General features: G+C 63.2%; 55 protein-coding genes, 1 tRNA gene and 1 pseudogene (1 of these 57 only partly in view). 32 read left to right on the top strand and 25 right to left on the bottom strand.

Annotated features, from left to right (window positions below; translation table 11 throughout):
• The 4 genes from NKH05_RS02705 to NKH05_RS02690 form a co-directional block, all read left to right on the top strand.
• Positions 1-113, top strand: the 3' end of a protein-coding gene (locus NKH05_RS02705; RefSeq protein WP_023721899.1) for an invasion associated locus B family protein. 394 nt of this gene lie to the left of the window's left edge; the window shows 113 of its 507 coding nt (coding positions 395-507); its start codon lies off the left edge, out of view; its stop codon occupies positions 111-113.
• Positions 114-378: 265 nt separating this feature from the next.
• Complete coding sequence (locus tag NKH05_RS02700) at positions 379-1,365, top strand: IS5 family transposase (RefSeq protein ID WP_353025007.1); 987 nt, start codon at positions 379-381, stop codon at positions 1,363-1,365.
• Between the two features lie 259 nt (positions 1,366-1,624).
• The gene (gene rlmN, locus NKH05_RS02695; protein ID WP_352481073.1) at positions 1,625-2,857 is read left to right on the top strand and encodes a dual-specificity RNA methyltransferase RlmN; all 1,233 of its coding nucleotides are present in this window, start codon (positions 1,625-1,627) and stop codon (positions 2,855-2,857) included.
• A complete protein-coding gene (locus tag NKH05_RS02690) occupies positions 2,854-3,333 on the top strand; it encodes a hypothetical protein (RefSeq protein ID WP_353025005.1) in 480 nt (159 codons plus the stop codon). The genes rlmN and NKH05_RS02690 overlap by 4 nt, the downstream gene beginning before the upstream one ends.
• On the opposite strand, the gene NKH05_RS02685 is transcribed toward NKH05_RS02690, so the two are convergent.
• On the bottom strand, positions 3,305-3,946 hold the full coding sequence (locus tag NKH05_RS02685; protein ID WP_023721902.1) for a LysE family translocator: 642 nt from the start codon (positions 3,944-3,946) through the stop codon (positions 3,305-3,307). The two genes, NKH05_RS02690 and NKH05_RS02685, sit on opposite strands and share 29 nt — an antisense overlap.
• 178 nt (positions 3,947-4,124) lie before the next feature.
• Between NKH05_RS02685 and NKH05_RS02680 the strand changes: the two genes are divergently transcribed.
• From NKH05_RS02680 to NKH05_RS02670, 3 genes are all read left to right on the top strand, one after another.
• Positions 4,125-5,348, top strand: coding sequence for an argininosuccinate synthase (locus NKH05_RS02680; RefSeq protein WP_352481074.1), 1,224 nt, complete (start codon positions 4,125-4,127; stop codon positions 5,346-5,348).
• A gap of 147 nt (positions 5,349-5,495) precedes the next feature.
• Positions 5,496-5,795, top strand: a complete 300-nt coding sequence (locus tag NKH05_RS02675) for a hypothetical protein (RefSeq protein WP_352481075.1) — start codon at positions 5,496-5,498, stop codon at positions 5,793-5,795.
• A 46-nt stretch (positions 5,796-5,841) separates the two neighbouring features.
• Positions 5,842-6,336 carry a hypothetical protein gene (locus NKH05_RS02670; RefSeq protein WP_352495991.1) on the top strand — a complete coding sequence of 165 codons (495 nt, stop codon included), beginning with the start codon at positions 5,842-5,844 and terminating at the stop codon, positions 6,334-6,336.
• 58 nt (positions 6,337-6,394) lie between these two features.
• On the opposite strand, the gene NKH05_RS02665 is transcribed toward NKH05_RS02670, so the two are convergent.
• A complete protein-coding gene (locus NKH05_RS02665; protein ID WP_023721906.1) occupies positions 6,395-7,195 on the bottom strand; it encodes a lytic murein transglycosylase in 801 nt (266 codons plus the stop codon).
• Positions 7,196-7,380: 185 nt separating this feature from the next.
• Here NKH05_RS02665 and NKH05_RS02660 point away from each other — a divergent pair, with 185 nt between their 5' ends.
• The 7 genes from NKH05_RS02660 to rpsP all read left to right on the top strand — a co-directional run bounded on the left by NKH05_RS02660 (position 7,381) and on the right by rpsP (position 14,308).
• Positions 7,381-8,628 carry a flavin monoamine oxidase family protein gene (locus tag NKH05_RS02660; protein ID WP_353025003.1) on the top strand — a complete coding sequence of 416 codons (1,248 nt, stop codon included), beginning with the start codon at positions 7,381-7,383 and terminating at the stop codon, positions 8,626-8,628.
• Positions 8,629-8,718: 90 nt separating this feature from the next.
• Complete coding sequence (locus tag NKH05_RS02655; RefSeq protein WP_353025001.1) at positions 8,719-9,816, top strand: zinc-binding metallopeptidase family protein; 1,098 nt, start codon at positions 8,719-8,721, stop codon at positions 9,814-9,816.
• A gap of 63 nt (positions 9,817-9,879) precedes the next feature.
• The gene (locus tag NKH05_RS02650) at positions 9,880-10,482 is read left to right on the top strand and encodes a DUF1236 domain-containing protein (protein ID WP_023721909.1); all 603 of its coding nucleotides are present in this window, start codon (positions 9,880-9,882) and stop codon (positions 10,480-10,482) included.
• Between the two features lie 147 nt (positions 10,483-10,629).
• The gene (locus NKH05_RS02645) at positions 10,630-11,598 is read left to right on the top strand and encodes a CPBP family intramembrane glutamic endopeptidase (RefSeq protein WP_023721910.1); all 969 of its coding nucleotides are present in this window, start codon (positions 10,630-10,632) and stop codon (positions 11,596-11,598) included.
• Between the two features lie 312 nt (positions 11,599-11,910).
• On the top strand, positions 11,911-13,521 hold the full coding sequence (gene ffh / locus NKH05_RS02640; protein ID WP_023721911.1) for a signal recognition particle protein: 1,611 nt from the start codon (positions 11,911-11,913) through the stop codon (positions 13,519-13,521).
• Positions 13,522-13,528: 7 nt separating this feature from the next.
• Positions 13,529-13,855, top strand: coding sequence for a chorismate mutase (locus NKH05_RS02635; RefSeq protein ID WP_023721912.1), 327 nt, complete (start codon positions 13,529-13,531; stop codon positions 13,853-13,855).
• Between the two features lie 51 nt (positions 13,856-13,906).
• Positions 13,907-14,308 carry a 30S ribosomal protein S16 gene (gene rpsP, locus NKH05_RS02630; RefSeq protein WP_023721913.1) on the top strand — a complete coding sequence of 134 codons (402 nt, stop codon included), beginning with the start codon at positions 13,907-13,909 and terminating at the stop codon, positions 14,306-14,308.
• Positions 14,309-14,401: 93 nt separating this feature from the next.
• Here the strand turns inward: rpsP and NKH05_RS02625 are convergent, their stop codons facing one another.
• Both NKH05_RS02625 and NKH05_RS02620 read right to left on the bottom strand, forming a co-directional pair.
• Positions 14,402-14,665 (bottom strand): YMGG-like glycine zipper-containing protein, encoded by a 264-nt coding sequence (locus NKH05_RS02625; RefSeq protein ID WP_023680734.1) that lies wholly within the window; start codon positions 14,663-14,665, stop codon positions 14,402-14,404.
• 192 nt (positions 14,666-14,857) lie between these two features.
• On the bottom strand, positions 14,858-15,268 hold the full coding sequence (locus NKH05_RS02620) for a DoxX family protein (RefSeq protein WP_023721914.1): 411 nt from the start codon (positions 15,266-15,268) through the stop codon (positions 14,858-14,860).
• A 259-nt stretch (positions 15,269-15,527) separates the two neighbouring features.
• Between NKH05_RS02620 and NKH05_RS02615 the strand changes: the two genes are divergently transcribed.
• Complete coding sequence (locus NKH05_RS02615; protein WP_352481080.1) at positions 15,528-15,935, top strand: ACT domain-containing protein; 408 nt, start codon at positions 15,528-15,530, stop codon at positions 15,933-15,935.
• 3 nt (positions 15,936-15,938) lie between these two features.
• Here NKH05_RS02615 and NKH05_RS02610 read toward each other — a convergent pair whose 3' ends face one another.
• From NKH05_RS02610 to NKH05_RS02600, 3 genes are all read right to left on the bottom strand, one after another.
• A complete protein-coding gene (locus NKH05_RS02610) occupies positions 15,939-16,322 on the bottom strand; it encodes a GNAT family N-acetyltransferase (RefSeq protein ID WP_352856353.1) in 384 nt (127 codons plus the stop codon).
• 159 nt (positions 16,323-16,481) lie between these two features.
• The gene (locus tag NKH05_RS02605) at positions 16,482-17,516 is read right to left on the bottom strand and encodes an aspartate-semialdehyde dehydrogenase (RefSeq protein ID WP_023721916.1); all 1,035 of its coding nucleotides are present in this window, start codon (positions 17,514-17,516) and stop codon (positions 16,482-16,484) included.
• A 103-nt stretch (positions 17,517-17,619) separates the two neighbouring features.
• Positions 17,620-17,769 carry a hypothetical protein gene (locus tag NKH05_RS02600; RefSeq protein WP_023721917.1) on the bottom strand — a complete coding sequence of 50 codons (150 nt, stop codon included), beginning with the start codon at positions 17,767-17,769 and terminating at the stop codon, positions 17,620-17,622.
• Positions 17,770-17,969: 200 nt separating this feature from the next.
• Here NKH05_RS02600 and NKH05_RS02595 point away from each other — a divergent pair, with 200 nt between their 5' ends.
• Complete coding sequence (locus tag NKH05_RS02595; RefSeq protein WP_352856351.1) at positions 17,970-19,802, top strand: DEAD/DEAH box helicase; 1,833 nt, start codon at positions 17,970-17,972, stop codon at positions 19,800-19,802.
• Between the two features lie 88 nt (positions 19,803-19,890).
• On the top strand, positions 19,891-20,604 hold the full coding sequence (locus NKH05_RS02590; protein WP_352481083.1) for a DUF805 domain-containing protein: 714 nt from the start codon (positions 19,891-19,893) through the stop codon (positions 20,602-20,604).
• A 58-nt stretch (positions 20,605-20,662) separates the two neighbouring features.
• Here the strand turns inward: NKH05_RS02590 and leuB are convergent, their stop codons facing one another.
• From leuB to leuD, 5 genes are all read right to left on the bottom strand, one after another.
• Positions 20,663-21,766, bottom strand: coding sequence for a 3-isopropylmalate dehydrogenase (gene leuB / locus NKH05_RS02585; RefSeq protein ID WP_352856349.1), 1,104 nt, complete (start codon positions 21,764-21,766; stop codon positions 20,663-20,665).
• 140 nt (positions 21,767-21,906) lie between these two features.
• Positions 21,907-22,257: a VOC family protein gene (locus tag NKH05_RS02580; RefSeq protein WP_352481122.1), complete on the bottom strand. Its 351-nt coding sequence runs from the start codon at positions 22,255-22,257 to the stop codon at positions 21,907-21,909.
• Between the two features lie 51 nt (positions 22,258-22,308).
• Positions 22,309-22,692, bottom strand: a complete 384-nt coding sequence (locus NKH05_RS02575) for a RidA family protein (RefSeq protein ID WP_352481085.1) — start codon at positions 22,690-22,692, stop codon at positions 22,309-22,311.
• A gap of 302 nt (positions 22,693-22,994) precedes the next feature.
• Positions 22,995-23,924: an Ivy family c-type lysozyme inhibitor gene (locus tag NKH05_RS02570; RefSeq protein WP_352481086.1), complete on the bottom strand. Its 930-nt coding sequence runs from the start codon at positions 23,922-23,924 to the stop codon at positions 22,995-22,997.
• Positions 23,925-23,984: 60 nt separating this feature from the next.
• A complete protein-coding gene (leuD, locus tag NKH05_RS02565; RefSeq protein WP_023721924.1) occupies positions 23,985-24,590 on the bottom strand; it encodes a 3-isopropylmalate dehydratase small subunit in 606 nt (201 codons plus the stop codon).
• Between the two features lie 166 nt (positions 24,591-24,756).
• On the opposite strand from leuD, the gene NKH05_RS02560 reads away from it, so the two are divergent.
• The gene (locus NKH05_RS02560; RefSeq protein WP_352481123.1) at positions 24,757-25,182 is read left to right on the top strand and encodes a GNAT family N-acetyltransferase; all 426 of its coding nucleotides are present in this window, start codon (positions 24,757-24,759) and stop codon (positions 25,180-25,182) included.
• Positions 25,183-25,198: 16 nt separating this feature from the next.
• On the opposite strand, the pseudogene NKH05_RS02555 reads toward NKH05_RS02560, so the two are convergent.
• The 7 genes and pseudogenes from NKH05_RS02555 to NKH05_RS02525 form a co-directional block, all read right to left on the bottom strand.
• Positions 25,199-25,364, bottom strand: a pseudogene (locus tag NKH05_RS02555) (IS630 family transposase); the annotation flags it as partial.
• A gap of 58 nt (positions 25,365-25,422) precedes the next feature.
• Positions 25,423-26,298: an MBL fold metallo-hydrolase gene (locus tag NKH05_RS02550; RefSeq protein ID WP_352481087.1), complete on the bottom strand. Its 876-nt coding sequence runs from the start codon at positions 26,296-26,298 to the stop codon at positions 25,423-25,425.
• Between the two features lie 235 nt (positions 26,299-26,533).
• Complete coding sequence (locus tag NKH05_RS02545) at positions 26,534-26,929, bottom strand: hypothetical protein (RefSeq protein ID WP_352481088.1); 396 nt, start codon at positions 26,927-26,929, stop codon at positions 26,534-26,536.
• 210 nt (positions 26,930-27,139) lie between these two features.
• A complete protein-coding gene (locus NKH05_RS02540) occupies positions 27,140-28,306 on the bottom strand; it encodes an NAD(P)/FAD-dependent oxidoreductase (RefSeq protein ID WP_023721929.1) in 1,167 nt (388 codons plus the stop codon).
• A 31-nt stretch (positions 28,307-28,337) separates the two neighbouring features.
• The gene (locus NKH05_RS02535) at positions 28,338-29,924 is read right to left on the bottom strand and encodes an ATP-binding protein (RefSeq protein ID WP_352481090.1); all 1,587 of its coding nucleotides are present in this window, start codon (positions 29,922-29,924) and stop codon (positions 28,338-28,340) included.
• A complete protein-coding gene (locus NKH05_RS02530; protein ID WP_352481091.1) occupies positions 29,912-30,604 on the bottom strand; it encodes a response regulator transcription factor in 693 nt (230 codons plus the stop codon). The genes NKH05_RS02535 and NKH05_RS02530 overlap by 13 nt, the downstream gene beginning before the upstream one ends.
• The gene (locus tag NKH05_RS02525) at positions 30,604-32,163 is read right to left on the bottom strand and encodes a DUF4153 domain-containing protein (protein ID WP_352856346.1); all 1,560 of its coding nucleotides are present in this window, start codon (positions 32,161-32,163) and stop codon (positions 30,604-30,606) included. Before NKH05_RS02525 ends, NKH05_RS02530 begins: the two co-directional genes overlap by 1 nt.
• 278 nt (positions 32,164-32,441) lie before the next feature.
• On the opposite strand from NKH05_RS02525, the gene NKH05_RS02520 reads away from it, so the two are divergent.
• Together NKH05_RS02520 and NKH05_RS02515 are read left to right on the top strand one after the other, a co-directional pair.
• On the top strand, positions 32,442-33,323 hold the full coding sequence (locus NKH05_RS02520; protein WP_352481093.1) for an HpcH/HpaI aldolase/citrate lyase family protein: 882 nt from the start codon (positions 32,442-32,444) through the stop codon (positions 33,321-33,323).
• Between the two features lie 24 nt (positions 33,324-33,347).
• Positions 33,348-33,554: a DUF1737 domain-containing protein gene (locus tag NKH05_RS02515; RefSeq protein ID WP_023721934.1), complete on the top strand. Its 207-nt coding sequence runs from the start codon at positions 33,348-33,350 to the stop codon at positions 33,552-33,554.
• Positions 33,555-33,641: 87 nt separating this feature from the next.
• Here the strand turns inward: NKH05_RS02515 and NKH05_RS02510 are convergent, their stop codons facing one another.
• On the bottom strand, positions 33,642-34,064 hold the full coding sequence (locus NKH05_RS02510; RefSeq protein ID WP_023721935.1) for a metallopeptidase family protein: 423 nt from the start codon (positions 34,062-34,064) through the stop codon (positions 33,642-33,644).
• A 183-nt stretch (positions 34,065-34,247) separates the two neighbouring features.
• Here NKH05_RS02510 and NKH05_RS02505 point away from each other — a divergent pair, with 183 nt between their 5' ends.
• Genes NKH05_RS02505 through NKH05_RS02495 form a run of 3 tightly spaced genes read left to right on the top strand, consistent with a single transcriptional unit; the run spans position 34,248 to position 40,013 of the window.
• The gene (locus NKH05_RS02505) at positions 34,248-35,303 is read left to right on the top strand and encodes an ImuA family protein (RefSeq protein WP_352481094.1); all 1,056 of its coding nucleotides are present in this window, start codon (positions 34,248-34,250) and stop codon (positions 35,301-35,303) included.
• Entirely contained in the window at positions 35,236-36,714 is a 1,479-nt protein-coding gene (locus NKH05_RS02500) for a DUF6504 family protein (RefSeq protein WP_352587983.1), read from the top strand. Before NKH05_RS02505 ends, NKH05_RS02500 begins: the two co-directional genes overlap by 68 nt.
• Positions 36,711-40,013: an error-prone DNA polymerase gene (locus tag NKH05_RS02495; protein ID WP_352496001.1), complete on the top strand. Its 3,303-nt coding sequence runs from the start codon at positions 36,711-36,713 to the stop codon at positions 40,011-40,013. Before NKH05_RS02500 ends, NKH05_RS02495 begins: the two co-directional genes overlap by 4 nt.
• Positions 40,014-40,102: 89 nt before the next feature.
• Here the strand turns inward: NKH05_RS02495 and NKH05_RS02490 are convergent, their stop codons facing one another.
• The 4 genes from NKH05_RS02490 to NKH05_RS02475 form a co-directional block, all read right to left on the bottom strand.
• The gene (locus NKH05_RS02490; RefSeq protein WP_023720580.1) at positions 40,103-40,339 is read right to left on the bottom strand and encodes a Trm112 family protein; all 237 of its coding nucleotides are present in this window, start codon (positions 40,337-40,339) and stop codon (positions 40,103-40,105) included.
• A 205-nt stretch (positions 40,340-40,544) separates the two neighbouring features.
• Positions 40,545-41,216 (bottom strand): LON peptidase substrate-binding domain-containing protein, encoded by a 672-nt coding sequence (locus tag NKH05_RS02485; protein WP_023720579.1) that lies wholly within the window; start codon positions 41,214-41,216, stop codon positions 40,545-40,547.
• 163 nt (positions 41,217-41,379) lie between these two features.
• Positions 41,380-42,372, bottom strand: coding sequence for a thioredoxin (gene trxA / locus NKH05_RS02480; protein WP_352481097.1), 993 nt, complete (start codon positions 42,370-42,372; stop codon positions 41,380-41,382).
• 86 nt (positions 42,373-42,458) lie between these two features.
• Positions 42,459-42,956 (bottom strand): prolyl-tRNA synthetase associated domain-containing protein, encoded by a 498-nt coding sequence (locus NKH05_RS02475; RefSeq protein WP_352481098.1) that lies wholly within the window; start codon positions 42,954-42,956, stop codon positions 42,459-42,461.
• Between the two features lie 231 nt (positions 42,957-43,187).
• On the opposite strand from NKH05_RS02475, the gene NKH05_RS02470 reads away from it, so the two are divergent.
• The 3 genes from NKH05_RS02470 (at position 43,188) to NKH05_RS02460 (ending at position 45,434) form a co-directional block, all read left to right on the top strand.
• A tRNA-Gly gene (locus NKH05_RS02470) sits at positions 43,188-43,262 on the top strand.
• Between the two features lie 278 nt (positions 43,263-43,540).
• Entirely contained in the window at positions 43,541-43,879 is a 339-nt protein-coding gene (locus NKH05_RS02465; RefSeq protein ID WP_023720576.1) for a hypothetical protein, read from the top strand.
• Between the two features lie 316 nt (positions 43,880-44,195).
• Positions 44,196-45,434: a M24 family metallopeptidase gene (locus NKH05_RS02460; protein WP_353024997.1), complete on the top strand. Its 1,239-nt coding sequence runs from the start codon at positions 44,196-44,198 to the stop codon at positions 45,432-45,434.
• 15 nt (positions 45,435-45,449) lie between these two features.
• Here NKH05_RS02460 and NKH05_RS02455 read toward each other — a convergent pair whose 3' ends face one another.
• Complete coding sequence (locus NKH05_RS02455; RefSeq protein ID WP_023720574.1) at positions 45,450-46,322, bottom strand: helix-turn-helix domain-containing protein; 873 nt, start codon at positions 46,320-46,322, stop codon at positions 45,450-45,452.
• Positions 46,323-46,428: 106 nt separating this feature from the next.
• Here NKH05_RS02455 and NKH05_RS02450 point away from each other — a divergent pair, with 106 nt between their 5' ends.
• The 6 genes from NKH05_RS02450 (at position 46,429) to NKH05_RS02425 (ending at position 55,083) form a co-directional block, all read left to right on the top strand.
• A complete protein-coding gene (locus NKH05_RS02450) occupies positions 46,429-47,700 on the top strand; it encodes an extracellular solute-binding protein (RefSeq protein WP_352496003.1) in 1,272 nt (423 codons plus the stop codon).
• A gap of 261 nt (positions 47,701-47,961) precedes the next feature.
• Positions 47,962-48,822: a carbohydrate ABC transporter permease gene (locus tag NKH05_RS02445; protein WP_352481102.1), complete on the top strand. Its 861-nt coding sequence runs from the start codon at positions 47,962-47,964 to the stop codon at positions 48,820-48,822.
• Entirely contained in the window at positions 48,819-49,685 is an 867-nt protein-coding gene (locus tag NKH05_RS02440; RefSeq protein WP_352587971.1) for a carbohydrate ABC transporter permease, read from the top strand. Before NKH05_RS02445 ends, NKH05_RS02440 begins: the two co-directional genes overlap by 4 nt.
• An 8-nt stretch (positions 49,686-49,693) precedes the next feature.
• The gene (locus NKH05_RS02435; RefSeq protein ID WP_023720570.1) at positions 49,694-50,791 is read left to right on the top strand and encodes an ABC transporter ATP-binding protein; all 1,098 of its coding nucleotides are present in this window, start codon (positions 49,694-49,696) and stop codon (positions 50,789-50,791) included.
• Positions 50,792-50,847: 56 nt separating this feature from the next.
• Entirely contained in the window at positions 50,848-52,881 is a 2,034-nt protein-coding gene (locus tag NKH05_RS02430) for an aldo/keto reductase (RefSeq protein WP_352856343.1), read from the top strand.
• Between the two features lie 420 nt (positions 52,882-53,301).
• Positions 53,302-55,083 carry an NAD(P)-binding domain-containing protein gene (locus tag NKH05_RS02425; RefSeq protein ID WP_352852430.1) on the top strand — a complete coding sequence of 594 codons (1,782 nt, stop codon included), beginning with the start codon at positions 53,302-53,304 and terminating at the stop codon, positions 55,081-55,083.
• The last annotated feature ends 234 nt before the right edge of the window (positions 55,084-55,317 follow it).

Genomic DNA, 55,317 nt, shown 5'->3' with positions numbered 1-55,317 from the left:
CCGGCACCGACATGAAGGTGTCAGCCAAGTCCGGCCGCGGCAATACCACCACCTACGTCTTCTCGCTGAAGGGCATCTCGGCGGCGCTGGCCTCGATCGCCAAGTGCAAGTAAAGTCCTCGTCCGGGACGTTCACCACCTAACACAGCGACGTAAAGAACCAGCGTTCGTGCGGTCTTGCCTTCTCTCCTTGTGGGAGAAGGTGGATTGGCGCGCAGCGCCAAGAGGGTTGAGGGGTGCTGGACGGAGTGCAGGGGATGCCAAGCTGGAACACCCCTCATCCGACCGAGCTTCGCTCGGCCACCTTCTCCCACAAGGAGGCCTTTGCACAGAATCGGATTGGTGATTCTGTGGCATGGTCGCTACGGGAGATTCGCGGATGGTTGATCGTGTGCTTGGTCAATTGAGCTTGGCGGACGGCCTTGCGGTGTCGGATGAGACGATCTTCGATCTTGTTGCGAAGGAGATCGACTGGGGTCCGATCGACGGGCTTTTGGGCGCACGCAGCGGAGCCGGGCCGGGCACGGCCAGCTATCCGGCGCCAGTGCTGATGCGCTGCCTTTTGTTGGGCGCATGGCATGGGCTGAGCGATCCAGCGCTTGAGGCACAGATCCGCGACCGGCTGTCGTTCCGCCGCTTTGCCGGCTTCAGCCTTTCGGACCGCACGCCCGACCATTCGACGCTGTGGCGCTTCCGCGAGGAGCTGACGCGCGAGCGGCTGATCGACAAGGTGTTCGAGGAGATCAACCGCCAGCTTGAGGACAAGGGCCTGATCGTCAAGCGCGGCACGCTGGTCGATGCCTCGTTCCTGCAAGCTCGCGGCCGCCCGCCGAAACAGCCCAAGAAGGGCCACCAGGGCCCGGTCAAGCCATCGGCGGACAAGGATGCGCGCTGGGGCAAGAAGGGCAAGAAGAGCACCTGCGGCTACAAGATGCATATCGGCGTCGACCAGGATCATACGCTGATCCGGCGCGTCGAGGTGAGCGACGCTTCGGTCACCGACACCGAGCCGGCCGACGCACTGATCAGCGGCGATGAAAGGGCGGTCTATGGCGATCAGGCTTATTATACCCACGCCAGACATGCCCGGCTGGTCGAGGCAGGCATCAAGGACCGCCTGATGCGGCGGCCCAACAAACATCATCCCGAGTTGCCGCCGCGCCAGAAGCGGCGCAACCAGCTGATCGCCAAGGTGCGGGCGGCGGTTGAGCGACCCTTCGCCGTGTTCAAGGAGAGCTATGCCATGCGGCGCCTGCGCTTCTTCAACCTCGCCGCCAACCGAACGCAGTGCATGCTGGCGGCCTGCGCCTACAACCTGCGCCGCATGGTCAGCACCCTCCATCCGCCTGGCGAGAAGCCGGCATAAGCAGGAGTCCGTCCGTAATCGGGCGGATGAGCCGATTATCCTGAAAAATGCCGCGCTGAACGGCCAAGCAGCGCTCTCCGACGCTCAAAAAAGCATATATGCCTCAAATCGCATATCTATGCGCCTTCTCTGCAAAGGCCTCACAAGGGGAGAAGGAAGAACCCCCTGCATGACTCCGCCATCAACCTGTGCTATGCGCCGCGCTTCATTTCGGGCACGATGCTGTAATCGGCCGCAAATCGCTTATATTGGCGCAACAATGACCCTTTCATTCGATCTTACCGCCGAAGGCGCGCGTGACGCGTTGCGCACCCGCACGACGCCTGAAAAGCCGTCGCTGATCGGCTTGACGCGCGCCGAACTCGGGGCCGCCCTCGTCGCCGCCGGCATCGTGCCGGAGCGCCAGGCGAAGATGCGCGCCCAGCAGCTCTGGCACTGGATCTATGTGCGCGGCGTTTCCGATTTTGCCGGCATGTTCAACATCTCCAAGGATTTGCGCGCCGCACTGGACAGGCATTTCACCGTTGCCAGGCCCGAGATCGTCGAGGAGCAGATTTCCTCCGACGGCACGCGCAAATGGCTGTTCCGCTTTCCGCCGCGCGGCGCCGGCCGGCCGGTCGAGATCGAGACCGTCTACATTCCCGAAGAAGGCCGCGGCACGCTCTGCATCTCCTCGCAGGTCGGCTGCACCCTGACCTGCTCCTTCTGCCACACCGGCACGCAAAAGCTGGTGCGCAACCTGACGGCGGAAGAAATCCTCGCCCAGCTTTTGACAGCTCGCGACCGGCTCGGCGATTTCCCCGACCGCGACACGCCCGACGGCGCCATCGTGCCGGCCGAGGGCCGGAAAGTGTCCAACGTCGTCATGATGGGCATGGGTGAGCCGCTCTACAATTTCGAGGCGGTGAAGAAGGCGCTGCTGATTGCATCCGACGGCGACGGGCTTTCCCTGTCGAAGAGGCGCATCACGCTGTCGACCTCGGGCGTCGTGCCCGAAATCTTCCGCACCGGCGAAGAGATCGGCGTCATGCTGGCAATCTCGCTGCACGCTACCAATGACGATCTGCGTGACCTTTTGGTACCGATCAACAAGAAGTATCCGCTCAACGAGCTGATCGCTGCCTGCCGTGCCTATCCCGGCCTGTCCAACGCCAAGCGCATCACCTTCGAATATGTGATGCTAAAGGACGTCAATGATTCCATCGAGGACGCCAAGGCGCTGATCAAGCTGCTCAAGGGCATCCCGGCCAAGATCAATCTGATCCCGTTCAATCCGTGGCCGGGCACCAACTACCAGTGCTCGGACTGGGAGACGATCGAGAAATTCGCCGACTACATCAACAATGCCGGCTATGCCTCGCCGATCCGCACGCCGCGCGGCCGCGACATCCTCGCCGCCTGCGGCCAGCTCAAATCGGACTCCGAGCGCATGCGCAAAGTCGACCGGCTGGCGCTGGAAGCGATGATGATCGCAGGGCACGGCGAGGCGTGAATCGCGTCGTCGCCTATCTGATCCGCTTCGCCGTCATCCTGATCGGTTATGGCGTCGCCTCGCTGGCGGCCAGCGCATTTCTCAATATCATGTTTCTGGCGTCCCTGGGCTACACGCCGGAGGAGGCACCGCCGGCGGCGACGGCTTCCCTCTATTTTTCCGTCCCCTTCGTCGCGCTGTTCGTCGCCTATTTCGCTTTCATGCCGGCGGCGATCGCCATCCTGGTTTCCGAAATCCTCGGCCGGCGCGACTGGCTGTTCTATGCACTGGCGGGCGCGGCGGTGGCGGCGGTCTTCCTCGGCTTCGTCCACCAGACGAACGACGCCAATTTCGAGGTTACCAACACAAGCGTCATGCTGGCGGTGATCGGCTGCGGCATGGTCGGCGGTATTTTCTACTGGCTGAGCGCCGGCCGCTCGGCTGGGAGCTGGCGTCAAATCGGACGCCCTATTTCGCCTGGGCCGTCAGGATCTTGAGCGCGAAGGCCGAAAAAACTCCGGCAAACAGATAGTCGACGACGCGCGTCACGCGCGGGCTGGCTTTCATCGCCGCCGAGAATTTTTCCGCCGCCAGCACCATCGGCGCTGTCACCGGGACCGACAGCACGACGAACATCGCGCCGAGGAAGAACAGCTTTCCCGGCGCATTGGGATCATGCGCGGAGACGAATTGCGGCAGGAAGGTCATGAAGAACAGGATGATCTTCGGATTGAGCAGATTGACGCCGAGCCCCGCCGCCCAGCTGCGAACCAGCGATATCTGCGGCCCGCTCTTCTTCTCCGGTGAAAACGCCGACCCTTTTGTGATCGCCTGCCAGGCCAGGAAGACCAGATAGCCGGCGCCGAAAATCTTCAGCACGAAGAACGCCATCGGCGAGGCGACGATCAGCGCCGAGACGCCGACCACCACCAACGTGGTGTGGATCAGCGTGCCGCACAGCGCGCCGGCCATCGAGGCGAAGCCGGTGGCGCGGCCCTGGCTCAGCGTGCGCGACACGAACAGCGTCATGTCCGGCCCAGGCGTAATCGCCAGGATCACCGTCGCGATGGCGAATTGGATAAGCGTAGCGTTGTCGGGAATGAAGGACATTGGCGGCCTCGGACAAGAAGGCGCAGCCTATAGCGCAGGCGCCTCGCCGACGCCAGCATCTCGCCGCCACGGCGTCTGGTCCAGCGCTTGCGGCTCCCAGGCGCCTGTTCCTCCCTTGCGCAGCCCCGAAACGCCGTGATACCTCGCCCGCAAGAATCCTGTCGCGGAACCGCCCACCATGTCGAAAGCAAAAGCCGTCAAGAAAGTCGTGCTCGCCTATTCTGGCGGCCTTGACACCTCGATCATCCTGAAATGGCTGCAGACCGAGCTCGGCGCCGAGGTCGTGACCTTCACCGCCGATCTAGGCCAGGGTGGCGAACTGGAGCCGGCTAGGCGCAAGGCCGAGATGATGGGCATCAAGGATATTCGCATCGTCGATGTCCGCGAGGAGTTCGTATCCGATTTCGTCTTTCCGATGTTCCGCGCCAACGCTGTCTATGAAGGCACCTATCTGCTCGGCACCTCGATCGCCCGGCCACTGATCTCGAAACATCTTGTCGAGATCGCCAGGGAGACCGGCGCCGATGCGATCGCCCATGGCGCCACCGGCAAGGGCAACGATCAGGTGCGTTTCGAACTCTCGGCCTATGCGCTCAACCCCGACATCAAGGTCATCGCGCCCTGGCGCGACTGGTCGTTCAAGTCGCGCACCGATCTGATCAATTTCGCCGAGCAGCACCAGATTCCGGTGCCGAAGGACAAGAAGGGCGATGCGCCGTTCTCGGTCGACGCCAACCTGCTGCATTCCTCCTCCGAGGGCAAGGTGCTGGAAGACCCGTGGAGCGAGCCGCCGGAATTCGTCCACCAGCGCACCATCTCGCCGATGGATGCGCCGGATGAGGTCACAGAGATCGAAATCGAATTCCTCAAGGGCGATCCCGTCGCGCTCAACGGCAAGAAACTGTCGCCGGCAACGATGCTGGCGGCGCTGAACGATCTCGGCCGCGACAATGGCATCGGCCGGCTCGATCTGGTCGAGAACCGTTTCGTCGGCATGAAATCGCGCGGCGTCTACGAGACCCCCGGCGGCACCATCCTGATATCGGCCCACCGGGCGATCGAATCGATCACGCTGGACCGCGGTGCCGCCCATCTCAAGGACGAGTTCATGCCGCGTTATGCCGAGCTGATCTATAACGGCTTCTGGTTCGCGCCCGAGCGGCTGATGCTGCAGGCGATGATCGACAACAGCCAGGAAGACGTCGAAGGCATCGTGCGGCTGAAGCTCTACAAGGGCAACGTCATTGTCACCGGCCGCAAGTCGAGGAAGACGCTCTATTCCGACGCGCTGGTCACCTTCGAGGACGACCGCGGCGCCTACGACCAGAAAGATGCCGAAGGTTTCATCCGCCTCAATGCGCTGAGGCTGCGCACGCTGGCGGCGCGTGGTCGTAAAGGCTAAGTATATATTCATGAAAATCCTGCTTAGCCTGGATCCATACTCTTAGTGAGCTAATGTAGTTGTTTCTAATGACAGCTGCAGAGCTTTTCTTGATTGACCTCATGGCCGGATTGTCCAATTGTTTTTTTGGGCAATGGGGCTGTAATAATGCGACTTGGTCTTTTGATTTTGACGGCGATGATCGGCATTCTGGCGGGCTGCCAGACCGGACAGGACATCACGAAGAAGGATCCCCAGGCGGGATGCATCGCCGCTGTCGCTACATGGACCATTACGTTCAAACATGAGATCGCAGCCTTCATGGGCGTTTCTCAGGAACGCATGCCGAGCCTCTTCTGCCGGCGCTTGGGCGATGCGGTGCGCAGCGGCCGAATTGGCTTCTCCGACATAAACAGCCTTCAGCTCGACCAATCCACCGACATCTGGAAGGTCATCAAAGGCAAGTGACAGGTCGGCGATGGTTAGTTTGCGACGCGCCACGCGACTTCCGCTGATGTTGCTGGCGGGCCTGGCAGCAGCCGGAGCGGAGGAATTCGATCCCACCTCGCTCGACCTCGCCGCGCTGATTGAATGCAGGGCCGACGTGCCGGCCTATAACGGATTCGCCTTGTGGCTGAGCGGTGAGCCCGGCGCGGCGGAAAAACTTGGCTGGAAGGAAGTCACCGCCGGCAATCCTTTCCTCAGGCAATACGAGCTGCCGGCCACGGTCGGCGTCTTCGGGCGCGAAACGGCGGCCGTCGTCCTTACCGCGACCGGGCCGATGGCGGTGTTTGACGATGTTTCCGCGCCCGATCTCGCTCGAGCGCTCGGCGTCACAGCGCAAATCTCGACACCGGACAAATTCCTTGGCGAGAAGGTGCTCGTCGAAAGCAGCGAGGAAGCCGACGGCATGACATTTTCCACGCACATTGCGCTCAATGTCTCAACCGTTAATTCACATCCCGGCAAGGTTCTCGCCGGCTGCTCCTACGCGCTCGACGTGAAATAGAAAGCCCGGCGCATGGCCGGGCTTTCTGTCGAATCATTCTATCGAATAGAGATTTCTGTCAGTCGGCATCGATGGCTGTGGCCATGCGGGCGATGGCCTGTTGATAGACGCTAGCGGAATTCCAGCCAGCGATTGCGCCCATATTCGCCTGCGCGCTCGCTCCGGCCCGCCAACCATGGCCCTTGAGGAAGTTGGCCGTGGAAGCCAACGCAGTGCTCTTGTCGCGCAGATTTTTGTTGCCGACGCCATACGTCAAAACATTTCCGGGCAGGAACTGCGTGTGGCCGATCTCGCCATGTGCGGCACCGACCGACGAGGCGCTCAACGCTCCGCGATCGACCAGCTTCAGGGCTGCAATGGCATGGGGATAGAAGAACTCCGGACGGCGGCAATCATAGGCGAGCGTTAAAATGGCAGAGACCGTATTCTGGTTGCCCATGGCGGAACCGAAGCCCGTCTCCATACCCCAGATGGCGATCAACACACCCGGCGACACGCCGTAATTCCGTTCGATCTTGTCGAACAGCGCCGCATTGGCCTTCTTCAGCGCACGGCCCCTGGCAATGATCGCGGACGCGCCACGGCGCTTCATGAAAGCTTCGACCGAGCCGCTGAAAGCCTTATGGATGGCGCGGTCGACGGAGATCGTCTTTGTCGCGTAGGTTGCGCGAGCCAGAGCGGCCAGACCCTTCGAGCCGACACCGTCGGCCTTGGCCTCCGCGGCAAACTCCGGTTTCCACGCCTCGAAGCCGGCGCCGTTTTTGCCACAACTGGCCGCCGCCTGCGCGCCCGTCGCCAGCGCAAGCACCGCCACCACCGTGGCCACTACAAACATCTTCCCCTTGGCAAGAAATGCCATGCTGCTCTCCTGGTTGCCTGAATCACGTTCCCAATTGCGAATTTGCCAGCGAAACACCTGCTTGTCACTGTCCCGGCGCTGCGCCGATGCACTCAATACAGCAGGAACTTCAAATCCACCACACTGGCGGATGCCCGGGAATTTGCCTACGATCAAGTAATTATTGTGGCGGGGACAGAATAAGCATGAAAGACGTTGATGTCGTGATCGTCGGCGCCGGTTCGGCCGGACTTTCGGCTGCCAAGACCCTGCGCGCCGCCGGTTTTTCCTTCAAATTGTTAGAAGCGATGAACCGCGTCGGCGGCCGCGCCTGGACCAGCGACCAGCATTTCGGCGTGCCGTTCGACATCGGCTGCGCCTGGCTGCATGCGGCAGACCGCAATCCCTACTTTCCCGAGGCGAAAGCCGCCGCCTGGACGCTTCATCACCACGACATGAATGTCGATCATCTCTACTACCGCGAGCGAAAGGCAAGCGAAGCCGAAGAGGCCGCGATGAAGGTGGCCGACGCAAGACTGCTCGAACTGGTGGCGGCACGTCAGGTGAGGGAAGGCGACGATGACCGCCTTTCGGCATTGCTCGCCAAAGGCCACGCGCCGCGCGCCGCCGCAACCTTCGCGGGGCCGATGGATTTCGGCGCCGACGAGGACGAGATATCGATCCGCGACTTTCAGGCCGCCGCCGATCTCGATCCGAACTATTTCACCAGGGAAGGCTTCGGCACGCTGGTTGCGCGCTTCGGCGCCGACGTGCCGGTGGAGCTGTCGACGCCGGTGCGCAAGATCCTCTGGGATGGGCCGGGCGTAGCCTGCGTCACGGATCGCGGTACCATCCGCGCCAAGGCTGTCATCGTCACCGCCTCGCCGGCAGTGCTCGCCTTCGAGGAGATTGCGTTCTCGCCCGCACTCCCCGATGGGCATTTCGCTGCCTTCTTCGATCTGCCGATGGGCATGCTGACCAAGCTGCCGGTCGAAATATCCGGCACGAGGCTTGGCTTGGAGCCGTTCGACGATTTGCTGATCGAGCGGCTGGCCCGGCACGACATCTACTTCCTCTGCTTTCCCTTCGACTTCGATTTGATGGTCGGTTTCGTCGGCGGCGATTTCGCTTGGGAGATGTCGGCGGCGGGCGAGGCGGCCGGCATCGACTTCGTCGTCGACCGGCTCTGCGGCATCTTTGGCGGCGACGTACGAAAGCATGCCGGACGCGCAATGATGACCAATTGGGGCGCTGAGCGGTTTGTGCGCGGCGCCTATGCGGCGGCGCGGCCCGGCCGCTCGCAAGCGCGCGCCACGCTGATGCAGCCGGTGGCGGAAAAGATCTTCTTCGCCGGCGAGCATTTGGCCGGTCCGCTGATGCAGACCTGCGGCGGCGCCAGATTGTCGGGCGAGGCAGTGGCCAGGGAGGTCGTGGCCCAGCTTGCGGCAAAATAGCATCGGCCGGCAGGAACGTGGGCCGGTGACAGGCGTTTGGCCTTGTCCTGTTCGCCTCGTCCTCCGCATTTCGAATGATTTGAGACGCCAATGAAGCTTTTCGACTGCCCGCATTGCGGCCACCGTCTCTATTTCGAGAACGCGCAATGCCTGAACTGCGCCAGCCTCGTGCTCTATGATCCCGAGCATGCGCGTTTTGTGCTGTCCGGCATCGACGACATCTTCCAATGCACCAACGCCGACGAATGCGCCTGCAACTGGATGGCGGAGCCTGGCCACGCCTTCTGCCGCGCCTGCACGCTGAACCAGCTGATCCCGGATCTGTCGGTCGACGGCAATCGCCGCCGCTGGATCCGTGTCGAGGCGGCAAAGAAGCGTGCCGTCTATTCGCTGCTCGCCTTCGGCCTGCCGGTCGCATCCAAGCAGAATCCCGGCGACGAGATCGGCCTCGCTTTCGATTTTCTTGCCGATCCTATCGGTGGCGGTCCCGGTGGCGAGCGTATCCTGACCGGCCATGACAACGGCCTGATCACGCTCAACGTCGCCGAGGCGGACTCGGCTGAGCGCGAGCGGCGGCGCGTCGAGATGGGCGAGAACTACCGCACGCTGCTCGGCCATTTCCGCCATGAGCTCGGCCATTACTATTGGGACCGCCTGATCCGTGACGATCCGCAAAAGCTTGCCGGTTTTCGCGCTTTGTTCGGCGACGAACGCGCCGGCTACGAACAAGCGCTGAAGACCTATTACGCCGATGGCGCGCCGCCCAACTGGCAGCAGCGCCATATCTCGGCCTATGCGACGTCGCACCCGTGGGAGGACTGGGCCGAGACATGGGCGCATCACATGCACATCACCGACACGCTGGAGATGGTGCATGCGCTGAATTTCCCGCTCGGCCGGCTGGAGACCGTCGAAGCCAACGAGCTGCCGCGCGCCGATACCGGCGGCGAGCTGCAGCCGGCACCATCGGAACCCGCCACCAGGCCGGAGCCTTTCGAAAAGATCCTCGACCGCTGGCTGGTGCTGTCGGAAGCTTCCAACTCGATCAACCGCTGCATGGGCCTGCCCGATCTGTATCCCTTCGTAATCTCCGACGTGGCGGCGCAAAAGCTTGCTTTTGTTCACGAGCTTTTGACTGACCTGCCGAAAACTATTGGAACAAATCGTGAGCCGGCGGAGGCTTTTTAGCCGGAACGCATGCCGCTTTGCTTCGTTTTCGGTCCCGAGGGACTGTGAAACGGAGAGAAAACCATGAAACGCATATTGTTTCCGGCGGTGGCCGGAGCGCTCATAGCGATGTCGGGCTCTGCTTTGGCCGAAACCGCCGTCTCGGCCATCACCGATCTCAATGTACGCGCCGGCCCCGGCCCGCAATATCCGGTCATCGGGGTACTCGCGGCCGGCCAGTCGGCGACGCTCGACGGCTGCATCGCCAACAGCAAATGGTGCACCATCGCCGAGGCCAACGGCCAGGGCTGGGTCTATTCCGACTATGTGACGGCCGATTTCGGCGGCAGCCGTGTGGTCCTGACACAGCGTCCGGCCGGCGCCGACATTGCCGTCGTGACACCGCCTGCCGATAGCGCCGAATATTCCGACAGCTATACCGGAGCGATCGTTGCCGGCGAGGCGATCGAGCCCATCCGGCGGCCGCCGGCGGAAATCCGCACCTATGTCGAAACGAACCGGCTCGATCCGGTCTATCTCGAAGGCGAGGTGGTTACCGGCGCGATGTTGCCCGACACCGTCGAGCTGCGCGAGATACCCGATTATGATTATCGCTACGTCTATGTGAACGGCCAGCCGGCGCTGGTCGATCCGAGCAGCCGGCGTATCGTGTACGTCGTGCGCTGACGCGCAAAACAGGGCGGTCGCCCTGTAATGGCGGCCGCTCACACCCCGACATTGCCACAAGCCGGCATTGCCGCTGCAATACCGGTTTCCACTTTTGCGTCCGATGCTCTAGATCATGCGAGCCGAAGCACCAGCCAGCGAGCCCGCGTGACGATCGACCCGACCGCCTTCCAACAGTACCGGCACACCGCCAACGAGAAGACCACTTTGCCGCGCCTTCTGCTTGGAACGGTCGTCGTCATCCTGTTCTGGCTCGGAATCACTGCCGCCGTGCTGTTCGGCGGCACCTATGCCTTTGCCGTTTGGCAGGCGTCGTCTGGCACCGCCCCGCCAGGTGGAGGAGCGGTGCAGGATTTCATGGCCTCTCCAGCGGGCATCCTCGCGGCGCTGGCTTCGTTTGCCGGAATCTGGCTCGGCCTTTGGGCTGCCATGCGCTGGATCCATCGCGAGAAGCTGACGGCCCTGATCGGCGTCAGCCGGCGCATTTCATGGTCGGGGTTCCTGAAAGGGCTGGCCGCCGTGCTGATCACCTCGCTGCTTTCCGAGATCCTGCTTTACGGCCTGCAGCCCGATATTGCGCGCGGTACGATCGGCCTGTCCTCGTGGCTTTTGTTCCTGATCCCGATCGCTGCGCTGACCTTTCTGCAGACCTCGTCGGAGGAGATGCTGTTTCGCGGTTATCTGCTCAGGGGCCTGGCGAGCCGGTTCCAGAACCCTTTCATCTGGGCGCTGCTGCCGGGATTGCTGTTCACCTCGCTACATTGGAGCCCAGGCTCGAGCGCCGCGATCAATGCCTGCGTGCTGGCCTCGATCGCCGCCTTTGCGCTGCTGCTGACGCTTCTGGTCTATGCAACCGGCAATCTCGGTGCCGGCTTCGGCGCCCATCTCGGCAACAATCTGACCGGCTTCCTGCTGATTTCGCACCAGCAAAGCTATAATTCCTTCGCCCTGTTCAACGCCAAGCCGCTCGAAGCCGCCGGCTGGACGACTTCAGACGCCGTCCTCATCGCCGCGATCGGCATCGTCAGCAGCCTGTTGACCGTTCTGCTGCTTTTGCATCCGCGCTCCCCGCTGAAGGTCGAGCCGGATATGGCGCGCGCCAGCAGCGTGCGCTGATGCGCCTTGCCTGGTGGTCCTGAGCATATTTGGCGCAAAGCCTGACCAAAGCTTGACTCCGCGGCCGATTTCCTGTCTACACGCCGCGAAATTCCGCGACGAGTATTCCTCCGAGCAAACCGACCGGGACGCCGAAACCTCTTTGAGGTGAAGTGCTGTAAATCGATCCCGGAGGCCAACACCCGGCAGCGCTGTGCGCCCCCGGGTGCTTTTTGGCTTTGGGCTTTTGCCCGGACCGGCTTTTGCTTGGACAGCTGGCGCGAACGCATTACCTCTCGGGCATCATCCGGGTGCCAGGGAAAAGGAAAAAGAATGTTTGAATCGCTACAGGAACGTCTTGGTTCGATCCTGAACGGCCTCACCGGCCGCGGCGCCTTGTCGGAGGCGGATGTCTCGGCGGCGCTGCGCGAGGTGCGCCGCGCGCTGCTCGAGGCCGACGTGGCGCTGGAAGTGGTGCGTTCCTTCACCGACAAGGTGCGCGAGAAGGCCGTCGGCGCCGCCGTGGTCAAGTCGATCAAGCCCGGCCAGATGGTCGTCAAGATCGTCCATGACGAGCTGGTCGAGATGCTCGGCGCCGAGGGCGTCGCCATCGACCTCAATGCGCCGGCTCCGGTCGTCATCATGATGGTCGGCCTGCAAGGTTCCGGCAAGACGACGACCTCGGCCAAGATCGCCAAGCGGTTGGCCGAGCGCCAGAACAAGAAGGTCTTGATGGCCTCGCTCGACACGCGGCGTCCCGCCGCGCAAGAGCAGCTCCGTCAGCTCGGCGAGCAGGTCAAGGTCGCGACGCTGCCGATCGTCGCCGGCCAGACGCCAGTCGACATCGCCCGCCGCGCCGTGCAGGCGGCAAAGCTCGGCGGCCACGACATCGTCATCCTCGACACCGCCGGCCGTACGCACATCGACGAGCCGTTGATGGTCGAGATGGCCGACATCAAGAAGGTGTCGTCGCCGCACGAGATCCTGCTGGTTGCCGATTCGCTGACCGGCCAGGACGCCGTCAATCTGGCGAAAAGCTTCGATGAGCGTGTTGGCATCACCGGCCTCGTGCTGACCCGCATGGACGGCGACGGTCGCGGTGGCGCAGCACTCTCGATGCGCGCCGTCACCGGCAAGCCGATCAAGCTGATCGGCATCGGCGAAAAAATGGACGCGCTGGAGGAATTCCACCCCAAGCGCATCGCCGACCGCATCCTCGGCATGGGCGACATCGTCAGCCTCGTCGAAAAGGCAGCCGAGAACATCGACGCCGAGCAGGCGGCGGCGATGGCCAAGAAGATGCAGTCGGGCAAGTTCGACCTGAACGACCTCGCCGGCCAGCTTCAGCAAATGTCGAAAATGGGTGGCATGGGCGGCATCATGGGCATGATGCCGGGCATGGGCAAGATGAAGGACCAGATGGCCGCCGCCGGTCTCGACGACAAGATGTTCGGCCGCCAGCTCGCCATCATCTCGTCGATGACCAAGGCCGAGCGCGCCAATCCCGATATTCTGAAGCACTCGCGCAAGAAGCGCATCGCCGCCGGCTCGGGCACCGACGCGGCCGAAATCAACAAGCTGTTGAAGATGCATCGCGGCATGGCCGACATGATGAAGGCGATGGGCGGCAAGGGCAAAGGTGGCGGCCTGATGCGCGGCATGATGGGCGGCCTCGCTTCCAAGATGGGGCTCGGCGGCATGATGCCCGGCATGGGCGGCCAAGGCGGCATGATGGGCGGCGGCATGCCCGATCTGTCCAAGATGGACCCCAAGCAGCTCGAGGCCTTGCAGAAGCAGGCACAGGCGGCCGGGCTCGGCGGCATGAAGGGCCTGCCCGGCGGCTTTCCCGCTGGCGGTGGCCTGCCTGGCTTGCCCGGCGGCATGAAGCTCCCTGGTTTGCCGGGATCCGGCGGCGGGCTGCCTGGCCTCGGCAAGAAGAAATGAGGGCGCCATGAACGAAGAAAAGGACATGGCTGACGCGCGCGCGGCGCTGGTCAATTATCGCGCCTCGATCGACAACATCGACGCGGCGCTGATCCACATGCTGGCCGAGCGCTTCCGCTGCACCAAGGCGGTCGGCGTGCTGAAGGCGGAGCATGGCCTGCCGCCTGCCGATCCGGCACGCGAGCAGCAGCAGATCGCCCGTCTTCGCCAACTGGCGAAGGACGCCCATCTCGACCCGGATTTCGCGGAAAAATTCCTGAACTTCGTCGTCCGCGAAGTGATCCGCCATCACGAGCAGATCGCCGCATCCAACGGCATAACGAAAACCGGCTGAGGACCAGCCACCAACCGATCAACCAAATCAGAGCTTTTTAGGAGAAAAGAAATGCCACTGAAAATCCGACTGGCCCGTGCGGGCTCGAAGAAGCGTCCCTATTACCACGTCGTCGTCGCCGATGCCCGTTCGCCGCGCGACGGCCGTTTCATCGAGTCGCTTGGCTCGTGGAACCCGCTGCTGCCCAAGGACGGCGAACGCGTCAAGGTTGACGCCGAGCGCGTCAAGCATTGGCTGTCGCACGGCGCCCAGCCGACCGACCGCGTGCTGCGCTTCCTCGACGAGGCCGGCCTCGCCAAGCGCGAAGCCCGCGCCAACCCGAAGAAGGCCGAGCCCGGCAAGAAGGCGCAAGAGCGCGCAGCCCTGCTGAAGAAGGCGCAGGAGGAAGCTGCAGCCGCTGTTGCCGCCGCTTCCGCCGCGCCGGCCGAGGCGGAAGCCGCCAGCGCCGAATAAGTCATCGATTGCCCTTCACAAAACGGCTGACCAGTCACAAAACGGCGGGCCTTTGCCCGCCGTTTTGCTGTCCATCCGTATGATGCGGCCCGATCAATAGCCTTCCGGGCAACTCGCAACGTAGACACGGCCATTGCGATCGCGATAACGGCACTGGCCGCTTTCGCTGGCACGGCCGATCAGCGCACCGGCCAAGGCGCCGGCCGCACCGCCGATCACCGCGCCCTTGGTCGGGTTGCCGGCCACTGCGGCGCCGACCGCCGCACCGCCCAGGCCACCAACGGCCGCGCCTTGCTCAGTACGGGAGCAGGCACCGAGCGGCACCAGCAGGGCCATCAAGATCATCACCTTTTTCATTGTCGTTCCTCTCCAACAGGGTGCCGTCCTCGCCGCTGCGCCCCCTAACTCGCAACCAGCCAATTTGATCCAAAGAAGAAGATCGGCAGCAGACCGGGCGGCGCTCGATTTGATCCAAAGAGAAGAAAGGCGGCGGCAGACAGCGCCCTCTCTGGCGGCGTGGCCGCCATCGAACGGCTTTGGAAGTCGCTGCTATTGGCTGAACGGGATCAGCGCGCGCACCCTTGGATCGCGCAGATACAGGCCGCCCCAGAGGATGGCGCCGAGGTAGACGCCGAACAGCATATGCGAGAACAAAGGGCTGCCGATACGCACATGCGTGGCGATGGCGCCGCCGAGATAGGCGGTGAGCAGGATGGCGCCGAGCACCGAGGTGCGCGGCAGTACATAAAGTGCTGTCGAGACCAATCCAATGATGCCGAGCATGCGCGAGACATTGGCATCGGCTGGCCAGCCGAGCTGCACCATGGTCTGGGTGACGATTTCGAGCGGCGGTAGCTTGATGACGCCGTCGAAGATCATGAACAGCACGATGACGGCGCTGAGCACGCGACCGGCCCAGAGGGCGCGCGGTGAGACGGATGCTGCCTGAGACTTGGTCATTGATGTTCCCTCCGGTCGTTGCGAGCACTGGCTTTTCTGCCAGCTCGAACCAAGGACGCGTCCCATGACGGCCATCCGACATGCCTCCAGTGCTTTTTCACTCCGGGGACGGCGACCTTGGATGTGCAAGTTCAGCCAGCAACCAACCTGGCCAAGTCCACCTTGCGAGGTGAGGTGGAGGGCGTTATTGGAAATCCGTAAGGGTATCTCCCGAGCGCTCGACGGCAGCAGCCGCCTAATCGCACAACGAAAGTAAGCGATGGCCGGAGAGACCGACCTGAAAAAGTTGCTGGCGGCAATGACGCCGGAGTTGCTTGCCGGCGTTCATGTCTTCACCACGTTGCCACCTGATGCGGCCGTTCCCGACCAGCTCGATCCGGTAATGCTGTTTCGCGAGCACGAGGGCATGACGCTGATCGTGCTTGAAGACCAGGCCAAGACCGCTGGCCTGAAAACCGTGTTCCGCTGCCGGATGCTGACGCTGAACGTCCATTCGTCGCTGGAAGCGGTCGGCTTCCTCGCCGCCATCACCGCGCGGCTGGCCACCGCCGGCATCGGCGTCAATCCGGTCTCGGCCTTCTACCACGATCACCTGTTCGTGCCCGCCGACCGGGCGGAGGAGGCGCTGGATGTTTTGCAGAAACTCGCTGCGGACGCCGCACGATAAGGATCAATGCCTTCGGACGTACAAAATGTCGGGCAATCGCTCTTCATTGTTCGTGCCGTTGCCCAAAGCTTCCGCGCGAAAACCATGGCGCTCGTAGAAGCGCCGAGCGCCTGAGTTCGACTGAAAGCAATGCAATTTCACAACCGGCAAATTCGCGGTTGCTTGTGTCAGCAGCCGGGCGCCGATGCCTTGGCCAGTCCAGGCAGGATCCAGATAGAGCTGCTCGACCCATTCTCCTGCAACGGCGACAAAGCCAACAATGGCCGCGTCGATTTCGGCGACCGTCACGTGCTGCTGCGCCAGCACGGTGCCGCTGATGAAGGCCATCTCCTCATCCGGTGTATGCAGGACCGGCATCCAGTCGATCGACGAAAGCGCTGCGCGCATGATCCTGGCAATTGCGCCTGCGTCCGACCCGTTAGCCGGACGCAGCGCGATTTTAGTCGCAATGCTCATCTCACAAGCCTGCGACCGCGGGCCGCCGGCCGTCCGGCGCCCCCGCGGAGGGCCAGCCGCGAAGCGGCGATGCGGCCCGTGAGCGAGAAGTTATGCCGCCTTCTTCTTTGGCTGGATCAGCCCGCGCTCGACCAGCAGCTCCGCGATCTGAACCGCGTTGAGTGCCGCGCCTTTGCGCAGATTGTCGGAGACGATCCACATCGACAGGCCGTTGTCGATGGTCGAATCCTCGCGGATGCGCGAGATGAAGGTGGCGTCCTCGCCAGCCGATTCCAGCGGCGTGATGTAGCCGCCGTCCTCGCGCTTGTCGATGACCTGGCAGCCCGGCGCCTCGCGCAGGATCTCGCGCGCCTCATCGGCGGTGATCGGCTTCTCGAACTCAATGTTGACCGCTTCCGAATGGCCGATGAACACCGGCACCCGCACGCAGGTCGCCGTCAGCTTGATCTTGGGATCGAGCATCTTCTTGGTCTCGGCCACCATCTTCCATTCTTCCTTGGTGAAGCCGTCGTCGAGGAAGACGTCGATATGCGGGATGACGTTGAAGGCGATGCGCTTGGTGAACTTCTTGACGTCGACGGAATCGGCGACGAACACCGCCCGCGTCTGCGTGAACAGTTCGTCCATGCCTTCCTTACCGGCGCCGGAGACCGACTGGTAGGTGGCGACGACGACGCGCTTTATGGTGGCGAAGTCATGCAGCGGCTTCAGCGCCACGACCAGCTGCGCCGTCGAGCAGTTCGGGTTGGCAATGATGTTCTTGCGTGTGAACAGCGAAATCGCATCCGGGTTCACTTCGGGAACGATCAGCGGCACGTCCTGGTCGTAGCGGAAGGCCGATGAATTATCGATGACGACGCAGCCCTGCTTGCCGATCTTCGGCGACCATTCCTTGGAGACGTTGCCGCCGGCCGACATGATGCAGATGTCGGTGTCGGAAAAATCATATTGGTCGAGCGTCCGGACCTTCAGCGTGCGGTCGCCGAACGACACTTCCGTGCCCTGGCTGCGCCGCGAGGCCAGCGCCACCACCTCGCTCACCGGAAAGCCGCGCTCTTCCAGTATGTTGAGCATTTCCCGGCCCACATTGCCCGTGGCGCCGACGATCGCAACCTTGAAACTCATCGAAATCTCCTGTCCCTCTCCGCTCGGTTTCTGGAGAAACCCGCCGGCCAATGCGGGTTTCACCCCGGGCCGGACCCGGGAGAGGGTGGTTAGGCCAAGGGAATCAGACCGTTTTGGTGGTCGTTTTACCGGTTTTTTTGACCAAGAACGTGGTTTTGCTGGAACGGAAAGGCGCACCGAGACGTCCGGCCCAATGGTTCGCATTGGGGCCGGGGATGTCGAAGGCAAGAAGCGCCATCAAAAGGCCGCGCATCGAAAACTATCCCGTTCGGTGCCGGCTTTTACGCGGTTTGCGTAAGGAGTCAATCGCAACCAGGCGGATCGCCCGCCCTGTACAACGAGGGCGGCACGAAGTACGAACGGGCATCGTTTGGCTCGTGGCGCCCGTCGTGGCGCTTGCCGACATCAGACCCGTCGCCGGGCATTTAAGAATCCGAATTTCGAAAGAAGCATATGTCCAACTTCGAAGCTATTGTCCCCGTGCTGGCAAAGGCGCTGGAAAAACGCGGCTATGTCGAGCTGACACCGGTGCAGAAAGCGGTTCTTGAGCTCGGTCAGGCCGATGCGCTGGTTTCAGCCCAGACCGGCTCCGGCAAGACCGTCGCTTTCGGACTGGCCTTGGCGCCGACGCTGCTCGACGGCGCGGAGCGCTTTTCCCACGCGGCGGCACCCCTGGCGCTGGCCGTGGCGCCGACGCGGGAGCTGGCCCTGCAGGTGACGCGCGAGCTGGAATGGCTCTACGAGCTGACAGGCGCCACGGTGTCGTCCTGCGTCGGCGGCATGGACATGCGCACCGAGCGACGCGCGCTGGAGCGTGGCGCCCATATCGTCGTCGGCACGCCCGGCCGCCTGCGCGACCACATCACCCGCAATTCTCTCGACATGTCGGCGCTCAAGGCAGTCGTGCTCGACGAGGCCGACGAGATGCTCGATCTCGGCTTTCGCGAGGACCTGGAATTCATCCTCGACGCCGCCCCTGCCGAGCGCCGCACGTTGATGTTTTCCGCGACCGTGCCGCGCTCCATCGCCACGCTGGCCAAGGGCTACCAGCGCGATGCCGTGCGCATCTCGGCCTCCGGCGAGGAGAAGCAGCATCTCGACATCGAATACCGGGCGCTGGGCGTCGCGCAGGCCGACCGCGAAAACGCCATCATCAACGTGCTGCGGTACTATGAGGCGAAGAACGCGCTGGTGTTCTGCAACACGCGTGCCGCCGTCAATCACCTGACAGCACGCTTCAACAACCGCAACTTTTCCGTCGTGGCACTGTCCGGCGAGCTGAGCCAAAACGAGCGCAGCCACGCGCTGCAGGCGATGCGCGACGGCCGCGCCAAAGTCTGCATCGCCACTGACGTCGCGGCGCGTGGCATCGACCTGCCCAATCTCGAGCTGGTCATCCATGCCGACTTGCCGACCAACCCGGAGACGCTTCTGCACCGAAGCGGGCGAACGGGACGGGCGGGGCGCAAGGGCGTCAGCGCGCTGATCGTGCCGAACAATGCCCGCAAGCGCACCGAGCGGCTGCTGCAAAGTGCCGGCCTTGCGGCGACCTGGGCGAGCCCGCCCTCGGCCGACGACGTGATCCGGCGCGATGACGAGCGCATTCTCGCCGACCCGGTCCTCAGCGAGCCTATGAAGGATGAGGAGCGCGGCTTCGTCCAGGCGCTTCTCGATCAGCACGGGCCGGAACAGGTCGCCGCAGCCTTCGTACGGATGTGCCGCTCCAGCCGCTCGGCGCCGGAGGACCTTCTCGACGTCGCACCGTTCACGCCGTCGGGCGAAAAATTTGCGCGCCGGGACGAGGCACCGAGCCGCCGCGACGATTTCGGCGACAGCGTCTGGTTCTCGCTGTCGGTCGGACGCCGGCAGAATGCCGAGCCGCGCTGGCTGATCCCGATGCTGTGCCGGACAGGCGGCATCTCCAAGCGCGAGATCGGCGCCATCAAGATGCAGCCGGAAGAAACCTTCGTGCAGATCGCGGCGGACTGGGCCGAGCGCTTCCTCGCCGCGATCGGCCCCGACCGCAAGCTGCAGGGCAACATTGCGGTCAAGCGGCTGGACGGCACGCCCGATCTGTCGCGGGCCGGCTATCAGGAGCCGCGCCCCGACAAGAAGCCCCACCGCGGCAAGCGGACATTCGATCAGAACACGCCCAAATTCGAGAAGCGCGCACCGGCTGACCAGCGCCCGGCATTCGAGGCAAAGCCCTGGGCCGGCAAACCGGCCAAGGCGAAATTCGAAGGCGGACCGGCGAAACACAAGAAATCGAAGAAACGGCCGGGGTGAATAGTCTGCCCCTTCCATTTCGCGCACGCCCCTTGCGGTCTACCGGAACTTTGCACAGTCTGGGGCAGGGCAATGGGGTGGGCAGGACATGCGCGGCGAAGTTCTTCACTATGACGAGGACCAGGCCTTCGGTTTCATTACCGGGGCCGATGGCAACCGCTACAGCTTCGCGCGCGAGGACTTGCGCCGCCAAGCGTCGGTTGCCGGAGGCACGACCGTCGAATTCCAGCCGGCTGGCGGACGGGCACGCGATGTTTTTTCGATCCACGCCCAACCTGCCAGTGCACCCGCCCGTGCCTCCGCTGCAACCGCCGCCCCATCTCAGGCCGGCAATGCGCCCGCGGCACGTCAGCCGCAACATTTCGGCCGTTCCGCTGAAAATCAAACCGCCGAATCCACCGGCCTGTGGAGCTACTTCTCGCGTGGCCTGACCGAAAATTATTTCAACTTCGCCGGCCGTGCCCGCCGCAAGGAATATTGGGGCTATTGCCTGTTCTGGACGATCGCGCTGATCGTGGCGATAGGATTCGGCGTCTTCATCGACGACGCCATGGGCAATCTCGACAACAGTGAATTGCCGGCAGTGACGGTCGGCCTTTGCGGCCTCTTCCTGCTGGCGACAGCCCTGCCGTGGTTCGGGCTCAACGTGCGCCGCCTGCACGATATCGGCCTGACCGGCTGGCTCTTCCTGCTTTTCCTGATCCCGACCTTCGGCACCGTGATCATCCTGATCTTTGCGCTGATCCCGACCCAGCCGCGTGAAAACCAGTGGGGTCCGGTGCCGGCGGGTGTCCAAATCTAACCGCGGGAGTGCCGCCGCATCGGCGGCAGTCGCCCAGCGGACGTCGACCTACACAGGATCAGCCCAGGAACTTGGCGATGATCGCGTCGCCCATCTCAGCGGTGCCGACCTCGGTCATCCCCGGCGAATGAATATCCCTGGTGCGCAGGCCGTCGTCGAGCACGGCGGCGATCGCACCTTCGAGCTTGTCGGCTTCAGTCACCATGCCGAAGGAATAGCGCATGCACATGGCGAAGGAGGCGATCATGGCGATCGGATTGGCGATGCCCTTGCCGGCGATGTCGGGCGCCGAGCCATGCACCGGCTCGTAGAGCGCCTTGCGCTTTTTTGTCTTGGCATCCGGCGCGCCGAGCGAGGCCGACGGCAGCATGCCGATCGAGCCGGTCAGCATGGCGGCGATGTCGGACAGCATGTCGCCGAACAGATTGTCGGTGACGATGACATCGAACTGCTTGGGCCAGCGCACCAGCTGCATGCCGCCGGCATCGGCGAGCATATGGTCGAGCTTGACGTCGGCATACCTGGCCTTTTGCGTCTGGCTGACGACCTCGTTCCACAGCACGCCCGATTTCATCACATTGCGCTTTTCCATCGAGGTGACGTGCTTCTTGCGCGTGCGTGCCAATTCGAAGGCAACGCCCGAAATGCGCTCGATCTCGAAAGTATCGTAGACCTGGGTGTCGATACCGCGCTTCTGGCCGTTGCCGAGATCGATGATCTGCTTCGGCTCACCGAAATAGACGCCGCCGGTGAGCTCGCGCACGATGAGGATATCGAGCCCCTCGACCACCTCCTGCTTGAGCGAGGAGGACGCCGCCAGCGCCGGATAGCAAATGGCGGGTCGAAGATTGGCGAACAGCTCCATGTCCTTGCGCAGCCGCAGCAGACCCGCCTCCGGGCGCACCTCGTAAGGCACGGCATCCCATTTCGGTCCGCCGACGGCGCCAAACAGCACCGCGTCCGCCGCCATTGCCTTGGCCATGTCGGCATCGGAAATCGCCGCGCCATGTGCGTCGTAAGCGCAGCCGCCGACAAGGCCCTCATCGGTGACGAAATCGCTGCCGAGCTTGTCGTTCATAGCGGCGATCAGCTTCTTCACCTCGGCCATCGCCTCGGGGCCGATGCCATCGCCGGCAAGCAGGAGAAGATTTTTCGAAGCCATGAGAACCGTCCCGATTATTTTAGCGCATGAACGCGGCCTTGCTAAACGCCAAGCGACCGACGCGCAAGCCTGCGGTTCAGAGCATCGGACCCAAAAGTGGCAACCGGTTTTGGGAAAATCCGATGCTCAAGATAAAACGTCTACAGATGCGAAAGGATATTCACCAGCCTGCCGAACGGGTCGCGTACGAAGAAGCGCCGCACGCCCCAGGGTTCGTCTGCCGGACCGTACTCGATGATAAAGCCGGCCGTCCTCATGCTTTCAAGCGAGGCATCGACGTCGTCGACTTCGATAGAGATGTCCGGCACCGGCGTTCCTGATCCCCCTTCGGCCATGAAACTGACCTGCACGGACATCGTCTCTTGCGAGCCATAGGTAGCGATCCAGCCCATATCCATCTTGAGATCGAGGCCGAGCACATCCTGATAGAAGGGTTTTGCCGCCGCGATATCCTGCGTGTCTATGTTTGCAACGATGCGTCTGACCTTCACCATGGGCCGATCCTCGTGCTAACCGTGTCGTTGTCGCAACCGTGACAGGCATCAGGCTGTGCGCCGCAGCGCCGTCACCTCGATCTCGACCTTCATTTCCGGCTTGTTGAGCTGGCACACGATCATCGTTGCTGCCGGCCTGATCTCGCCAAACGCCTCGCCGAGGATCGGGAACACCACATCTACGAAAGCCGCATCGGTGATGTAGTAATGTGCCCGCACCACATCGGCCATCTCGAAGCCGCCGTCCCCGAGCGCCTTGGCGATTGTCGTCAGGCAATTGCGCGTTTGCGCCTCCACCGTCTCCGGCATCGACATGGTCGCATAATCGTAGCCGGTCGTTCCGGACACGAAACACCAGTCGCCCTGCACCACGGCGCGCGAATAGCCGGCGGTGTTCTCAAAGGGCGAACCGGTGGAGATCAGTTTTCGCATGGGTCCTCCGCAAATCTCCCGCCATTTTGCACCGGAAGGCCGGCTGAGCCATGGGCCAAAGCAGTTAATATCGGCGGGACAGCAACCCCCTCTGGCCTGCCGGCCATCTCCCCCGCAAGGAGGGAGATCGGCGGTCGCGACGGTTTCGCCTATCATCACCGTCGCAAGGTAGGCGGAACGAAGCTGCCAATCTCTCCCCTTGCGGGGGAGATGCCCGGCAGGGAGGGGGGTGGGACGGATCCCGGCAGATATGGTTTTATTCAGCAGGGAAGGCGTGATGGTCACCGCGCCGTGCGAAAACCCTAATTCGCCGACCCCAGCGCCTTGTCCAGCGCTTCCTTGACGTCGGCCGGCCATGTACTCACCGCTGGCCACGCGTCCGGCTCGGGCTTGTCGCCGCGGCGGGCGAAATAGAGCTTGTGCTTGACCGGGTCGACCGCCATGAAGCCGTCATTGCCGCCGCAATCATGCGGCACGCAGCCGCTGGCAAAGAAGGCACCCGACGCGGTTTTTTCCGTGCCGCCGCCGACCAGCAGGCTGGTCGCCATGTCGGGCATGTCCTTGCCAAGCAGCGTCTCGGCTTGCTTGTAGACAGCCTCGTTGTGGAAGGCGTCGATGATGTTGTCGTATTTCGACGGATCGACGTCTTTCCAGTCGGTGCCCGGCTCCGGCATGTAGGTGAGATTGCCGGAAGTCATCAGTCCGGCCGTCGGCGACCATTGCAGCGCCGGCTTGGAATCGCCCGGCAGCAGATAGGGCACGAAATAGATGGCGCTGTCGGAGATCGTGGTCGGCGGCGCGCCGCATTCGTCCTGCTCGACCGTGACCGTCTGGATCGTGCCGCCTTCCGGCTTCCACACGATCACCTTGGCCGGGCCGCATTGATTGCCGCCGTCGCCGACATCGATCAGCGCCACCTTGACGCCGCCGACCTCGACGATCTTGTCGAAGAAGACGTCGTAATTGCGCGCCAGTTCCTTGCCGTCGAAGGCGAGCACCCGTTCCCCGTACTCTTCCTCCTGCGTGATGGTCAGTTGGCCGCCCTCGAACGGGATCGGCGCCTGTTTGTCATTGTCGGCTAGGGCCGCATTGCTCAACGCGCCCTGGTCGGCGGCCCTGCCGGGCGCATCGTCAGCCGGCACGAGCACCATGTCGGTCTGTGCATGCGCGCCAGCCACCGGCATCAGAATCCACGCCAGCGCGCAGGCGCCGACAAGAAGCGAACGTGTCATGACTGTCCCTCCGTTCAGCCGCCACGAACCCGGCCTGTCGCGGCCGGGGCATCGTACCGCTCAGGCCCAGGGGCGCTCAGCGGCGTTCCTCTTCTCGAACGAAGCGATGGCGCCGGCTTTTTCCATGGTCAGGCCGATATCGTCGAGCCCGTTGAGCAGGCAATGGCGCTTGAACTCGTCGAGGTCGAACTTGACCACGCCGCCGTCAGGCCCACGGATTTCCTTGGCCTCCAGATCGACCGACAGCGTCGCGTTCGAACCGCGCGAAGCATCGTCCATCAGTTTCTCAAGATCTTCCGGGCTGACGGTGATCGGCAGGATGCCGTTCTTGAAGCAATTGTTGTAGAAAATGTCGGCGAACGAGGTCGAGATGACGCAACGGATGCCGAAATCGAGCAGCGCCCACGGCGCATGTTCCCGGCTCGAGCCGCAGCCGAAATTATCGCCGGCGACCAGGATCTGCGCCTTGCGGTAGGCCGGCTTGTTGAGCACGAAGTCCGGGTTTTCCGAACCATCGTCCTTGTAGCGCATTTCGGCGAACAGGCCGGTGCCGAGTCCGGTGCGCTTGATCGTCTTGAGATAATCCTTGGGGATGATCATGTCGGTGTCGACATTGACGATCGGCATCGGCGCGGCGACGCCGGTGAGCTTGGTGAATTTTTCCATGTCCTTGCCCGTCTTCTTCTTGTTGCGGGAAATTGCTGGCGCCCGGTTTACACAAAGCCGCGGGCAAATAAAAGGCGGCTGTTTTTGGACCTCCGTCGTCGATCGAAACGCAAGATCGGTACAAAACAGCTTCAAAACCACCGGCCCATGGTGCACTTTTGTCGACATGACAACGCGATCCAAGGTCCTCTACGCCAGCGAACCGGGTCTCGGCATCGCCGAGTTCCGCCGCGTTCTGGTGGAATCCGGCCTCGGCGCCAATCGCCCCGTCGATGACGACACCCGATTGAACGCGATGCTGTCAGGGGCCAATTTGGTGCTCACCGCGCGTCTCGATAGAGAAGGCAAGCCGCTGGTCGGTGTTGCCCGCGGTGTTACCGATTTCTCGTGGGTCTGTTACGTTTCCGAGCTCGCCGTTTGCAAATCGGCGCAAGGGCTCGGCATCGGCAAGGGCCTGCTTGATGAAGCGCGCCGGCAACTCGGGCCTTCCGTTGCCATAAGCCTGATTTCCATGCCCGACGCCGTCGGCTTTTATGAGCGCATCGGCATGAAGCGCGTGTCCGACGCGTTCTGGTTCGACCGCAAGCGCTGACGCGTTGCCTTGCCAGCTAGTGGATCGAATCTAACGTTTGGTGCCCGCGTTTGACCGCGGCGGCGATCCTGTCGGGGTCGGCGGTCCAGATGAAGGGTCTGGGCTGCTGGTTGTGCTCGGCGAGGAAGGGGTAGATTGCCGCCCTGGAGGTCGACCACCGAGTGAAAGACGCCGCGCTTGAGCGGCGCTTCGACAAGTGCGGGTGGCCGAGGGCGATCGCCCAGTCGGCGTCCTCGGCGACTACGGCGGCTGCTGATCCTCGAACCAGAATGATGACTGGCGTCGCGAGATGGTTCCCACCGACGGCAAGGGAAAATGCGACGTCATTACGATGCGGCCATTGTCCGAGCAAGCCTCCAGGAATGCCCATCTCGTCCGACGTGCCTGGTCAGGGTCCGTGTCGTACCGAAAGCTCCAGTCAGGGTATATGCATTGCATCGGCCAATGCATGAGATCGCCGGAAAACACTGCCCCTACGCCTCGAGATTTCAGGCCGATGGCTACGTGCCCCGGGGTGTGGCCCGGCGTCGGTTCCAGCCACACTTCGCCATCGAGTTCATAATCCATATCGACAAGCACAGCCCGACCAGCCTCGACGATTGGCAACACATTGTCCTCATAGGTCCGATCTTCGTCATCACCGGAGGCCGCCTGTGCGGCCTCGAACTCGCGCCGCGCCATGATGTAGCGGGCGTTCGGGAATGTCGGTATCCAACGCCCGTCCACCAATCGTGTGTTCCAACCGCAATGGTCGACATGAAGATGGGTGCACAGCACATAGTCGATCTGCTCGGGAGCAACACCTGCATTTGCCAGGCGCTCCAAAAAGGTGCCGTCATTGCGGCGATGCCAATGGGGGAAGTATGCGAACGTCTTATCGTTGCCGACGCAACTGTCGACCAGAATGGTGTGGTGTCCGGTACGAACAAGAAAACTCTGGATGGGAAGAATAAGCCGGCCGGTTGCAGGCGATATTAATCGCGGCGTGAGCCAATGAAGATGCGGTTCGAGCGCTTCATCGGTGCAGTCGGGAAACCATTCCGACGGCGTCCGCAGGGGGTCGCACATCTCCAGAATTCTGGTTATCCAGATATTCCCGATTCTCCAGTCATCCACTGACTGCATCCTTCTTCGATCGAGGACGGATCACTAGAGATAACATTTGCGGCCAGATGGCGTCAGACATTTCTGCCTGTAGGAGAAGGAGCGCTCGCGATGTGGCCGCGCTCACGATCGGGTACCAAGCGTTAGAACTTAACCACTAGTGGTCGAAATCTGACGCTTGGTTCCGGGGCCGTAAGCCCGCTCAGGGTGGAAAGCGGACGCTACCATGTACTTTTTGGCAAAGCGCTCAGTGCGCGCGTGACGCAAGGTGAATTTCAAGCGGCTTTGAGATGAGGCCTTTATCAACGATGGCTTCAAGCGTCTGCTTCGTCAGACTGATATCGTCATATTGCTGCGGAACCGACAGAATTAACCCACCCTCTTCGGGCGTGGCATAAAACACTACATAGCCTTTCGCCTCACCGGCGAGAGGGAAGGCGATAGTATTGATTTCAGTATCCATTACTCGCTTGCCAAAAAAATAATTGGCACGATTATTCTGCTGACGTAATTCAAACTCCTGATGCTGGAGAACAGAGTATATACGTTTGTTCTCCGGTGACTCAGGGTCGTTGCTGCATCCAGAGAATGGGATAATTGCGAACATCAACACTGAAAGTGCCTTCCAACTAGTGGAGGTCAAGCCAAATTCCTGCTTTCCATGGCTCTTTAAGTATCTGCCCTAGATGTCCGAAATGAGTCGGCAGCGGTATTCCGTTTCGGGTACCAAGCGTCAGGTTTTGACTACTAGCGTGCGGACTTTTGATATCGGCGGGGCAGCCTCCCCTCTGTCCGGCAGGACAGAGGGGAGGGCGGGAACTCGACAGAGCGGCTTATTCTGGGCGGCCTTCCCTCAAATCACGTTCAATTCACGAAACGCCCGCCCCTCAGCGACTCGGCTATACCCAAACGCCGAGCAATCCACCGTGCGATAGCCGCCATGGACGATCAGTTCGGCCAGCGCTTTGCCGACCGCCGGCGCCTGCTGCAAGCCGTGGCCGGAAAAACCGTTGGCGAAGAAGAAATTGCCGACCTCGGGATGCGAACCGATCACCGCGTTCTGGTCGAGCGTGTTGTAGTCGTAATGGCCGACCCAGGCGCGCGTCGGCTTGATCGCCTCGAAGGCCGGAATACGGGTCGCCAGCACCGGCCAGATCACCTCTTCGAACAGCGGCCAGTCGGGTTCGAAATCTGTGGGGTCGGCGGGGCCTTCGCCCTCTTCCGGCTCGGCGCCGCCGGTGATGTAGACCGAACCTTCCGGCCGGACATAGATGCCGCTCGGGTCGACCAGCAGCGGCATGTCGTCATATTTTTCGCGCGCCTCGAAGACGAAGACATTGCGCTTGCGCGGCTCCACCGGCAGCGCCAGCCCGGCCATTGCTGCCACCTTGCCGGCATTCGGCCCGGCAGCATTGACGACGATGCCGGCCTCAAGCCGCTCGCCATTTTCGAGGGTCACACCGGTGACGCGGCCGCCTTGCCGCTCGATGCCGGTCACCGACGCCGTGATGAAGTCGATATCCTTCGTCCGCAGCGCCTTGCGGAACAGCATCAGCATCGCATGCGCGTCGAACCAGCCCTCGCCGCTGCGGCCGTAGGCCCCGGCAGTGATACCCTCGGCCGATAGCCACGGAAACCGACGAACAAGCGCCTCGGCATCCTCGAGCACGATGTCGGCGCCCTCGGCCATCTGCGCCTCGTGGTTGGCCTGCAGGATAGGCAGCCCGTTTTCGCCGGCAAGGATCAGATAGCCGCCTTCGCGAAAGCCGATATCGGCGTCCGCCCCGAATTCTTCCTTCAACCGCCGGAACAGTTTCAGCGTGAACTGCGACAGCCGGATGTTTTCAGGGATCGAGAACTGCTGGCGGATGGAGGCGCAGGACAGCGTTGTCGCCGCATGGGAAAATTGCGGGTCGCGCTCGACAACCGCGATCGGGCCCGAAAACCCTTCCTCGCGCAGATAATAGGCGACCGAGGAGCCGACGATGGCTCCGCCGATGATGATGATGTCGTAATGCACCTTTTTCGCCCTTCCGGTCTGAACCGCCGAGTCACGCCGCCGGCAGGATGATCTCGAAGCGCGTGCCGCTCGCCGAGTCAACCAGCCGGATCGTGCCATCATGCGCTTTCAGGAGGGCCAGCACGATGCCGAGGCCCATGCCGGTGCCGCCGGAATCGCGGCGCGTGGTGAAGAACGGCTCGAAGATGCGGCCTCGGTTGCTGGGCGAAATGCCGGCGCCGTCATCGTCCACCACAATGGTGGCCTTGCCGTCCGCGCTTGCTGCCGTGACCGAGACCAGCGTCGCGCCGTGTCGCGCCGAATTGTCGATGAGATTGGCCAACACGATCGCCGCGTTTTCGGCCGATATGCGCAGGCCGATATCGGCGCCCGCCTCGAGGCGCACCGCCAGCCTGTGGTCGGCCGGCAGCAGCGCCAGTGCCGGAGCGAGTGATGTGCCTTGGCCGCTGGGCTCGAGATTTTCGGCACGCGCAAGGTCAAGCAGGCGGCGCACCAGCAGATTGAGCCGGCCGGCATCGGTGACGATATTGTCTGAAAAACGCCGCCGCTCGGCCTCGTCCATCGCGCCGCCCGAATCGCGCAGCAGTTCGGCTGCCCCCTGGATCGCCGTCAGCGGCGATTTGAGTTCGTGCGAGACGTGGGTGGCGAAGGTCTGGATGCTGTCGGAGCGCGCATGCAGCTTTTCGGCCATGTCGAGGAAGGCCGCGGAGAGCGCCGCCATTTCGCGCGTGCCGTGGTGATCAAGCGGCCTGATCGCCTCACGGTCGCCGGCGGCGATGCGCTCGGTGCGCTCGATCAGTGCATAGATCGGCCGGCTGACGGTGCGCAGGAAGACCAGCCCGATCAGCAGCGTGCCGCCGAGGATGGCGATTGCCGCCAGCGCCACCTTGCCGCGCTCGCCAAAGAGATGCTTGACGATGTTGTTCGGCGTCCGCGACAGATAGACCACGCCGGCGACCTTGCCGGAGACCGCAACTGGTATGGCGACGAAGACGCGGACTTTGGTGCCGCGGCTGACCGAATAGAGCGGCGGCGACGGCTGGTCGGGAACCCGCAGCCTGAGCGCGCTGGCGTAGCGGCCGGCAAGTGCTGCGCGAACCTCTTCGACAGCGGCGAGCGACAGGCCGGCCTCCTCACGCCCGGCGATGACCACGCCTCTGGGATCGAGCAGCCGGAAGCCGGCCAGCGTGGTTTTCTGCGTCGCGGCAAGAATGCCCGACAGCCGCGCGCCGATCGCCGCGACGGCAGGATCGACGCTGGCCGCCGTGGCCGCTGGCCGGGTCGGCAGTATCCTGTCGGACGCAAGATCGAGGCGCGGTTCGATCGGCTGATAGGCAGAAGCCCGATCCCTTGTACTGGGTGGAGGCATAGGTGTGCCGAGCTTTTCCGGGGCAAGGCCGGCCTCACGGACCTCTTGCGCATAGATCGCGGCAAGGGCGGCACCTTGCGCGATCAGCTCGGCCTCGGTCTGGCGGATCAGCTGGTTCTCGTACAGCCGGAAGAAGAACAGGCCGGCCAGCGGCAGTGCCATCACCATGATCAGGATGGCAATGACGACCGTGGCAAGCCGTGGCCGCCATTTGCTGCCAATCCGTTCTTGGGCGCTCACGCGCCGCATTTGCCGAGCCGGAAGCCGACGCCATGCACGGTCTCGATTGCATCGACGCAGCCGACCGCCGCCAGCTTGGCGCGGATGTTGCGGACATGGCTGTCGACGGTGCGGTCGGCGACGTGGATATTGGCAGCATAGGCATTAGCCATCACCATGTCGCGGCCGAGCACATGCGCGGGACGCGCCAAAAACCCTTTCAGGATCGCGAATTCGATGCCCGTCAGCACCAGCGGCTTGCCGTCGAAGCTGGCTGTATGGCTTGCCGGCACTAAGGCCAGTCTGCCATGCGAGAATTGCCGATCATCGGCATGTTCGGGCGCAGGCCGGGCGCGGCGCAGGATGACGTTGACGCGGGCGACCAGCTCGCGCGGGCTGAACGGCTTGGTGACATAGTCGTCGCCGCCCATTTCCAGCCCGAGGATGCGGTCGATCTCTTCATCCCGCGCTGACAGGAACAGCACCGGCACGTCGGATGTGTGGCGCAGCCGCCGGCACACTTCCAGCCCGTCCATTTCCGGCATGCCGATGTCGAGCACGACGAGATCGGGCGCGCGGCGTTCGATCGCCTGCAAGGCAGCCGCGCCGTCCGGCACCGCCAGCGTCTTCATGCCGGCCTTTTCGAGCGCGAAGCAGATGATTTCGCGAATGTGCGGATCGTCGTCGGCGACCAGTATGTGGTGCGGCATCAAATCAGCGGCCCGGCATGAAGGGTTCGGACATCGGAGGAGCCACGAACGGGATACGTGTGTCGAGAGCACGAAGGCGCCGCCAGTCGCGAAAGCTCCAGGCGCGCCAGTTTTCTAGGCCGGCGCGGTAGCGGGCCTCGTCCTGCCCAAGCAAACGGGCGAGTTCGCGGTACGAGGAAACGCTGGCCGCATTCGTCCTGCCCTGATGCTCGAGGAAACGGTCGAGCGCCGGCCAGGCGCTGGGACCGAGCGTACGCAGATACCAGAAATCGAGTTCGGTGCCTTGGCCGGTCATTTCGAATGAAGTGCTCGACATTGTAGTTGGCGATCAGCGCCGCGAAGTTCACGAAGCAGCAGGCATAGAGCGTCATTGAAAGCGTCAGAAGATTGGCGGAAAGCAGCCATTCATTGGATTTTTCGAACGCGATGCGGGCGATGATCAGGGCAAGGCCCGCCGCCACCAGTCCCATCCAGACGAAGGCGGCGATGCGCCAGTAGGTCAGCGCGTAGATGCCGATATAGAGGTCGAGCCGCAGGATCGACGAGATGACCAGCACGATGTTCTGCGCCACCCAGACGTAGACCAGCCGGCGGATGAGCGGATCGCTGGAGGTCGTGCTGCCCGGCCGCAGCGCCGCCAGGACGAAGCCAGCTGCGAGCAGCGCTGTGATGATCAAGGGATAGGCGCCGCGATGCGCATAGGCGGCGTAGGTCAGCCCGTCGGGAAGCGCGATGCCGCCCCACAGATAGGTGGCGTCGAGCGCGGTCTGCATCGCGAAAAGGATGTTGAAGACGACCAGCGCACGAAGAATCACGGCCTTGCCGAAGATGATGTCCTCGATCGCCTTGGCGGGTTTTGTCGTCGCCCGGCCGACAGGCACAGGCGACAGCACACGCGGAATGGAGCGGAGAAAGCGCGGTAGGCGCGGGCGCAGAAAGGCCCAGACGCCGACCAGCACGAACAGCCAGAAGGCGAGACGCGGCAGCTGGATGAGCTCGAGCAGTGCCATTAGGTCGATCAGCGACAGCCAGTATTCGACGACCGGATTGGCGGCGCCGAACAGCGCGAGAAACACCGCGCCGAGGCTTAGCGGCATGACCCAGACGGCAATCGTCGCAAGGCGCACGCGCCGTCGGCCAAGCTGCCGGGCCGCCTTGCGCCAGCGAAAGAAATCCAGGACGAACCGAAAGGGCGTTGCAAGCAGGAATAGCGAGAGTTGGCCGGCAATGCGGGCAACCCCGTGCTTCAACCGCCCGGCCAGCGAAAGCGCGAAGACGGCCAGCGCCGCCAGCCCGATCGAGACGGACAGCGCACTGACATTTTCCGCGACCGGCAGCAGCGCCACAAGCAGCGCAACTGGCTTGAACCAGGGCCTGCCATCATTGAAGGAGCCGAGAGGATGGACAGCCATGCTCGTGGTGGCAATCGCAACGCCGAACAGGAAAAGCGTGATGCCGGCCGGTTGGCTATAGAAGAAAAAATCGGCCAGCGCGACGAGCAGGACGGCAACGCCGAAGCGGCTGCAATAGCTCGGCGCCGGCGTGAGGAACGCTGTCATGATCGGGCTTTCTCGGCCGCTTTGATGCGGCCGGAATATCTGGGCGGGGATTTGCGGACGAAAGGGAGGAGGTTTGCCGGGGGCGGATCGACAAGCCACCAGCTGTCGCGGCGAAGCCGGTACGGCAGGGACCAACGGCAATTTGTTTGCTCTTGCATGCCGCCCTTGTCGCATTCTGTCGGGTGGCAAGCGGGGCGGAGACGAGGAGATTTTCCGAAATTGCGTGCAGTTTTTATGCACGGCTTGCCTCGGCCGTCTGCAGGCGGCATAGATCGGACATGACTGCCGAACCCTCCCGCCCGCGCCGCTCGGTGCTTTACGTCCCGGCTTCGAACGACAAGGCATTGGCCAAGATCCGGTCGCTGGCCTGCGATGCCGTCGTCATCGATCTCGAGGACGCCGTCGCCCCGACCGACAAGCTTTCCGCGCGCGAAAAACTGGCGCGGATTTTCGCCGGCCGTTCCAACCGGCGCTGCGAGATGGTTGTGCGCATCAATGCGCTGTCGAGCGAATGGGGCGCCGACGATCTGCTGGCTGCGGCAAAATGCGCTCCCGACGCCATCCTGCTGCCCAAGGTCGACACGCCGCGCGACATTCTCGAGGCCGGTGACGTTCTCGACGACAATTTTGCGCCGGACGAGGTCAAGCTATGGGCGATGATGGAGACACCCAAGGCGCTGCTCAACATCGGCCCGATCGCCGAGCTTGGCCGCGACCCAGCCTCTCGACTGGTTTGTTTCGTTGCCGGAACGAATGATCTGGTCAAGGACACCGGAATTCTCACCACGCCCGACCGGCGCTATCTCGTGCCGTGGCTGATGCAGATGGTGCTCGCCGCGCGCGCCGGCAGCCTCGACCTGCTCGACGGCGTCTTCAATGATTTTAGCGATATGGACGGGTTTGCGCGCGAGTGCACGGAAGCGGCCGCCATGGGCTTCGACGGCAAATCGCTGATCCATCCGGCCCAGATCGAGGCCGCAAACCGGGCCTTTGCGCCGTCGCCTGAAGCGATAGCCGAGGCGGGCGCGATCAAGGATGCCTTCGCGCTTGCCGAAAATACCGGCAAGGCGGTGATTGCGCTGAACGGAAAGATGGTCGAGCGGCTGCATCTGGCGCAGGCCGAAAAACTGCTGGCGAAGGCCGCCGCTGTTCGCGCATGATTGCAACTCACGACGGGATTGAAAATGAAACTCTACCGCTTTTTGTCCGGCCCGGACGACGCCAGCTTCTGCCACAAGGTGACGGCGGCGCTCAACAAGGGCTGGCACCTGTTCGGCTCGCCGACCTATGCCTATGACAAGAATGCCAAGACCATGCGCTGCGGCCAGGCGGTGGTGAAGGACATCGAAGGCCAGGAATACGGCCCCGACACCAAGCTCAGCGACTGGTAGCGCTGACATCGCTTCGGGTGCCCGCGAATGCGGGACACTTCTGGACGCTGGCGCGAAGGAACGCTGCGCTCTCCAGTCAAAACGACGTCACTCCGCTGCCTCTTCGATCTTCTCCATATCATCGTCCGACAGGCCGAAATGGTGACCGATCTCATGGATCAGCACATGGGTGACGATGTCGCCCAGCGTCTCCTCGTTCTCGGCCCAGTAGTCGAGGATGGCGCGGCGGTAGAGCGTGATCCGGTTCGGGCCTTCGCCGGTCTGCGGATTCCAGCGCTCGGCGATGCCGCGCCCCTCGAACAGGCCGAGCAGGTCGAAGGGCGTTTCCAGCGAAAGGTCGTCCATGATCTCGTCGGTCGGGAATTCGGCGATCTGAATGACGATCTCGCCGGTCAGCTTGCGAAACTCCTCCGGCAGATGGGCATAGGCCTCCAGCGCCAGGAGCTCGATTTCCTCCATCGTTGGCGAAAGCTGGTCGTGCCAGATGCGTGTTTGGTAGATGCGAGCCATGCTTTGTCCTTTGATCCCGGCATATAGGCTTTCGGGCCGGACTCGGCAAATGGTCGGGCTGGAGCGCCCGGACCATGCCATCAAGGCAGGAATAAATTCCCCATGACTCCGCTTGACTCTTTGGCCGCCCTCTGGAATCTATAGGAACATAACAGGAACAATTGTGAGTGGAAGCTGACCGTCATGGCGACAAGCGCCGTGGCGCGGGAGACTGTTTTTGCCCTGCGCCGCCAGATCGCGAAGATCGAAGGGACCTTGTCCGAGCGCCTGGAAGCGCCGGCCGGTTCGTCGTTTGACGCGGATGTGCCTCGCCAGAGTCTGGCATCCTCTCGGAATCCGACACCCGCTCGGAATCTGACGATTGTCCGTCGCGGCCTCGCCGTGGCGCCGCCCGATGCGTTTTTGCGCACCGGTGCCGAGCGCCTCGATGCTGCGCTGAGCGGCGGCCTGCCGAAGGCGGCGCTGAGCGAGTTTCATGGCGCCGCGACCCGCGATGCCGGAGCAGTCGCCGGTTTTGTCCTGTCGCTCATCAGCCTGATCCTCAGCCAGGGGCCGCGACTGCCGGTGCTGTGGATCGGCACATCCGAGGTTTTCCGCGAGGCCGGCTTTCCCTATGCCGGGGGGCTTCACGCCTTCTTCGGCATCGAGCCGGAGCAATTGCTGTTTTCCGAGGCGCCAAGGCTGCTCGATGCGCTGTGGGTCGCCGAGGAGGCCGCCAGGATGACGGCGCTGGCCGCAGTCATCCTCGAAATCCGTGGCAACCCGCAGCGGCTGGATCTCACCGCGACGCGGCGGCTGCACGCCCGGGCGCAGAGTGCCGGCCGGCCGCTTTTCCTGCTGCGCCAGGCCGGCGAGCCCGAGCCGACGGCAGCGCCCGTCCGCCTCATCCTGTCGGCGGCACCGGCGGCAGCGCGCGAGACGATCGCCGGGCCGCTCGCCGGCTCGATCGGCCGGCCCGCCTTCACCATCACCATCGGCAAGAGCCGCACTGCCTTGCCCGGAAAATTCACACTGGAGTGGAACCCCGATGAACGCATATTCGAAGAAAGACGGGGCGAGGAATGGGCAAAGAATCCTGTCCCTGTGGTTTCCACATCTCGCCGCCGAGAGGATCCTGCGGCAGCGCCTGGGGCGGTCCTGGCGTTCCCGGCCGTCGGATCACCTGCCGCTGGTGATCAGTCACCGCGACCGGAACGCCCAGCGCATCGCCGCCCTCGACGAGCGGGCCGAAGCGCTTAACCTGAAACGCGGCATGGGCATAGCCGATGCACGCGCCATGCATCCCTCGATCGACATCGTGGAGGCCGATCCGGAAGCCGACCGGCGCCTGCTCGAAGGCCTCGCCGACTGGTGCGACCGCTATACCCCGCTGGTGGCGCTCGACGGGGCCGATGGCCTCTATCTCGACGTCACCGGCTGCACCCATCTTTTCGGCGGCGAACGCTCGATGCTGGACGACATCCTGTCGCGTTTTTTCCATCAGGGCTTCGATGTCCGCGCCGGGCTTGCCGCCACGCCGGGCTCGGCCTGGGCGGCGGCGCGGTTTGCCGGCGACCGCATCGTTCCCGATGGTGAGGAGGAAGCGCTTCTCGCGCCCTTGCCGTTGGCGGCACTGCGCATCGATCCAGAGGTCCGCGCCAGCCTCGAAAGCGTCGGCCTGCGCACGGCGGGCGCCGTCATGGCGGCACCGCGCGCGCCGCTGGCCCGCCGCTTCGGCGCATCGCTGCTATTGCGCCTCGACCAGGCGCTCGGCCGCCTCGACGAAGCCGTGTCGCCGCGCCTGCCGGTCGCGCCGCTTTCGGTCGAACGCCACCTCGCCGAGCCGATCATGCTGACCGAGGACATCGAGCGGCTGACAGGCATGCTGGCGGCCACATTGAAGAAGGACCTCGAGCGTCGCGGCGAGGGCGCAAGGCGGCTGGCGCTGCTGCTCTTTCGCGTCGATGGCGGCGTCAGCCGCATCGCCGTCGGCACCTCGCGACCTTTGCGCGAGCCGCTGCTGATCCAGAAATTGTTTCACGAAAGGCTTGCCGCGCTCGAACAGGATATCGACGCCGGCTATGGTTTCGATCTCGTGCGCCTCTCGGTGCTGACCGCCGCCGCCTTCGACATGCAGCAGGCAGACCTTGCCGGCGAGACGAACGACGGGGGCGCCGACATCGCGCTTTTTGCCGACCGCATCCGCGCCCGGCTCGGCGAAGGCGCGGTCTTGAAGCCGGTCGCCGTCGAGAGCCATCTGCCGGAGCGCGCCGTCGCCGCCATTCCCTTCGCCGAAGCGCCGCAGAGAAGCTCGCCGCCGAAGCAGCCGGACAAGGTGAAGGATGCTCCCACGACCGTCTTCCAGCCGGAACGGCCGATCCGGCTTTTCCGTTCGCCCGAGCCGATCGAGGTGCCGGCCACCGAAATGCCGGAAGGCCCACCTTTGAACTTCCGCTGGCGGCGCGCGCTCTACCGGGTCGCGCGCGCCGAAGGGCCGGAGCGCATTGCGCCTGAATGGTGGCGAGAGGCGGCGGGACGGGAAGATGCGCCGACCCGGGACTATTTCCGCATCGAGGATGCCGACGGCCGCCGTTACTGGCTTTACCGCCAAGGCCTCTACGGCGCCTCGCAGCCCGCTCCGCGCTGGTTCATGCATGGAGTCTTCGCATGAATGCGCTGACAGCCGTTCCCTATGCCGAATTCGGCATCCAGTCGAACTTCTCGTTCCTGCGCGGCGCCTCGAAACCGGAGGAGCTGGTGGTCGCGGCGAAATTCATGGGGTTTTCAGCGATCGGGCTCGCCGACCGCAATACGGTGGCGGGCGTCGTGCGCGCCTGGCAGCAGGCCAAGGTGGAGGGTGTTTCCTATCATCCCGGCTGCCGCCTGGTATTTTGCGACGGCACGCCGGACATTCTCGCTTACCCGCAGAACCGCAAGGGCTGGGGCCATCTCTGCCGCATGCTGACGCAGGCCAATTTGCGCGACGAAAACGAAAAGGGAGCAACGCTTCTCAAACAAAGCGATCTTCTCGAATGGGGCGATCTCTTGTCGCTGGCCATCCTGCCGGATGTGTCGACGGGCGCGGCCGATAGCCTTGCTGTGCTTAGCCGGCTCACGGATCGCTTCGGCGAAAGCCTGCGGTTTGCGGTTTCGCCGGATTACCGCGGCAGCGACCGCTTCCGTATCGAGCAGGCGGCGGCGATGGCCGAACTGGCCGGCATCCCGCTGATGGCGACCAACGATGTGCTCTACCATACGTCGGAACGGCGCCCGCTGCAGGACGTGCTGACGGCGATCCGCCTCAATGTGCCCGTCGCCGAGGTGGGGCTGGAACTGGCGGCCAATGCCGAGCGTCATTTAAAGCTACCGCTGGAGATGGCACGGCTTTTCCGCAGGCATCCGCAAGCGCTGGCGGAAACGCTGCGTTTTGCCGGCGAGCTGAGCTTCTCGCTCAGTGACCTGCAATACAACTACCCCGACGAGCCGACGGAATCGGGCCTCGGGCCACAGGCCGAGCTGGAAAGGCTGGCCAAGGAGGGGGCCGCCATCCGCTACCCCTCGGGCGTGCCCGCTTTTGTGACGCAGCGCATCGAGGAGGAGCTCGCTCTGATCGAGCGCCTGAACTACGCGCGCTATTTCCTGACTGTCTACGACATCGTCAAATTCGCCCGCAGCCAGAACATTCTCTGCCAGGGGCGCGGCTCCGCCGCCAACTCGATCGTCTGCTTCTGCATCGGCATCACCGAAGTTGGCCCGGACAAGATCGACACGCTTTTCGAGCGCTTCATTTCCGAAGAAAGAAACGAGCCGCCCGACATCGATGTCGATTTCGAGCATGAAAAGCGCGAGGAGGTCATCCAGTACATCTATTCCAAATACAGCACCAAGCGCACCGCGCTGGCCGCCGCTGTCGTCAGCTACCGCGGCCGCTCTGCGGTGCGCGAAGTGGCCAAGGCGATGGGCCTGTCGGACGACGTCCGGAGCGCGCTGTCCAGTTCGATCTGGGGCTGGTCGACCTCGGAGCTCGGCGAAAAGGAGACAAAAGCCGGCGGCCTCGATCAGACCGATCCCTCGACAAGGCATGTGATCGAATGCGCCAACGAGATCATGGGCTTTCCCCGCCATTTGTCGCAGCATGTCGGCGGTTTCGTCATCACAAGGGACCGGCTCGACGAGATCGTACCCATCGTCAAGACGGCGATGGACGAGCGCAAGATGGTCGAGTGGGACAAGGACGACCTCGACGCGGTGAAAATCCTTAAAGTGGACGTGCTGGCGCTCGGCATGCTGACCTGCCTGCAGCGCGCCTTCACCCTGCTCCAGGATCATTATCCCGAGGCGCGGGACGCATATGGCCAACCCTATGTGTTGGCCACTCTCCCGGCCGAGGACAAACATGTCTACGACATGATCTGCCGCGCCGACACGATCGGCGTCTTCCAGATCGAATCGCGCGCGCAGATGTCGATGCTGCCGCGGCTGCGGCCGAAAAACTTCTACGATCTCGTCATCGAGGTGGCAATCGTGCGGCCCGGCCCGATCCAGGGTGACATGGTCCACCCTTATCTGCGCCGCCGGCAAGGCAAGGAAAAGCCCGAATACCCGAAGCCGGAACTGGAAAAAATACTCGGCAGGACGCTGGGCGTGCCGCTGTTCCAGGAACAGGCAATGAAGATTGCCATCGTTGCCGGCGGCTTCAGGCCGGGCGAGGCCGATGAATTGCGCCGCGCCATGGCCACCTTCAAGCGCACCGGCACGATCGGCAATTACCGCAAGAGGATGGTCGACGGCATGGTTGCCAAGGGCTACGAAAAAGACTTCGCCGAGCGTTGCTTCAAGCAGATCGAGGGCTTTGGCGAATACGGCTTTCCCGAAAGCCATGCCGCCTCCTTCGCCCTGCTGGTCTATGCCTCCTGCTGGTTCAAGACCTTCTATCCCGACGTGTTCTGCGCCGCGATTCTGAATTCCCAGCCGATGGGTTTTTACCAGCCGGCTCAGCTTGTCCGCGACGCGCATGATCATGGCGTCGAGATCCGAGAGGTCGACGTCAACTTTTCCGGCTGGGATTGCGCCTTGGAGCAATCGCCTTTCGATCCGGCCCGCATTCTCGACCGCCATGTTCAAATGCGCGGTGTCATCCGGACCAGCCATGCCGTCCGGCTTGGCTTTCGCCAGGTCAAAGGCCTGTCGAAGGAGCGCATGGAAGCATTTGTGGTGAGGCGCGGCGACGGCTACACATCCGTGCGCGATGTCTGGCTGCGCTCGGGCCTCAACGTCGACGAGATCGAAAAGCTGGCGCAGGCCGACGCCTTCCGCTCGCTTGGATTGAACCGCCGCAACGCTCTATGGGCGGTCCGCGCGCTCGACGGCAAGAGTGCCGCCGAAAAGCTGCCGCTGTTCGATCAGCCGGCGATCCGCTTGCGCGATCTCGAGCCTGAAACCCGGCTCCCGACAATGCCGCTCGGCGAGCACGTCGTCCACGACTACCGCTCGCTCGGCCTGTCGCTGAAGGCGCACCCGGTCGCCTTCCTGCGTCAAAGGCTGGATCGGTCCGGCGTCACGCCCAATGCGCGGCTCGGCCAGGTGCGGGACGGCCGGCGCGTTTCGGTCGCCGGCCTCGTGCTGGTGCGGCAGCGGCCGGGCAATGGCAAGGCGATTTTCCTGACGCTGGAAGACGAGAATGCGGTCGCCAACATCATTTTCTGGGAAAGGACTTTCGACCGCTTCCGCCCCATCGTCATGGGCGCACGTCTCATCCGCGTCACCGGCAAGCTGCAATCGGAATCGGACGTCATCCATATCGTCGCCGAGAAGGTCGAGGATCTGACGCCGTGGCTGTCGGTGCTGCTGGAAGAGGCAGGACCTGAGCCTTCGAGCCGTACAGACGAGGCTCGGCCGGGCAGCATCGCGCAAACGGAATTATTGGGAAAGGCGGAGAAGGTCATGCCCAAGGGACGCAATTTTCAATAGGCCCCCTGTCTTCGTCAGAGCGTTGCTGCGGTGCGGAATTTGATGACGGCAGGACAAGGGGGGCGCGAAGGATCGCTGCGGAGCGGCCCTTATTCCGAGCCACCCAGGCGCGGCGGTGGCATGGCATCGTCTATGGCGATGACCCGCGCCTCCGATGGCAGCATGATAGGAATGCCGTCCCGCACCGGATAGGCAAGCTTTGCCACCCGCGAGACAAGCTCGCCGCGCTCCGGATCCCAGGCAAGCGGCCCCTTGGTCAGCGGGCAGGCCAGCAGTTCCAGCAGCTTGGGATCGACAGTCCTGTTCCCGTCACGTCCATCCGCCATTCGATCCGTCCTTCCACAAGGCAACCGCTTCGGGGTTTCGCGCGCGGACTTCCCTTCTCCCCTTGTAGGAGAAGGTGGCCGAGCGAATCTCGGTCGGATGAGGGGTGTTCCAGCTTGGCACCGAGGGCACTCCGTCCAGCACCCCTCAACTGTCTCGGCGCTACGCGCCGATCCACCTTCTCCCACAAGGGGAGAAGGCAAGAGCCTACTGCAAACTCGAACCGAAATCCTCATTGTCGCGCGCCAGCGCCATTTCGGTGATGGCGATCAGCGTTTCGGCGCGTGTCTTTAGATCGGCCGCTTCGAGCAGCGCCTGTTTCTCGGCCGGCCCGTAGGGCGCCATCATCGACAGCGCGTTGACCAGCATGGCGTTTTCGGCGCGGCTGACGCTTTCCCAGTCGGCCTCCAGATCGTTGGCCTGCAGATAGGCGCGAAACGCTTTGAGCAGCGCCGGCCGGTCGATCTCGGCTTCCGCCTGGTCGTCGTCGAGATCGGTGAGAAAGGGTGCCAACCGGCACTGGCGAAACGGCGTCCTGACGGTGAGTTCCTGGACAATGCGGAACCGGCACACGCCCTGCAGCGAAATCAGATAACGACCGTCGCCGCTCTCGGACAGCGCGATGATGCGCCCGGCACAGCCGACATTGCAGAGTTCCGGCTCGCCGTCGGGACGCAGCGCACCGTCGAGGCTGGGCTGGATCATGCCGATCAGCCGCGCCCCGGCGATCGCCTCATCGACCATCTGCAGATAGCGCGGCTCGAAGATGTTGAGCGGCATGCGGCCTCCCGGCAGCAGCAATGCGCCCTCAAGCGGAAAGATCGGCATGGTCGACGGTAAGTCCGCAGCGAGTCGGTAATGCGCGTTTCCCGCCTGCACCTCAATCCTCCGATCGCTTCGTCAGGAAGCGCACCAAACCCGTCTCCTCCCGGCCGGCACAAGGCGCGACACCGGAAACCCGAAATCGAATGCCGTCCGAAAACCTAATCTGGCGCAGCCGCCGCCGACCGCAAGCCCGCCGGACAAAACAGTCTGCGCCGGCTCAGGAAAACAGCAGCGACGACAGTTTGCGCCGTGCCGACAGCGTTGCCTCGTCGGTCATGCCCCATGCCTCGAAGAGCTGCAGCAACTGGGTTCTGGCGCCATCGTCGTTCCACGAGCGGTCGGCCTTGATGATCGCCAGCAGATTGTCGGCCGCCGCCATGCGATCACCCTTGGCGTTCTGGATCATCGCAAGCTCGAACCGCGCCTGGTGATCCCCGGGATTTTCGGCCAGCCGCCGTTCCAGTTCCGCCGGATTGCCGAGCACTGCTGCTTGCGCGGCGAGCGCCATCTTGGCGCGCAGCGCGGCGAGCTGCGGCGCATCCTTCTTTGCCTCCGGCGCCCGCGCCAGCATCGCATCGGCACCTTCGGTATCGCCGGCCTCGAACAGCAGATCGCCCAAGCCGGCGATCGCCTCGATCGTCTCCGGCGCCTGTTCCAGGATAGCGTCGTAGATGTCGGCCGCGGTCTGCACGTCACCGGCCTCGCGCGCCTCGGCGGCCGCGGCCAGCGCCTCGGCCACTTGCGGTGCGCCACCATCCTTGCCGCCGACCTTCTGGATGAATTGCGTGATCTGGCTCTCGGGAATGGCGCCCATGAAGCCGTCGACCGGCTGGCCGTCCTTGAAGGCAATGACCGCCGGTATCGACTGGATGCCGAGCTGGCCGGCGATCGATGGATGGTCGTCGATGTTCATCTTGACCAGCTTGACCTTGCCGCCGGCGGCTTTCACCGCCTTTTCCAGCAGCGGGGTCAATTGCTTGCAGGGGCCGCACCATGGCGCCCAGAAATCGACCAGCACCGGCTGGCGGCGCGATTCCTGGATGACGTCGGCGGCAAATCCAGCGGTCGTGGTGTCCTTGATGACGTCGGCCGGCACCTCCGCAAGTGCGACCTTCTCACGCGCGGCATCGGTGCCGCCATACTGCACGGTGGTGGCATACTGACCGCCATTGCTGCCAAATGGGCGGCCAAAGGGGTTGCTATCGCTCATCTCGTCGCCCTTTCGGTCGCGCCGCCGGCCAAGGGACAGGCGCAACATCCTTCTTCAGAACCCGGTTTCAGTCACCCATGTGGCGATCATGCCGAGACTTTCAAGATAACAGCATCATGTCCGGTTGCCTCGACGAATTTGACCAGGTCCGTGGCGGCGATGGAAGTCGTCGCCTCATTGGTCAGCGGGTGGGCGTTGACCACAGCATGGCTCATCAGCTCCTCGTCGAGAACGACCTTGACCCTTCGCTCCGTGTCGTTGATCAGCCCAAAAACGGTGACCGCGCCCGGGACGACGCCGAGAAGCACCATCAGCATCTCCGGCCGGCCGAAAGACACGCGGCCCGCGGCGCCGATCAGATGATGGATCTGCTTTAGATCGACCACCGCCTCCTCGCCGACGCTGACCAGGAAGAAATTATCTTTCTTGTCCTTGAGGAACAGGTTCTTGGTGTGGCCGCCGGCGATCTCGCCGCGCAGCACCTGCGAATCGGCGACAGTGAACAGCGGCGGATGCCGCTGTGTCGATACCTCGATCCCGAGTCCGGCAAGAAAGGCGAAAAGGTCGGCTTCGGTCTTCGGCATCGGTCTTTCTTCTGATGGCCCGCTTTCAACGGCTTGTTCGGCCTACGCCGTTTACGGCCAATGATGCGGCCAAGACAAGCCCGTCGCGCAATGCAGGGGTGATTGCCTTGCGACGTGTCGCGGGACGGCTTGTCCGCATTGCCGGCGAAGCAAAAAGCCTGCGAATTCCCTGTTGCAATCGCCGCGCTCTTCAGCCATATAGGCGCGGCTTGCGGCCCGAAAGCCGCGCGAGCGGGTGTAGCTCAGGGGTAGAGCACAACCTTGCCAAGGTTGGGGTCGAGCGTTCGAATCGCTTCACCCGCTCCAGTTTCTCTCAAGGGAAATCAAGCATCGAAAAGCCGCGGTCCGCCGCGGCTTTTTCGCATTTGGGCGGCACAGGACGCACTTGCCAGCAGGCGCTGCGGTCGCGCCAAGTACGTTGCAGATAGAATTCAGGACTTTTGCGTGTCGTCCTCGGACCAAGGTCCGTCTTGCAGAATGCTCTATTTGAACGGAACTTGTTGGACAGCGGGCTCCACTTTGGAAAGTCCTCACGTTTCTCACTGGAACCCATCCTGGCGGGAGGGCCACTCGAAGGAGGAATTATGAAAACGCGCACCTATCTATTCGCAGCGGCGGCCGCTCTCACCCTTGTCGCGTCTCCGGTCCTCGCTGCCCCCGGCGGCAATGGCGGCGGGAACGGCAATGGCGGCAGCCACGGCAACGGCGGAAACTCGGCTGGGGCCGGCTCGCAGGGACACGGAGCCGCCACCTCGGCCGCGGCCAAGGACAAGTCGACGACCGGAGTTGCTCATGCAATGGCGGTCGTTGCCACGACACCGGCCTCACCGCAGGCCACCCTGGCCTTGCAGGCAGCGCTGGATAGGAAGGCCGCGAAAGACGCGGCAAACACTGCCGACGACACCTCTGACGAAACCGAGTAAGCATTCGAAACTGACAACTTGTCGCGTTGAAAGCCGTGGTTCGCCGCGGCTTTTTTTCGTTTCCCCGCCTGGCGTTCGAACTCTCAAGGCCTTTGATGCATGTCGCGCAAAACTGTGCAGCGGTTTTGCGACACCGACATGCATGAAACAAGAACCTGAAGCGCGTCGCATGAGGCCGGTCGAACGCACCGCGCTTTTAGGGTCGGCAGGTCAACAGCGCTTCCAGAAAAAAGCTGCTCCACAGCGGCCCTGAAGCTACGCTGAGGCCAAACGCCGCCGCATCGGCGTCGGATTCGATTGCATGCGAGGAGATCCCGTGACGGGCTTTGTCGACCGAGAACGCGCAACAGACCTGATGCAGCGTGCCAATATCGAGGCATTGGTGCTTTGCGAGCCTGAGGCATTCCAATATGCCACCGGCGCCTGGATCGGCCCGGCCGGCCTGTTCCGCCGGGCCGGCGCCGGTTTCGTGGTCATCCCGAGACGAGACGACCTGCCGATCGGCGTAGTGGTTGCCGATTTCCAGGCTGCCCAGCTCCGGGCGGCGGTGGCGGATGCCGTGGTGCGCACGCATCCGATCTGGATCGAATCCGCGTCGCTTGAGCCGGCGACAGCCGGCCGGCCCGTTGCGCAGCGCATCGAGGCCGGCCTGGTTGGCCGCGCCCCCGGTTTTGCACGTCCAGCGACCTTCGAGCTTGCCCGCTCTGTCCGCGAGCTGAAGACGATGCTCGCCGAATTCGGGCTGGAGCGTGCAACGCTCGGCATCGAGCTGGATTTTGTCTCGGCCAGCGATTTGTCCGCGATGCAGGCGATGTTGCCCGGCACGGCCCTGGTCAACGGCTCGCCGATCCTCGACAGGCTGCGGGCAATCAAATCGCAAAGCGAGATCGACCTTCTGCGGCAGGGCATCGTCCTGTCGGAAACCGGCCTGTCGCGACTGCAGCAGCATGCGGCGACCGGCATGCGTCAGTCGGAGCTGGTCGCGCTCTACCGGCAAGGCGTCGCCGAAGCAGCCGCCGGGTCCTCGCTGCAAATCTCGACGGCGGAATACGTCACACTGGGCGCTCGGCCCAAAAGCGCCGATGTGGCAGTCACCGCCGGCGATCCGCTGAAGGCCGACATGGTCTGCAGCGTGAACGGCTATGCCTCCGACATGTCGAGGAATTTCACCTTCGGGCCGCCGTCGCCCGAACAGGCCGAATTGCATGCGATAGCCGAGCGCGCCTTCGCCGATGGGCTTGCCGCGCTTATGCCCGGAAAGCCGTTCGCCGGCGTGCATCGCGCCGCCAGCGAAAGCCTGGCGCGCCAGGGCCTGCGTTCCTATCGCCGCGGCCATTTCGGCCACAGCGTCGGCCATTCCGTGTTTTCCGAGCAATGGCCGTTCATCTCGGCCGACAGCGATGTCGTGATCGAAGCCGGCATGGTGCTGGCATTCGAGATCCCGCTCTACATCGACGGTCTCGCCAGCTTCAATCTCGAAGACCAGTTCCTGATCACCGCGAACGGGCCGCTGCCGATGAACCGCTTGCCGAGGCGCCTGGGGACTATAGGCTGAATCCAGCCGGTGCCCTTACCTGGCGCCGGCCACGCCCCTGCGGAAATCCGACGGCGACATGCCGGCAAGCTTGCGGAACGATTTGTTGAAGGCGCTGAGCGAGCCGAAGCCCGATTCCATGGCGACGCGCAGTACATTGGCATCCTGATGCATCAGCAGCGCCTGCGCGTAGCTGAGGCGCAGCAGATTCACATATTCGTTGAGCGTCATGCCGGTCGATTTCTTGAAGATGCTCATGGCGTATTTGGGATGGATGTCGGCCGCCGCGGCGATGTCGACGCAATCGATCTCGTAGAGGAAATTCTCGGCGATGAAGTCGCACATGCGCCCGACATTGCGCAGCGATTGCTGATCGAAGGGACTGCCTATCTCCTGTTCGACCGGGGTTTCGGGGGCGAGCCGGTAAGGCTCGAAGCGCACCCGCTCCAGCCGCAGCAAAAGCTCGTTGACGGCATGCTCGGCCTTGACCGGGTCGCCGGAGCGGGCATAGCGGTTCCAGCGCTCGAAATTGTGGTCGTCCGACCGGTCGGTGGCGTCGGTTACCAGCGTCGCGCCCGTCATCAGCCTGTTGCGGACGTCGACCGGCAAATGCAGCCGGAAGAAATGCACCAGCGGCAGATGCGCGCCGGCATAGATGGCATCGTCGGAGGCTTCGTCCATCTGGTGCGGCAGGCCGCCCCAGAACAGACACATGTCGCCAGCAGAGAGCGAAAGCTCGTGCCCGTCCATGCGGTAATGCACGGCCCCGCGCACGATGAAATTCACCTCGACCTGGGCGTGCCAATGCGGCTTGAGCATCACCAGGGGCTGGGTGTGAAACATCTGCAGCAGCAGCGGCAGGCCCTCCACGCTGCTGGCGCCAGGCTGGTAAAACGGCCTTTCCGGCATCTTACTTTCCGCTCATTTCTTATTCCCTTTGTCGCGGACAAGGCTTTCCCGAGGCCTAGTCTAGCCACGCTCGCAAACAGAGAGCAACTGAAATGGGAGGATTTCAATGCGCATAAAATTGACCTGCGCCGCGCTCGCGCTTGCCTTGGGCTCCAGCCCGGCCTTTGCGCAGTCCGGTGAAATCACGATCTGGAGCTGGAATATCGCCGCTTCGTCGCTGAAGGCCACCATAGCGGGCTTCAACAAGCAGTTTCCCGACATCAAGGTCACGGTCGAGGACCTCGGCAACCAGCCGACCTACGACAAGTCGATCGCCGGCTGTGCCGCCGGTGGCGAGGGCCTGCCGGACATCGTGACGATCGAGAACGGCGAAGCGGAAAACTACTGGAGCCAGTTCCCGGATTGCTTCGTCGACCTGCACACGCTCGGCTACACCGCGGAAGACCAGGCAAAATTCCCCGACTTCAAGCGCACCGAGCTCGAGGTGGACGACAAGGCCTATGCGATGCCGTGGGATTCGGGGCCGGTGGCGATGTTCTACCGACGCGACTTCTACGAGAAGGCCGGCGTCGATCCGTCCTCGATCAAGACCTGGGACGATTTCATCGCTGCCGCCAAGAAGATCCAGGCCGCCAATCCCGGCGTCACGATGACCAACGCCGATTTCAACGGCGATTCCGAATTCTTCCGCATGATCTCCAACGAGCAGGGCTGCGCCTACTTCTCCGCCGATGGTCAATCGATCACGGTCAACCAGCCCAAATGCGTCGATGCCATGACCAAGATCAAGGAGATGAAGGACGCCGGCATCATTTCCTCTGCCGACTGGAGCACCAAGATCACCAACAACACCGCCGGCAAGGTCGCCACGCAGATGTATGGCGGCTGGTATGAAGGCACTGTGCGCACCGAATCGCCCGATGGGACAGGCAAATGGGGCGTCTATTTGATGCCGAGCCTGACCGCCGACGGTCCGCGCGCCGCCAATCTCGGCGGCTCCTCGCTCGCCATCACCTCGGTGTCGAAGAACAAGGAAGCCGCCTACGCCTATCTGAAATACACGCTAGGGACGAATGAGGGCCAGATCACCATGCTGAAAGGCTTCGGCCTGGTGCCGTCGCTGATTTCGGCGCTCAACGACCCTTATGTCTCCGAGGGCCTGCCCTATTGGGGTGGCCAAGCCGTGTGGAAGGACATCCTCGGCACCCTGCCCAAGGTCGTCCCCAGCCGCGGTACGCCGTTCCAGAGCGACGCCGAAATCATCATCCGCGCGGTGCAGACCAAATATCTGGCCGGGGGCTATCCCGACGCCAAGGCAGCGCTCGACGATGCCGCAAGCCAGATCGCCGCGGCGACCGGCCTGCCGGTCAAGTCGTGATCTGACACGGAATGATCCCAGAGTCAGTTACCGGGCGCTTGCGCTGCCCCTCACCCTTACCCTCTCCCCGTGAAGAACGGGGAGAGGGGGTCACCAGCGTTGCGGCCCAGCCCCTTCTCCCCGTCACTTACGGGGAGAAGGTGCCGGCAGGCGGATGAGGGGCGGCACCGGCCTTCGAACAAGCCGCCGTTTGCGGCGCCGCATCGCCTGAAACATCAACACCGCGCGCCCCAGCAGGCGAAAGCAGAAAGGAGGAGAACGATGCGCTACCAGAACGCCACGGCGTATCGCTTCCTTGCGCCCTATCTGCTGATCTTCTCGATCTTCTGGCTGTGGCCGATCATCGATTCCTTCCTGATCTCGTTCCAGGCGACGCGCACCGTGCCGTGGCGGTTCGCGCCGACCTTCAACTGGGGCCGGCTGATCGGCGATCCGGCCTTCTTCAATGCCTTGAAGAACACATTGCTGATCCTTGTCATCCAGGTGCCGGTGATGATTTCGCTAGCGATTGTGATGGCGGTGCTTTTGAACTCGCCGCTGCTCAAGGCGCGTGGCCTGTTCCGCTTTGCCTTCTTCGCGCCGGTCGTGGTCGGCGAGGTCGCCTATTCGGCGGTTTTCCGGCTGATGTTCAATCTGGACTACGGCATCATCAACAAATTGCTGAACAGCATCGGCCTGCCCAACGTCGACTGGTTTACCAACGTCACCCCGGCGATGGCGGTCATCATGATGGCGGTGACGTGGCGCTGGGCCGGCTACAACGCCATCATCCTGCTCGCCGGCCTGCAGTCCATCCCCGAGGATGTTTACGAGGCGGCGACCCTGGACCGGGTCAGCAAGGTCAAACAGTTCTTCTACATCACGCTGCCGCTGCTCAAGCCGATCATCGTGTTCTGCGCCGTGCTGTCGATCATCGGCACCATGCAGCTGTTCACCGAGCCCTTCCTAATCACCGAGCGCGGCGGGCCGGGCGGCGGCACCGAAACGCTCGGGCTGCTGCTTTATCGCCAGGGCTTCCGGTCGCTCAATTTCGGCTACGCTTCGGCCATCGCCTACACCATGGCCGGACTGGCGATTGCCATTTCGCTGGTGCAGATATGGCTGACGAGGGAACCGAAATGACCTCGCGCTCCCCAATCGGCCATTCCCGGGTCGGCCGTTCCCAGGCCAGATTGGGCCGCAGCATCGCGCTGCATCTGTTCCTGACGCCGCTGGCGCTGGTCTGGCTGTTTCCGCTGTGGATGATGGTGGTCTTTTCCACGATGCCCGACAACGGCATCTTCAGCCCCGACATCGAGCTTTTGCCGCACGGCAATTTCCTCGACAATGTCAGCAATCTGCAGCGCGGCACCAATTTCATCGGTGCCATCGGCATCTCCGTCTCGGTGGCGGTGACCTACACCTTCCTGTCGGTGATGCTGACCTCGATGGCCGGCTGGGCGCTGGCGCGTTACAACTTCTTCGGCAAGGGCATGGTCGTCGCCATCATCTTCGGCACCATCACGCTGCCCTATGCGGTCGTGCTGATCCCGCAATTCATCATGGTGGCGCGCGACTTCAAGCTCGCCAACACCTGGGTGGCGCTGATCGTGCCGCCGCTGTTCAATTCGCTGGGCGTGCTCTTCATGCGGCAGAGCTTTTCGATGATGCCGCACGAACTGTTCGACGCCGCCAAGGTCGAGGGCGTCAAGGAATGGCGGATATTCCTGTTCGTCGCACTGCCTCTGGCGCGGCCGATGCTGGCAGCGCTCGCCATCATCCTGTTCCTTGCCTCCTGGAACAACTATCTCTGGCCGCTGCTGATCAATTCCAAGCCGGGCGCAATGACCGCGCCCGTGGCGCTCGGCACGCTGATCGGTCTCACCAAGGTGTCCTGGGGCGGCATCATGGCGGGCGCGGTGATGCTGACGGCGCCAATGCTCGTCGTGTTCGTGCTTCTGCAGCGCCATTTCGTCGCCGGCATCGCCGCCGGCGCTATCAAGTAAGGATCAGCATGGCGGCAGTCACACTCAAAAACGTCATCAAGCGCTTCGGCGTCTTCGAGATCGTCCACGGCGCCAATATCGATATCGATGACGGCGAATTCGTCGTCTTCGTCGGCCCTTCCGGCTGCGGCAAGTCCACGCTGCTCCGGATGATCGCCGGGCTCGAGGACATCAGCGACGGCGAGATCGCCATTGGCGGCAAGGTGGTGAACGACGTCGAGGCGGCCGATCGCGGCATCGCCATGGTGTTCCAGTCCTACGCGCTCTATCCGCACATGACGGTTGAGCAGAATCTGAGCTTCGGCCTGAGAATGACCGGCAACCCCAAGGCAGATACCGAGCGGCGGGTGAAGCGGGCTTCCGAAATCCTGCGCATCGCCGAGCTGATGAAGCGGCGGCCGCGGCAATTGTCGGGCGGCCAGCGCCAGCGCGTCGCCATCGGCCGCGCCATCGTGCGCGAGCCGCAAGTGTTCCTGTTCGACGAACCGCTCAGCAATCTCGATGCCGAGCTCCGGGTGCAGATGCGCGTCGAGATATCGCGCCTTCACAAGGAGCTTGGCGTTACCATGGTCTATGTGACGCACGACCAGACCGAGGCGATGACGCTGGCCGACAGGATCGTCGTGCTCAACGCCGGTAATATCGAGCAGATCGGCGCGCCGCTCGATCTCTACGACGACCCCGCCAACCGCTTCGTTGCCGGCTTCGTCGGCTCGCCGAAGATGAATTTTCTGGCGGCGAAAGTGGTCGGAACCGACAACAGCGCGGCGATCGTGGAGCTGGTCAACCATCGCGGCGTGCGACTGCGCAAGCCGCTTTCCGATGCCTTGCCTGCGATAGGCGGCGATGTCGTGGTTGGCGTGCGGCCGGAGCATTTCTTCGACGCCGGCCAGGGCGATTGCGACCTTACCCTCAAGGCCGACGTCGCCGAGCACTTGGGATCGGTGAGCTATGTCTATGCCAATTCCGGGACCGGGGGCGGGCGCGAAGAACTGATCATCGAGCGCGAGGCCTCACGGCATCGCGCCAACGGCGACGACCTGGTGGTGTCGATCAAGGCCGACCGCTCGCTTCTCTTCGACGCCACCGGCGCACGCATTCGCTAACCCATCTTTCTTTTGTCCGATCGCGATTGCTCGCGGCCACCCCACGGAGATTTGACATGACTTCCAAACCAGAAAAAATTCGCTGGGGCATTCTCGGGCCCGGCAACATCGCCAAGGCCTTTGCCGGCGGCGTCGCCCATTCGCGCACCTGCACCTTGGTCGCCTTAGGGGCGCGCAATCCCGGCAAGGCCGGGCTCACCGAGGCTTTCCCCGGCGCCCGCATCCTCGACGGCTACGAGGCTTTGCTTGGCGATCCGGATGTCGACGCGATCTATATTTCGACGCCGCATCCGAGCCATGCCGAATGGGCGATCAAGGCAGCCGAGGCCGGAAAGCATGTGCTTTGCGAAAAGCCGCTTGGCCTGACCGCCTTCGAGGCCGACGCGATGATCCATGCGGCGCGCAAGGCCGGCACCTTTCTCGGCGAAGCCTTCATGTACCGGCTGCATCCGCAGACGGCCAAGCTGGTCGAGCTGATCAGTGCCGGTGCGATCGGCGAGATCAAGATGATCAAATCCAGCTTCGGCTTCGCCATGCCGGGCTTCATGCCGGAGCACCGGCTTTACGCCAAGGATCTTGCCGGCGGCGGCATCCTCGATGTCGGCGGCTATCCCGTGTCGATGGCGCGGCTGATTGCCGGCGCCGCGGCGGGAAAGCCCTTCGCCGAGCCGGACAAAGTGGTGGGTACTGCGCATCTCGGCCAATCCGGTGTCGACGAATGGGCGTCGGCGCTGTTGCATTTTCCGGGCGGCATCGTCGCGGAAGTCTCCTGCAGCATCTCGCTCGCTCAGGACAATGTCTTGCGCATTCTCGGCAGCAAAGGCCGCATCGAGGTGGCGGACTTCTGGTATGCCGGCGGCCAGCAAGGCGGCACCGGCGAAATCCGCATCATCCGTCCGGGTAACACCGAGGTGGTCGAGGTCAAGGAGGACGGCTGGCTTTACGCGTTCGAGGTCGACGCCGCCGGCGAGGCCATTCTCGGCGGGAAGCAGGAGTTCGCCTGGCCCGGCATGGGCTGGGCCGACAGTCTCGGCAATCTGCGCGTGCTCGACAAATGGCGTGCCGCGATCGGGCTCGAATACGACATCGAGAAACCGGCAAAGCGCGTCAACACGATCTCCGGACGGAAGCTGCGCTCCGGCGGGACCGCCATCTCCAAGCGCAGCATTCCGGGCCTGCCGCGGCGGGCCTCGTGCCTGGCGCTCGGCTTCGAGGATTTCCGCACCTTTTCGTCGGGCGCCATCCTGCTCGACGCCTATTTCGAGGCCGGCGGCAATCTGTTCGACACCGCCTTCGTCTACGGTTCCGGCTATACCGAGACCCTGCTTGGCCAATGGCTGAAAAACCGCGGCGTGCGCGAGCAATCCGTGGTCATCGGCAAGGGCGCGCACTCGCCGCTCTGCTATCCCGACGTCATCGGCAAGCAGCTCACCCAGTCGCTCGAGCGGCTGCAGACCGACCATATCGACGTTTATTTCATGCACCGCGACAATCCGGACGTGCCGGTCGACGAATTCGTCGATGCGATGGACCGCGAGGTCAAGGCCGGCCGCATCCGCGGTCCGTTCGGCGGCTCGAACTGGACGATGGAACGCATGGACGAGGCGATTGCCTATGCCGAGCGCACCGGCAAGCAGAAGCCCGGCGCGCTTTCCAACAATTTCTCCTTGGCCGAGATGCTGGAGCCGATCTGGGCAGGCTGTGTCACCTCCTCCAGCGACGCGTGGAAGGCCTGGCTCACCGCCCGGCAGATGCCGAATTTCGCCTGGTCGAGCCAGGGCCGCGGCTTCTTCACCGACCGCGCCGGCCGCGACCGGCGCGACAATGAGGAGTTGGTCCGGGTCTGGTACTCGGACAAGAATTTCGGCCGTCGCGACCGTGCCATCGAGCTCGCCAAGCGGCTGGGCAAAAGCCCGATCCACGTCGCGCTCGCCTACGTCCTGGCGCAGCCCTTCCCGTCCGTCCCGCTGATCGGGCCCCGCTCGCTCGACGAATTGGAAGACAGCCTCCAGGCGCTCGACATCTCACTTTCGCCGGACGATCTTGCATGGCTGGATAGCGGTTCGGATCAGGCCCGCGCGCGGGCCTGACAGCAGGGAGAAAGGTTGCTAGAAGATGCGCTATGCGTGACTCGTGGGTTGGAAACGAGCTGATCAGAGTGCTTCTCGAGAACGACTCAGTGCACTTGGAGTTTGCTGGCGTTACCGTCCAACTCTGGACTTTATTCAAGGTGGCCTACGACGGAGGGCCTGACGTCTGGATAAAACCGGATAACCGTAGCGGCGATTTAAGCTTAATCTGGGCTTTGGTCGGAACGCGACTTGTAGAAGTAGCCTTGGAGGACACGGTTCGGGTCAGATTTGACAACGGCACGGAAATCATGGTCCCACCTGGCAACCGCCGAGGAGCCGTTATAACGGGAGTAGATGGCTACGATCCCTTCTGAATTTTGTACTGGCCCTACCGAATTTTGCGCGGCTTCTGGCACTCTTGGTCGACGAGGAGGATAGATGCTCGACATCTCACCGTCGAAACAGGCGGCCACCTGGCTCGGTTCGTTTGCGCGAGCGCTCGAAGCAGGCGACGTCGAGGCCGCAACCAATCTGTTCGTCGAGGACTGCTACTGGCGCGATCTTTTGACCTTCACCTGGAACATCAAGACGATGGAGGGGGCGGCCGCGATCCGCGAGATGCTGGCGGCGACGCTGGCAACCACAAGGCCTGCTCAATGGCAGCTCAGCGGCGAAGCGACTTCGGACGAAGGCACCATCGAGGCCTGGTTTTCTTTCGAGACGTCATCGGCGTGGGGCCAAGGCATCATGCGCCTCAGGGACGGCAAGTGCCGGACGCTGTTTACGGCGATCACCGATCTCAAGGGGTTTGAAGAGCGCAAGGGCCCGGCGCGGCCTCTGGGCGTCCGCCACAAGGCCGACCCGGAACGCGAGACCTGGCTGGAGGCGAGGCGCCGCGAGGCGCGTGACCTCGGCGCTAGCCGGCAGCCCTATTGCCTGGTCATCGGCGGCGGCCAGGGCGGCATCATGCTGGGGGCGCGGCTCGGGCAGCTCGGCGTGCCGGCCATCGTCATCGAGAAGAACGCCCAGGCCGGCGATTCCTGGCGCAAGCGCTATCGCTCGCTCGTGCTGCACGACCCGGTCTGGTACGACCATCTGCCCTACATCCCGTTTCCCGAGAACTGGCCGGTGTTCACGCCCAAGGACAAGATGGGCGACTGGCTGGAGATGTATACGCGCGTCATGGAGCTCAATTACTGGACCTCCACGACATGCGTCAGTGCCTCCTATGACGAGACCGAAAAGGTCTGGACGGTCGAGCTCGACCGCGCCGGCGAGCGCATCACGCTGAAGCCGAAGCACATCGTCTTCGCGACCGGTGCTTATGGCCCGCCCAGGCGCATCGACCTGCCGGGCGCCGAGGTCTTCAACGGCGAGATCCTGCATTCCAGCCAGTATTCCAGCGGCGAGAAATTCCGCGGCAAAAGGGTCGCCGTCATCGGCGCGGCAAGTTCCGGCCATGACGTCGGCGTCGATCTCTGGGAGAGCGGCGCCGAGGTGACCATGGTCCAGCGGTCGCCGACGACGGTGGTCAAGTCGGACACGCTGATGGAGATCGGCTTCGAGATCTTCTCGGAAAAGGCGCTGGCCCGCGGCATCACCACTGAAAAGGCCGACATGATCGTCGCCTCGACGCCGTTCGCGCTGCTGCCGCAAGGCCAGCGGGCGCTTTACGACGTCATCAAGGCGCGCGATGCTGCCTTCTACGACCGCTTGCGCAGCGCCGGCTTCGCCATCGATTTCGGCGACGACGAGACTGGGCTCCTGATGAAGGCCTACCGCACCGGCTCGGGCTTCTACATCGACGTCGGCGCCTGCGATCTGATCATCGACGGCGAGATCGGCATCCGTAGCGGCGTCGGGATCAAGTCGCTGACGCCGACAGGCATCCTCTTCGACGACGGCACGGAACTGGCGGCCGACGCAATCATCGCCTGCACCGGCTATCTCTCGATGAACGAGACAGTGGCGGCGATCGTTTCGCGCGAAGTCGCCGACAAGGTCGGGCCGTGCTGGGGGATTGGCTCGGGCGTGAAAGGCGACCCGGGTCCGTGGCAAGGCGAGTTGCGCAACATGTGGAAGCCGACAGCGCAGGAAGCGCTGTGGTTCCACGGCGGCAATCTTGCGCTGTCGCGCTTCTATTCAAAATTCGTGGCGCTGCAGATCAAGGCGCGCATGGAAGGCATTCCGACGCCAGTCTATGGAGCGCCGGTGCGATAGGGCCGCCTTTCCCTTCTCCCCTTCTTGTGGGAGAAGGTGGATCGGCGCGTAGCGCCGAGACGGATGAGGGGTGTTGGACGGAGTGCCGTCCTTGCCAAGCTGGAACACCCCTCATCCGTCGCCTTCGGCGACACCTTCTCCCACAAGGGACCTGTTGCGCAGTCATGAGCAAAAGCTTGCGGCGGCGGGGTTGCGGCGGTTGTTCGCTTGTTTGCGGGGGATTTGACGTCTTGT

The sequence above is a fragment of the Mesorhizobium sp. M1399 genome (genome assembly GCF_040317735.1).
Classification (GTDB): Bacteria; Pseudomonadota; Alphaproteobacteria; order Rhizobiales; family Rhizobiaceae; genus Mesorhizobium.
The sequence above is the reverse complement of the archived record's forward strand: the minus strand, read 5'-3'. Positions and strand labels throughout refer to the sequence as shown.

Coding starts and splice junctions, on each gene's coding strand:
- NKH05_RS02700 (WP_353025007.1), top strand. CDS start 379: ATGGTTGATCGTGTGCTTGGTCAATTGAGCTTGGCGGACGGCCTTGCG.
- rlmN (WP_352481073.1), top strand. CDS start 1,625: ATGACCCTTTCATTCGATCTTACCGCCGAAGGCGCGCGTGACGCGTTG.
- NKH05_RS02685 (WP_023721902.1), bottom strand. CDS start 3,946: ATGTCCTTCATTCCCGACAACGCTACGCTTATCCAATTCGCCATCGCG.
- NKH05_RS02680 (WP_352481074.1), top strand. CDS start 4,125: ATGTCGAAAGCAAAAGCCGTCAAGAAAGTCGTGCTCGCCTATTCTGGC.
- NKH05_RS02675 (WP_352481075.1), top strand. CDS start 5,496: ATGCGACTTGGTCTTTTGATTTTGACGGCGATGATCGGCATTCTGGCG.
- NKH05_RS02670 (WP_352495991.1), top strand. CDS start 5,842: ATGTTGCTGGCGGGCCTGGCAGCAGCCGGAGCGGAGGAATTCGATCCC.
- NKH05_RS02665 (WP_023721906.1), bottom strand. CDS start 7,195: ATGGCATTTCTTGCCAAGGGGAAGATGTTTGTAGTGGCCACGGTGGTG.
- NKH05_RS02660 (WP_353025003.1), top strand. CDS start 7,381: ATGAAAGACGTTGATGTCGTGATCGTCGGCGCCGGTTCGGCCGGACTT.
- NKH05_RS02655 (WP_353025001.1), top strand. CDS start 8,719: ATGAAGCTTTTCGACTGCCCGCATTGCGGCCACCGTCTCTATTTCGAG.
- NKH05_RS02650 (WP_023721909.1), top strand. CDS start 9,880: ATGAAACGCATATTGTTTCCGGCGGTGGCCGGAGCGCTCATAGCGATG.
- ffh (WP_023721911.1), top strand. CDS start 11,911: ATGTTTGAATCGCTACAGGAACGTCTTGGTTCGATCCTGAACGGCCTC.
- NKH05_RS02635 (WP_023721912.1), top strand. CDS start 13,529: ATGAACGAAGAAAAGGACATGGCTGACGCGCGCGCGGCGCTGGTCAAT.
- rpsP (WP_023721913.1), top strand. CDS start 13,907: ATGCCACTGAAAATCCGACTGGCCCGTGCGGGCTCGAAGAAGCGTCCC.
- NKH05_RS02625 (WP_023680734.1), bottom strand. CDS start 14,665: ATGAAAAAGGTGATGATCTTGATGGCCCTGCTGGTGCCGCTCGGTGCC.
- NKH05_RS02620 (WP_023721914.1), bottom strand. CDS start 15,268: ATGACCAAGTCTCAGGCAGCATCCGTCTCACCGCGCGCCCTCTGGGCC.
- NKH05_RS02615 (WP_352481080.1), top strand. CDS start 15,528: ATGGCCGGAGAGACCGACCTGAAAAAGTTGCTGGCGGCAATGACGCCG.
- NKH05_RS02610 (WP_352856353.1), bottom strand. CDS start 16,322: ATGCGCGCAGCGCTTTCGTCGATCGACTGGATGCCGGTCCTGCATACA.
- NKH05_RS02605 (WP_023721916.1), bottom strand. CDS start 17,516: ATGAGTTTCAAGGTTGCGATCGTCGGCGCCACGGGCAATGTGGGCCGG.
- NKH05_RS02600 (WP_023721917.1), bottom strand. CDS start 17,769: ATGCGCGGCCTTTTGATGGCGCTTCTTGCCTTCGACATCCCCGGCCCC.
- NKH05_RS02595 (WP_352856351.1), top strand. CDS start 17,970: ATGTCCAACTTCGAAGCTATTGTCCCCGTGCTGGCAAAGGCGCTGGAA.
- NKH05_RS02590 (WP_352481083.1), top strand. CDS start 19,891: ATGCGCGGCGAAGTTCTTCACTATGACGAGGACCAGGCCTTCGGTTTC.
- leuB (WP_352856349.1), bottom strand. CDS start 21,766: ATGGCTTCGAAAAATCTTCTCCTGCTTGCCGGCGATGGCATCGGCCCC.
- NKH05_RS02575 (WP_352481085.1), bottom strand. CDS start 22,692: ATGCGAAAACTGATCTCCACCGGTTCGCCCTTTGAGAACACCGCCGGC.
- NKH05_RS02570 (WP_352481086.1), bottom strand. CDS start 23,924: ATGACACGTTCGCTTCTTGTCGGCGCCTGCGCGCTGGCGTGGATTCTG.
- leuD (WP_023721924.1), bottom strand. CDS start 24,590: ATGGAAAAATTCACCAAGCTCACCGGCGTCGCCGCGCCGATGCCGATC.
- NKH05_RS02560 (WP_352481123.1), top strand. CDS start 24,757: ATGACAACGCGATCCAAGGTCCTCTACGCCAGCGAACCGGGTCTCGGC.
- NKH05_RS02535 (WP_352481090.1), bottom strand. CDS start 29,924: ATGCGGCGCGTGAGCGCCCAAGAACGGATTGGCAGCAAATGGCGGCCA.
- NKH05_RS02530 (WP_352481091.1), bottom strand. CDS start 30,604: ATGCCGCACCACATACTGGTCGCCGACGACGATCCGCACATTCGCGAA.
- NKH05_RS02525 (WP_352856346.1), bottom strand. CDS start 32,163: ATGACAGCGTTCCTCACGCCGGCGCCGAGCTATTGCAGCCGCTTCGGC.
- NKH05_RS02520 (WP_352481093.1), top strand. CDS start 32,442: ATGACTGCCGAACCCTCCCGCCCGCGCCGCTCGGTGCTTTACGTCCCG.
- NKH05_RS02515 (WP_023721934.1), top strand. CDS start 33,348: ATGAAACTCTACCGCTTTTTGTCCGGCCCGGACGACGCCAGCTTCTGC.
- NKH05_RS02510 (WP_023721935.1), bottom strand. CDS start 34,064: ATGGCTCGCATCTACCAAACACGCATCTGGCACGACCAGCTTTCGCCA.
- NKH05_RS02505 (WP_352481094.1), top strand. CDS start 34,248: ATGGCGACAAGCGCCGTGGCGCGGGAGACTGTTTTTGCCCTGCGCCGC.
- NKH05_RS02495 (WP_352496001.1), top strand. CDS start 36,711: ATGAATGCGCTGACAGCCGTTCCCTATGCCGAATTCGGCATCCAGTCG.
- NKH05_RS02490 (WP_023720580.1), bottom strand. CDS start 40,339: ATGGCGGATGGACGTGACGGGAACAGGACTGTCGATCCCAAGCTGCTG.
- trxA (WP_352481097.1), bottom strand. CDS start 42,372: ATGAGCGATAGCAACCCCTTTGGCCGCCCATTTGGCAGCAATGGCGGT.
- NKH05_RS02475 (WP_352481098.1), bottom strand. CDS start 42,956: ATGCCGAAGACCGAAGCCGACCTTTTCGCCTTTCTTGCCGGACTCGGG.
- NKH05_RS02465 (WP_023720576.1), top strand. CDS start 43,541: ATGAAAACGCGCACCTATCTATTCGCAGCGGCGGCCGCTCTCACCCTT.
- NKH05_RS02455 (WP_023720574.1), bottom strand. CDS start 46,322: ATGCCGGAAAGGCCGTTTTACCAGCCTGGCGCCAGCAGCGTGGAGGGC.
- NKH05_RS02450 (WP_352496003.1), top strand. CDS start 46,429: ATGCGCATAAAATTGACCTGCGCCGCGCTCGCGCTTGCCTTGGGCTCC.
- NKH05_RS02445 (WP_352481102.1), top strand. CDS start 47,962: ATGCGCTACCAGAACGCCACGGCGTATCGCTTCCTTGCGCCCTATCTG.
- NKH05_RS02440 (WP_352587971.1), top strand. CDS start 48,819: ATGACCTCGCGCTCCCCAATCGGCCATTCCCGGGTCGGCCGTTCCCAG.
- NKH05_RS02435 (WP_023720570.1), top strand. CDS start 49,694: ATGGCGGCAGTCACACTCAAAAACGTCATCAAGCGCTTCGGCGTCTTC.
- NKH05_RS02430 (WP_352856343.1), top strand. CDS start 50,848: ATGACTTCCAAACCAGAAAAAATTCGCTGGGGCATTCTCGGGCCCGGC.
- NKH05_RS02425 (WP_352852430.1), top strand. CDS start 53,302: ATGCTCGACATCTCACCGTCGAAACAGGCGGCCACCTGGCTCGGTTCG.